General features: G+C 55.5%; 50 protein-coding genes and 1 riboswitch (1 of these 51 running past the window's edge). Of the genes, 26 read left to right on the top strand and 24 right to left on the bottom strand.

Annotated elements, in window-relative coordinates; all coding sequences use genetic code 11:
- Both cpxA and cpxR read right to left on the bottom strand, forming a co-directional pair.
- A protein-coding gene (gene cpxA / locus ACMWKA_RS20610; RefSeq protein WP_013099331.1) for an envelope stress sensor histidine kinase CpxA crosses the window boundary here: on the bottom strand, window positions 1-628 show its beginning. Its footprint begins 746 nt before the window's first position; 628 of the gene's 1,374 nt are visible here — the first part of the coding sequence; its start codon is at window positions 626-628; the stop codon falls past the left edge of the window.
- Window positions 625-1,323 (bottom strand): envelope stress response regulator transcription factor CpxR, encoded by a 699-nt coding sequence (gene cpxR, locus ACMWKA_RS20605; RefSeq protein WP_003862004.1) that lies wholly within the window; start codon window positions 1,321-1,323, stop codon window positions 625-627. The genes cpxA and cpxR overlap by 4 nt, the downstream gene beginning before the upstream one ends.
- Window positions 1,324-1,473: 150 nt before the next feature.
- Between cpxR and cpxP the strand changes: the two genes are divergently transcribed.
- The 6 genes from cpxP to ACMWKA_RS20575 all read left to right on the top strand — a co-directional run bounded on the left by cpxP (window position 1,474) and on the right by ACMWKA_RS20575 (window position 7,621).
- Window positions 1,474-1,980, top strand: a complete 507-nt coding sequence (cpxP, locus tag ACMWKA_RS20600) for a cell-envelope stress modulator CpxP (protein WP_013099329.1) — start codon at window positions 1,474-1,476, stop codon at window positions 1,978-1,980.
- Between the two features lie 153 nt (window positions 1,981-2,133).
- On the top strand, window positions 2,134-3,027 hold the full coding sequence (fieF, locus tag ACMWKA_RS20595; protein WP_414760558.1) for a CDF family cation-efflux transporter FieF: 894 nt from the start codon (window positions 2,134-2,136) through the stop codon (window positions 3,025-3,027).
- 174 nt (window positions 3,028-3,201) lie between these two features.
- The gene (pfkA, locus tag ACMWKA_RS20590; RefSeq protein WP_013099327.1) at window positions 3,202-4,164 is read left to right on the top strand and encodes a 6-phosphofructokinase; all 963 of its coding nucleotides are present in this window, start codon (window positions 3,202-3,204) and stop codon (window positions 4,162-4,164) included.
- A gap of 235 nt (window positions 4,165-4,399) precedes the next feature.
- Window positions 4,400-5,389 (top strand): sulfate ABC transporter substrate-binding protein, encoded by a 990-nt coding sequence (locus ACMWKA_RS20585; RefSeq protein WP_013099326.1) that lies wholly within the window; start codon window positions 4,400-4,402, stop codon window positions 5,387-5,389.
- A 110-nt stretch (window positions 5,390-5,499) separates the two neighbouring features.
- The gene (locus ACMWKA_RS20580) at window positions 5,500-6,243 is read left to right on the top strand and encodes a CDP-diacylglycerol diphosphatase (RefSeq protein WP_148790510.1); all 744 of its coding nucleotides are present in this window, start codon (window positions 5,500-5,502) and stop codon (window positions 6,241-6,243) included.
- A 73-nt stretch (window positions 6,244-6,316) separates the two neighbouring features.
- Window positions 6,317-7,621, top strand: coding sequence for an SLC13 family permease (locus ACMWKA_RS20575; RefSeq protein WP_013099324.1), 1,305 nt, complete (start codon window positions 6,317-6,319; stop codon window positions 7,619-7,621).
- Window positions 7,622-7,668: 47 nt separating this feature from the next.
- Here ACMWKA_RS20575 and tpiA read toward each other — a convergent pair whose 3' ends face one another.
- The gene (gene tpiA / locus ACMWKA_RS20570; RefSeq protein ID WP_003862019.1) at window positions 7,669-8,436 is read right to left on the bottom strand and encodes a triose-phosphate isomerase; all 768 of its coding nucleotides are present in this window, start codon (window positions 8,434-8,436) and stop codon (window positions 7,669-7,671) included.
- A 111-nt stretch (window positions 8,437-8,547) separates the two neighbouring features.
- Entirely contained in the window at window positions 8,548-9,144 is a 597-nt protein-coding gene (locus ACMWKA_RS20565) for a DUF1454 family protein (protein ID WP_248077295.1), read from the bottom strand.
- A 112-nt stretch (window positions 9,145-9,256) separates the two neighbouring features.
- Here ACMWKA_RS20565 and ACMWKA_RS20560 point away from each other — a divergent pair, with 112 nt between their 5' ends.
- Complete coding sequence (locus tag ACMWKA_RS20560; protein WP_020686904.1) at window positions 9,257-9,676, top strand: DUF805 domain-containing protein; 420 nt, start codon at window positions 9,257-9,259, stop codon at window positions 9,674-9,676.
- On the opposite strand, the gene fpr is transcribed toward ACMWKA_RS20560, so the two are convergent.
- From fpr to ACMWKA_RS20540, 4 genes are all read right to left on the bottom strand, one after another.
- On the bottom strand, window positions 9,677-10,423 hold the full coding sequence (fpr, locus tag ACMWKA_RS20555) for a ferredoxin--NADP(+) reductase (RefSeq protein WP_013099320.1): 747 nt from the start codon (window positions 10,421-10,423) through the stop codon (window positions 9,677-9,679).
- A 96-nt stretch (window positions 10,424-10,519) separates the two neighbouring features.
- Window positions 10,520-11,530, bottom strand: coding sequence for a class II fructose-bisphosphatase (glpX, locus tag ACMWKA_RS20550; protein WP_013099319.1), 1,011 nt, complete (start codon window positions 11,528-11,530; stop codon window positions 10,520-10,522).
- Between the two features lie 122 nt (window positions 11,531-11,652).
- The gene (gene glpK, locus ACMWKA_RS20545) at window positions 11,653-13,161 is read right to left on the bottom strand and encodes a glycerol kinase GlpK (protein WP_013099318.1); all 1,509 of its coding nucleotides are present in this window, start codon (window positions 13,159-13,161) and stop codon (window positions 11,653-11,655) included.
- A 21-nt stretch (window positions 13,162-13,182) separates the two neighbouring features.
- Window positions 13,183-14,028, bottom strand: coding sequence for an MIP/aquaporin family protein (locus ACMWKA_RS20540; RefSeq protein WP_013099317.1), 846 nt, complete (start codon window positions 14,026-14,028; stop codon window positions 13,183-13,185).
- A 398-nt stretch (window positions 14,029-14,426) separates the two neighbouring features.
- On the opposite strand from ACMWKA_RS20540, the gene zapB reads away from it, so the two are divergent.
- Complete coding sequence (gene zapB, locus ACMWKA_RS20535) at window positions 14,427-14,666, top strand: septal ring assembly protein ZapB (RefSeq protein WP_013099316.1); 240 nt, start codon at window positions 14,427-14,429, stop codon at window positions 14,664-14,666.
- A gap of 583 nt (window positions 14,667-15,249) precedes the next feature.
- On the opposite strand, the gene rraA is transcribed toward zapB, so the two are convergent.
- From rraA to priA, 7 genes are all read right to left on the bottom strand, one after another.
- Window positions 15,250-15,735, bottom strand: coding sequence for a ribonuclease E activity regulator RraA (gene rraA / locus ACMWKA_RS20530; protein WP_013099315.1), 486 nt, complete (start codon window positions 15,733-15,735; stop codon window positions 15,250-15,252).
- 92 nt (window positions 15,736-15,827) lie between these two features.
- Window positions 15,828-16,748 carry a 1,4-dihydroxy-2-naphthoate polyprenyltransferase gene (menA, locus tag ACMWKA_RS20525; RefSeq protein ID WP_333095552.1) on the bottom strand — a complete coding sequence of 307 codons (921 nt, stop codon included), beginning with the start codon at window positions 16,746-16,748 and terminating at the stop codon, window positions 15,828-15,830.
- Window positions 16,749-16,815: 67 nt separating this feature from the next.
- Window positions 16,816-18,147 carry an HslU--HslV peptidase ATPase subunit gene (gene hslU / locus ACMWKA_RS20520; protein ID WP_013099313.1) on the bottom strand — a complete coding sequence of 444 codons (1,332 nt, stop codon included), beginning with the start codon at window positions 18,145-18,147 and terminating at the stop codon, window positions 16,816-16,818.
- Between the two features lie 9 nt (window positions 18,148-18,156).
- A complete protein-coding gene (gene hslV, locus ACMWKA_RS20515; protein ID WP_008501802.1) occupies window positions 18,157-18,687 on the bottom strand; it encodes an ATP-dependent protease subunit HslV in 531 nt (176 codons plus the stop codon).
- Window positions 18,688-18,781: 94 nt separating this feature from the next.
- Window positions 18,782-19,780 carry a cell division protein FtsN gene (gene ftsN / locus ACMWKA_RS20510; protein WP_045294665.1) on the bottom strand — a complete coding sequence of 333 codons (999 nt, stop codon included), beginning with the start codon at window positions 19,778-19,780 and terminating at the stop codon, window positions 18,782-18,784.
- A 93-nt stretch (window positions 19,781-19,873) separates the two neighbouring features.
- On the bottom strand, window positions 19,874-20,899 hold the full coding sequence (cytR, locus tag ACMWKA_RS20505) for a DNA-binding transcriptional regulator CytR (protein ID WP_013099311.1): 1,026 nt from the start codon (window positions 20,897-20,899) through the stop codon (window positions 19,874-19,876).
- A 119-nt stretch (window positions 20,900-21,018) separates the two neighbouring features.
- On the bottom strand, window positions 21,019-23,214 hold the full coding sequence (gene priA, locus ACMWKA_RS20500; protein WP_020686910.1) for a primosomal protein N': 2,196 nt from the start codon (window positions 23,212-23,214) through the stop codon (window positions 21,019-21,021).
- Window positions 23,215-23,414: 200 nt separating this feature from the next.
- Here priA and rpmE point away from each other — a divergent pair, with 200 nt between their 5' ends.
- Window positions 23,415-23,627, top strand: coding sequence for a 50S ribosomal protein L31 (gene rpmE, locus ACMWKA_RS20495; protein ID WP_003862040.1), 213 nt, complete (start codon window positions 23,415-23,417; stop codon window positions 23,625-23,627).
- A 48-nt stretch (window positions 23,628-23,675) separates the two neighbouring features.
- On the opposite strand, the gene metJ is transcribed toward rpmE, so the two are convergent.
- Window positions 23,676-23,993 carry a met regulon transcriptional regulator MetJ gene (metJ, locus tag ACMWKA_RS20490; RefSeq protein WP_003862042.1) on the bottom strand — a complete coding sequence of 106 codons (318 nt, stop codon included), beginning with the start codon at window positions 23,991-23,993 and terminating at the stop codon, window positions 23,676-23,678.
- Window positions 23,994-24,269: 276 nt separating this feature from the next.
- Here metJ and metB point away from each other — a divergent pair, with 276 nt between their 5' ends.
- The 4 genes from metB (at window position 24,270) to katG (ending at window position 31,306) form a co-directional block, all read left to right on the top strand.
- Window positions 24,270-25,430 (top strand): cystathionine gamma-synthase, encoded by a 1,161-nt coding sequence (metB, locus tag ACMWKA_RS20485; protein ID WP_013099309.1) that lies wholly within the window; start codon window positions 24,270-24,272, stop codon window positions 25,428-25,430.
- 2 nt (window positions 25,431-25,432) lie between these two features.
- On the top strand, window positions 25,433-27,865 hold the full coding sequence (locus ACMWKA_RS20480) for a bifunctional aspartate kinase/homoserine dehydrogenase II (RefSeq protein ID WP_038420815.1): 2,433 nt from the start codon (window positions 25,433-25,435) through the stop codon (window positions 27,863-27,865).
- Window positions 27,866-28,090: 225 nt separating this feature from the next.
- Window positions 28,091-28,978, top strand: a complete 888-nt coding sequence (gene metF / locus ACMWKA_RS20475; RefSeq protein ID WP_013099307.1) for a methylenetetrahydrofolate reductase — start codon at window positions 28,091-28,093, stop codon at window positions 28,976-28,978.
- A 147-nt stretch (window positions 28,979-29,125) separates the two neighbouring features.
- A complete protein-coding gene (gene katG, locus ACMWKA_RS20470) occupies window positions 29,126-31,306 on the top strand; it encodes a catalase/peroxidase HPI (RefSeq protein ID WP_414760557.1) in 2,181 nt (726 codons plus the stop codon).
- Between the two features lie 39 nt (window positions 31,307-31,345).
- Here katG and gldA read toward each other — a convergent pair whose 3' ends face one another.
- From gldA to ptsP, 3 genes are read right to left on the bottom strand one after another with little or no spacing between them, the layout of a single operon-like run.
- Window positions 31,346-32,449 carry a bifunctional L-1,2-propanediol dehydrogenase/glycerol dehydrogenase gene (gldA, locus tag ACMWKA_RS20465; protein ID WP_414760556.1) on the bottom strand — a complete coding sequence of 368 codons (1,104 nt, stop codon included), beginning with the start codon at window positions 32,447-32,449 and terminating at the stop codon, window positions 31,346-31,348.
- 12 nt (window positions 32,450-32,461) lie between these two features.
- On the bottom strand, window positions 32,462-33,124 hold the full coding sequence (gene fsa / locus ACMWKA_RS20460) for a fructose-6-phosphate aldolase (protein WP_040020293.1): 663 nt from the start codon (window positions 33,122-33,124) through the stop codon (window positions 32,462-32,464).
- A 14-nt stretch (window positions 33,125-33,138) separates the two neighbouring features.
- Window positions 33,139-35,640 carry a phosphoenolpyruvate--protein phosphotransferase gene (ptsP, locus tag ACMWKA_RS20455; RefSeq protein WP_414760555.1) on the bottom strand — a complete coding sequence of 834 codons (2,502 nt, stop codon included), beginning with the start codon at window positions 35,638-35,640 and terminating at the stop codon, window positions 33,139-33,141.
- 302 nt (window positions 35,641-35,942) lie between these two features.
- Between ptsP and ACMWKA_RS20450 the strand changes: the two genes are divergently transcribed.
- From ACMWKA_RS20450 to ACMWKA_RS20430, 5 genes are read left to right on the top strand one after another with little or no spacing between them, the layout of a single operon-like run.
- Window positions 35,943-37,022, top strand: coding sequence for a PTS fructose transporter subunit EIIC (locus ACMWKA_RS20450; protein WP_414760554.1), 1,080 nt, complete (start codon window positions 35,943-35,945; stop codon window positions 37,020-37,022).
- Window positions 37,023-37,036: 14 nt separating this feature from the next.
- Entirely contained in the window at window positions 37,037-37,357 is a 321-nt protein-coding gene (locus tag ACMWKA_RS20445) for a PTS fructose-like transporter subunit IIB (RefSeq protein WP_414760553.1), read from the top strand.
- Window positions 37,358-37,410: 53 nt separating this feature from the next.
- Window positions 37,411-39,705, top strand: coding sequence for a formate C-acetyltransferase (locus tag ACMWKA_RS20440; RefSeq protein ID WP_058651867.1), 2,295 nt, complete (start codon window positions 37,411-37,413; stop codon window positions 39,703-39,705).
- On the top strand, window positions 39,671-40,546 hold the full coding sequence (locus ACMWKA_RS20435) for a [formate-C-acetyltransferase]-activating enzyme (protein ID WP_414760552.1): 876 nt from the start codon (window positions 39,671-39,673) through the stop codon (window positions 40,544-40,546). The genes ACMWKA_RS20440 and ACMWKA_RS20435 overlap by 35 nt, the downstream gene beginning before the upstream one ends.
- Before the next feature lie 2 nt (window positions 40,547-40,548).
- On the top strand, window positions 40,549-40,905 hold the full coding sequence (locus ACMWKA_RS20430; RefSeq protein ID WP_414760551.1) for a PTS fructose-like transporter subunit IIB: 357 nt from the start codon (window positions 40,549-40,551) through the stop codon (window positions 40,903-40,905).
- Here the strand turns inward: ACMWKA_RS20430 and ACMWKA_RS20425 are convergent.
- The 3 genes from ACMWKA_RS20425 to argE form a co-directional block, all read right to left on the bottom strand.
- A complete protein-coding gene (locus ACMWKA_RS20425) occupies window positions 40,892-41,740 on the bottom strand; it encodes an AraC family transcriptional regulator (RefSeq protein WP_020686920.1) in 849 nt (282 codons plus the stop codon). The genes ACMWKA_RS20430 and ACMWKA_RS20425 overlap by 14 nt on opposite strands.
- A 94-nt stretch (window positions 41,741-41,834) precedes the next feature.
- Window positions 41,835-44,486: a phosphoenolpyruvate carboxylase gene (gene ppc / locus ACMWKA_RS20420; RefSeq protein WP_013099302.1), complete on the bottom strand. Its 2,652-nt coding sequence runs from the start codon at window positions 44,484-44,486 to the stop codon at window positions 41,835-41,837.
- A 271-nt stretch (window positions 44,487-44,757) separates the two neighbouring features.
- A complete protein-coding gene (gene argE / locus ACMWKA_RS20415; protein ID WP_013099301.1) occupies window positions 44,758-45,909 on the bottom strand; it encodes an acetylornithine deacetylase in 1,152 nt (383 codons plus the stop codon).
- 88 nt (window positions 45,910-45,997) lie between these two features.
- Between argE and argC the strand changes: the two genes are divergently transcribed.
- From argC to oxyR, 4 genes are all read left to right on the top strand, one after another.
- A complete protein-coding gene (gene argC / locus ACMWKA_RS20410) occupies window positions 45,998-47,002 on the top strand; it encodes an N-acetyl-gamma-glutamyl-phosphate reductase (RefSeq protein ID WP_040020280.1) in 1,005 nt (334 codons plus the stop codon).
- A gap of 6 nt (window positions 47,003-47,008) precedes the next feature.
- Window positions 47,009-47,785, top strand: coding sequence for an acetylglutamate kinase (gene argB / locus ACMWKA_RS20405; RefSeq protein WP_020686923.1), 777 nt, complete (start codon window positions 47,009-47,011; stop codon window positions 47,783-47,785).
- 74 nt (window positions 47,786-47,859) lie between these two features.
- Entirely contained in the window at window positions 47,860-49,233 is a 1,374-nt protein-coding gene (gene argH, locus ACMWKA_RS20400; RefSeq protein ID WP_161670259.1) for an argininosuccinate lyase, read from the top strand.
- 349 nt (window positions 49,234-49,582) lie between these two features.
- Window positions 49,583-50,500, top strand: coding sequence for a DNA-binding transcriptional regulator OxyR (gene oxyR, locus ACMWKA_RS20395; protein ID WP_014833742.1), 918 nt, complete (start codon window positions 49,583-49,585; stop codon window positions 50,498-50,500).
- Here the strand turns inward: oxyR and sthA are convergent.
- Window positions 50,483-51,883 carry a Si-specific NAD(P)(+) transhydrogenase gene (gene sthA / locus ACMWKA_RS20390; RefSeq protein ID WP_014833741.1) on the bottom strand — a complete coding sequence of 467 codons (1,401 nt, stop codon included), beginning with the start codon at window positions 51,881-51,883 and terminating at the stop codon, window positions 50,483-50,485. The genes oxyR and sthA overlap by 18 nt on opposite strands.
- A 196-nt stretch (window positions 51,884-52,079) precedes the next feature.
- Here sthA and fabR point away from each other — a divergent pair, with 196 nt between their 5' ends.
- Window positions 52,080-52,718 (top strand): HTH-type transcriptional repressor FabR, encoded by a 639-nt coding sequence (gene fabR / locus ACMWKA_RS20385; protein WP_008501784.1) that lies wholly within the window; start codon window positions 52,080-52,082, stop codon window positions 52,716-52,718.
- Between the two features lie 9 nt (window positions 52,719-52,727).
- The gene (locus ACMWKA_RS20380) at window positions 52,728-53,087 is read left to right on the top strand and encodes a YijD family membrane protein (protein WP_008501783.1); all 360 of its coding nucleotides are present in this window, start codon (window positions 52,728-52,730) and stop codon (window positions 53,085-53,087) included.
- Between the two features lie 79 nt (window positions 53,088-53,166).
- On the opposite strand, the gene trmA is transcribed toward ACMWKA_RS20380, so the two are convergent.
- Window positions 53,167-54,267 (bottom strand): tRNA (uridine(54)-C5)-methyltransferase TrmA, encoded by a 1,101-nt coding sequence (gene trmA, locus ACMWKA_RS20375; protein WP_013099295.1) that lies wholly within the window; start codon window positions 54,265-54,267, stop codon window positions 53,167-53,169.
- A gap of 104 nt (window positions 54,268-54,371) precedes the next feature.
- Window positions 54,372-54,548: riboswitch (cobalamin riboswitch) on the top strand.
- 65 nt (window positions 54,549-54,613) lie between these two features.
- On the opposite strand from trmA, the gene btuB reads away from it, so the two are divergent.
- Window positions 54,614-56,467, top strand: coding sequence for a TonB-dependent vitamin B12 receptor BtuB (gene btuB, locus ACMWKA_RS20370; RefSeq protein WP_020686926.1), 1,854 nt, complete (start codon window positions 54,614-54,616; stop codon window positions 56,465-56,467).
- Window positions 56,412-57,293 (top strand): glutamate racemase, encoded by an 882-nt coding sequence (gene murI, locus ACMWKA_RS20365; RefSeq protein WP_414760550.1) that lies wholly within the window; start codon window positions 56,412-56,414, stop codon window positions 57,291-57,293. Before btuB ends, murI begins: the two co-directional genes overlap by 56 nt.
- The last annotated feature ends 378 nt before the right edge of the window (window positions 57,294-57,671 follow it).

The raw sequence follows: 57,671 nt of genomic DNA, 5'->3' as shown, positions 1-57,671 counted from the left end.
CAGGGTGCTGTCGCAGGTTACCCTGCGCCACTTCGTCGGCGGCGTTTTTCAGCTTACGCGCCGGTTTTGCCAGGCTCCACGCCAGCCAAAGCAACAGCGGTGAACTGACCAGCATCGTCACAATCAGCAGCAGAAGCGGACGGTCAAACAGTAGGTTGATAAAATCGGACTGGGAATTGCTCGCCGGGCGAATCAAATAAAGCTGGTAGTTATCTTCCCCATCCCTGACTGAGAAAGGGCCCACCATCTCAACCCGACCATATTTTTTCTTCTGCGGATGATCGGCGTTATCCGCCTGGCCAATAAAGTTGCGGATGATCTGCATTTCATTGCGATCCGCGCCAATCACGCGGCCTTCGCTGGTCACCAGCAGCAGGCGTTGTCCGGGAGGTGCCCATTTGTCGATAGCGCGAAACAGTCTGCGCCACCACATCAAATCGTTTGGCGGATCGTTTGCCAGCTCGGCTTCTACGTGCTGCTCGATCATCACGCCCTGACGTTGCTCGCTGTCGAGAAGCTCCGTCATCTGGCGTGAGTCGAGTTTTGGCAACATCAAAACCAGCATTAAAACCAGTGCCAGCGTCAGCCAGAAGATGGCGAAGATGCGGGCGGTTAAGCTTCCTATCATGAAGCGGAAACCATCAGATAGCCGCGACCACGCAGGGTTTTAAACCACGGATGACCGTCTTTACGCTCCGGCAGTTTGCGGCGCAGGTTCGAGATATGCATATCGATGGCGCGGTCAAACGGCGTGAGGCGTTTACCCAGCACTTCCTGGCTTAAGTGTTCACGCGATACCACCTGGCCGAGGTGCTGCGCCAGCAGATACAGCAGCGTGAACTCGGTACCGGTCAGCTCCAGCGTTTCACCGTCAAAGCTCGCTTCCTGACGACCCGGATTGAGGCTCAGGGAGTCCACTTCCAGCGTCGGTGAACTGTTGTCAGTATTCTGCTGCTGTTCGCTCCAGTGGGAACGACGCAGGATAGCGCGAATACGGGCGACCAGTTCGCGGTCGTTGAACGGCTTCGGTAGATAGTCATCCGCACCCAGCTCAAGGCCGAGTACACGGTCTAGTTCGCTGCCGCGTGCGGTCAGCATGATAACGGGGGTCTGGTGTGTCTGGCGAAGCTCTTTCAGCGTATCAATGCCGTTTTTCTTCGGCATCATGACGTCGAGCAAAAGTAGATCGATGCTGTCGTCAAGGAGACTCAGCGCCTGCTCGCCATCATGGGCGACCAGAACGTTGAAACCTTCCATGTCGAGCAACTCCTTTAAAAGAGATGTGAGCTCTCGGTCATCATCAACTAACAGGATTTTATTCATTGTTTAAATACCTCCGAGGCAGAAATTACGACATCAAGGCTATCTAATCCATGACTTTACGTTGTTTTACACCCCCTGACGCATGTTTGCAGCCTGAATCGTAGACTGTCTCTCGTTGAATCGCGACATGAAAGATTTTGGGAGCAAGTGATGCGCAAAGTTACCGCTGCCGTCATGGCCTCAACGCTGGCGTTCAGTGCGTTTAGCCAGGCCGCTGTAGCTATCATCGGCGATAACGCGTCCTCACAAGAGGGCATCGCGCAGCACAGCAGCCAAAGCCATATGTTTGACGGCATAAGTTTAACCGAACATCAGCGTCAACAGATGCGAGATCTGATGCAGAGGGCACGACACGATCAGCCCCCTGTTAATGTTAGCGAAATGGAGACAATGCATCGCCTTGTCACCGCAGAAAATTTTGACGAAAACGCTGTACGTGCTCAGGCAGAAAAAATGGCACAGGAGCAGGTTGCCCGCCAGGTAGAGATGGCGAAGGTTCGCAACCAGATGTTCCACCTGTTGTCGCCCGAGCAGCAAGCGGTTTTGAACCAGAAACATCAGCAACGTATGGACCAATTGCGTAAGGTTGCACGGATGCAGCGAAGCTCAGAAACGACGCTTTTCAGTAGCAATAGCAGTACCCGTAGTAACCAGTAAACCCTGTTTTCCTTGCCATAGACACCATCCCTGTCTTCCCCCACATGATGTGGGGGTTTTTTTTGCCCTTCATTCTGATGTGTTAACCGTTTATTCATCCTTTGACTCCGTAACCTTCCGTTATACTAGCGGCATGGCATGACAGGAGTATTTATGAATCAATCCTATGGAAGACTGGTCAGCCGGGCCGCCATTGCCGCGACGGTGGTGGCCTCAAGCTTACTGGTCATCAAAATATTCGCGTGGTGGTACACGGGCTCGGTCAGTATTCTGGCGGCGCTGGTGGACTCGTTGATGGATATTGCCGCCTCGCTGACCAACCTGCTGGTGGTGCGTTACTCGCTGCAACCGGCGGATGAAGAGCACACCTTCGGGCACGGCAAAGCCGAATCGCTGGCGGCGCTGGCGCAAAGTATGTTTATTTCCGGCTCTGCGCTGTTTCTGTTTTTAACCGGCATTCAGCATCTTGTTTCGCCATCACCCATGAACGATCCCGGCGTGGGCGTGGTGGTGACTGTGGCTGCACTTATATGCACCCTTGTTCTTGTAACGTTCCAGCGCTGGGTGGTTCGAAAAACGCAAAGTCAGGCTGTACGGGCGGATATGCTTCATTATCAGTCTGATGTTATGATGAATGGCGCTATTCTTATTGCGCTCGGTCTGGCCTGGTATGGCTGGCATCGGGCCGATGCGTTATTTGCGTTAGGGATTGGCATCTATATTTTATACAGCGCTTTGCGGATGGGGTATGACGCGGTGCAATCGCTTCTTGACCGTGCGCTCCCCGACGCAGAACGCGATGAAATTTATACTATCGTGACCTCCAGGCCGGGTGTCAGTGGTGCTCACGATCTTCGTACGCGGCAGTCAGGGCCGACCCGCTTTATTCAGATTCACATAGAAATGGAAGACAACCTGCCATTGGTTCAGGCTCACGTTATTGCTGAGCAGGTGGAGCAGGCAATTTTGCAGCGTTTTCCTGGGTCAGACGTCATTATTCACCAGGATCCCTGCTCGGTTGTACCCGGTTATGTTGGGCTTTCGTAATTCGTTGTAAAAAAGTGAGCCAGGCCAGCATTTTGTGTATAAATTACCGCCATTTGGTCTGACCTGAATCAATTCAGCTGGAAGTGGTTGATATACTATTTGCAGTATTCGTTGGTCGACAAGTTTCTTCCGGCAACAGATTTCAATTTTGCATTCCTAAGTTCAGAGGTAGTCATGATTAAGAAAATCGGTGTGTTGACAAGCGGCGGTGATGCGCCGGGCATGAACGCGGCAATTCGTGGGGTTGTTCGTGCAGCGCTGACGGAAGGTCTGGAAGTTTTTGGTATCTATGATGGTTATCTGGGTCTGTATGAAGACCGTATGGTTCAGCTCGACCGTTACAGCGTATCTGACATGATCAACCGCGGTGGTACTTTCCTCGGTTCTGCGCGCTTCCCGGAATTCCGCGACGAACACGTGCGTGAAGTGGCTATCGAGAACATGAAAAAACGCGGCCTCGACGCACTGGTTGTTATCGGTGGTGATGGTTCGTACATGGGTGCAAAACGTCTGACTGAAATGGGCTTCCCGTGCATCGGTCTGCCCGGCACCATCGACAACGACATCAAAGGTACTGACTACACCATCGGTTACTTCACCGCCCTGGGTACCGTTGTGGAAGCGATTGACCGTCTGCGTGACACCTCTTCTTCTCACCAGCGTATCTCCATCGTTGAAGTGATGGGCCGTTACTGTGGTGACCTGACCCTGGCTGCGGCTATCGCGGGCGGTTGTGAGTTCGTCGTGGTTCCGGAAGTGGAATTCAGCCGTGAAGATCTGGTTGCAGAAATCAAAGCCGGTATCGCCAAAGGTAAGAAACACGCCATCGTTGCGATCACAGAGCATATCTGTGACGTTGATGAGCTGGCGAAGTACATCGAAGCAGAAACCAAACGCGAAACCCGCGCGACCGTTCTGGGTCACATCCAGCGTGGTGGTTCCCCGGGTCCATACGACCGTATCCTGGCTTCCCGCATGGGTGCGTACGCCATTGAACTGCTGCTGCAGGGTCACGGCGGTCGTTGCGTCGGTATTCAGAACGAAAAACTGGTTCACCATGACATCATCGACGCCATCGAAAACATGAAGCGTCCGTTCAAAGGTGACTGGCTGGACTGCGCGAAAAAACTGTACTGATCGGTGTTTGTATTGTGCCGGGTGGCGGCAAGGTAAATGCAAAACGGTAACCCCAGGGTTACCGTTTTTTATGGTTGCGCCCTCTCCCGTGGGAGAGGGTTGGGGTGAGGGCATCAGGCCACTCATCCACTTTTTTATTCCTCAAAGTTATAGCCAATCTTTTTTTATTCTTTAATCATCAATTCCGTTTCTGGCACGCTGCATTCATCAAAACACTACACATGAGAGCTGGGCGATGAATAAATGGGGCGTGGGTTTAACATTATTGCTGGCATCGACCAGCGTTCTGGCTAAGGACATCCAGTTACTGAACGTGTCATACGACCCGACGCGTGAGCTGTACGAGCAGTACAACAAAGCCTTTGCGGCACACTGGAAACAGGAAACGGGCGACAACGTGGTGGTTCGCCAGTCTCATGGCGGCTCTGGTAAGCAGGCGACCTCCGTCATCAACGGCATTGAAGCGGATGTGGTGACTCTGGCGCTGGCCTACGATGTGGACGCAATTGCCGAACGTGGCCGCATCGACAAAAACTGGATCAAACGCCTGCCGGATAACTCCGCGCCATATACTTCGACCATCGTTTTCCTGGTGCGTAAAGGCAACCCGAAACAGATCCATGACTGGAACGACCTGGTTAAACCTGGCGTATCGGTCATCACGCCGAACCCGAAAAGCTCCGGCGGCGCACGCTGGAATTACCTGGCAGCCTGGGGCTATGCCCTGCATCACAACAATGGCGATCAGGCCAAGGCTCAGGAGTTCGTCAAAGCGCTGTATAAAAACGTTGAAGTGCTCGACTCCGGCGCGCGTGGCGCCACCAACACCTTCGTAGAGCGCGGCATTGGCGATGTGCTGATTGCCTGGGAAAACGAAGCCCTGCTGGCGACCAACGAGCTGGGTAAAGACAAATTCGAGATCGTAACCCCGAGCGAATCTATCCTCGCGGAGCCGACCGTTTCTGTGGTGGATAAAGTGGTCGATAAGAAAGGGACCAAAGCGGTGGCGGAAGCCTACCTGAAGTATCTCTATTCGCCAGAAGGCCAGGAAATTGCGGCGAAGAACTTCTATCGACCACGCGATCCGGCGGTTGCGAAGAAATACGACAGCGTATTCCCGAAACTGAAGCTCTTCACCATTGATGATGAGTTTGGCGGCTGGACAAAAGCCCAGAAAGACCACTTCTCTAACGGCGGTACATTCGATCAGATCAGCAAACGCTAGGCTTTTGTAACGAACGACACGGTGACCCGGTGTGAGAAATCCGCCGGGTTTTTTATTTGGTCATCATTTTGCGTTACTCTTTGGCCTCTACTGAAAACAGGGAACGCATTGTGAAAAAAATTATCTTACTGATTCTGATTGTTATCGCCTTTGCCGCGGGTGGCGTGTACTGGATGAAAGCAGGTAATCCGAATGCGTTGCGTCACATCGTGCTGGACCAGTGTGTGCCGAATCAGATCCAGTACCGCAATCCGGCGCCGTGTGCACAGGTGAAACCTGACGCGGGCTATGTGGTGTTCAAGGATCGCAACGGTCCGCTGCAGTACTTATTGATGCCCACCTACCGCATCAACGGTACCGAAAGCCCGCTTCTGACAAAGCCTCAAACACCGAACTTTTTCTGGCTGGCATGGCAGGCCCGTAGCTTTATGAGCATGAAGCACGGATCTGAGGTGCCGGACAGCGCCATTTCATTGACCATCAACTCACCCACGGGCCGCACGCAAAATCATTTCCATATCCACATCTCCTGCCTGCGCCCGGACGTGCGCGAGAAGCTCAATGCCGCGCAGGGTCAAATCAGCACCCAATGGCTGCCCCTTCCCGGTGGACTGGAAGGACATGAATATCTCGCCCGCCGGGTGACGGAGAACGAGCTGGTGCAGCGGAGTCCGTTTATGATGCTGGCGGAAGAGCTGCCGGAAGCGCGTGACCATATGGGGCGCTTCGCGCTGGCGATGGCCCAGCAGTCGGATGGCTCGTTTGTGTTGCTGGCAACCGAACGTAATCTGCTGATGCTTAACCGCGCGTCGGCTGAGGAATTGCAGGATCATCAATGCGATATCCTGAAGTGACCCCACCATAAATAGCGTTTACTCGTCCTGCCTGTCGCCGTAGACTTGCTGAAAAAAACGACAGGAGACAGGCATGTCGCTCTGGTTAACCCACCCTCTGTTTGTGCCCTCAGCGATCGTCGGCGTCACCATTGTGTTATGGGCGACGTCGCTATTGCCGGAATTCATTACCGCGCTGCTGTTCTTCACGGCAGCGATGACCGCCAGAATTGCCCCGCCGGAGGTCATTTTTGGCGGCTTTGCCTCGTCTGCCTTCTGGCTGGTGTTCAGCGGCTTTGTGCTTGGTGTGGCAATCCGGAAAACCGGTCTGGCTGACAGGGCTGCACGGGCGCTCTCCGCCCGGCTTACCGACTCCTGGGTGCTAATGGTGGCCAGTGTGGTTCTGCTGAGCTATGCCCTGGCGTTTGTGATGCCGTCGAACATGGGGCGTATCGCGCTGCTGATGCCCATCGTGGCCGCGATGGCAAAACGTGCCGGTATTGCCGACGGGTCGCGCGCCTGGTTTGGCCTGGCGCTGGCCGTTGGTTTCGGCACCTTCCAGCTTTCGGCCACCATCCTGCCTGCCAACGTTCCCAATCTGGTGATGAGCGGCGCGGCAGAGGGATCATACGGTATTCATCTGAACTACGTGCCTTATCTGCTGCTGCACACGCCCGTGCTCGGTATTCTCAAAGGGTTGATTCTGATTGGTTTAATCTGCTGGTTATTCCCCGGTAGCCCGAAGCCGCCCAGGGATCTGGCGCCCGCTGAACCGATGGGGCGAGATGAAAAACGCCTTGCCTGGCTGCTGGCGGTGGTATTGGGAATGTGGGTGACGGAGAGCTGGCACGGTGTGGGGCCGGCATGGACCGGACTTGCGGCATCGGTCATTGTGATGCTGCCACGCGTAGGTTTTATCACCGGAGAAGAGTTCTCGGCGGGGGTGAATATGCGCACCTGTATTTATGTGGCAGGCATCCTCGGTTTGGCCATTGTGGTGACGCAAACCGGTATCGGTCCGGCGGTGGGGGAGGCGTTGCTGAAGATAATGCCGCTGGACGCCGACAGACCGTTCACCAGTTTCCTGGCGCTGACTGGGATCACCACGGCACTGAACTTTATTATGACGGCTAACGGTGTTCCGGCGCTCTACACCACGCTGGCGCAGAATTTTTCAGAGGCGACGGGCTTTCCGCTATTGTCTGTCATCATGATTCAGGTGCTGGGCTATTCCACGCCGCTGCTGCCGTATCAGGCGTCGCCGATAGTGGTGGCGATGGGCTTAGGAAAGGTGCCTGCAAGGGCGGGGATGGTGCTCTGTCTGGCGCTGGCAATTGCCACGTATCTGGTGCTGCTGCCGCTGGATTATCTGTGGTTTAGCGTTTTAGGTCGTTTGTAGCGATTTTGTAGGGCGGGTAAGCGCAAGCGCCACCCGCCACAACAGCATTACGCCTGTTTAGCCGCTTCTGCCGCTTTAACGATCACCGCGAAAGCGTCAGCTTTCAGGGATGCACCGCCAACCAGCGCGCCATCGATGTCTGGCTGGGTGAACAGTTCTGCCGCGTTAGAGGCATTTACGGAACCGCCGTACTGGATGATGACCTGCTCTGCCACTTTCGCGTCGGCTTTCGCAATGTGGTCACGGATGAATTTGTGAACCGCCTGAGCCTGCGCTGGGGTTGCAGATTTGCCGGTACCGATCGCCCAGACTGGCTCGTAAGCGATAACCGCGCCTTCGAATGCTGCCGCGCCCTGCGTCTTCAGCACAGCGTCGATCTGACGTGCGCACACTTCTTCCGTTTTGCCTGCTTCGTTTTCTGCTTCGGTTTCACCGATGCACAGAACCGGGATCAGACCCTGCTCTTTCAGCACCGCAAATTTCTTCGCGATGAACTCGTCGGATTCTTTGTGGTAGGTGCGACGCTCAGAGTGGCCGATGATGATGTATTTGGCGCCGATATCTTTCAGCATTTCAGCGGAGGTTTCACCGGTGAATGCGCCAGACAGGTTAACGTCAACGTTCTGTGCGCCCAGAATGATGTGGCTGCCGTCAGCGGCACGTTTAGCCAGATCCAGGTACATATCCGGCGGAGCGATAGCAACCGCGCAGCCAGTCACGCCAGCCAGCTCTTTACGCAGGTTCGCAACCAGTTCGTTTACCATGTGGCGGCTGCCGTTCAGTTTCCAGTTACCCATCACTAAAGGATGTCGCATTTCAATTCTCCACGCTAAATAAGCGAATTAAGGAATATGGCCACCCTGACGGGCAGCATGGTCTGTGAATCAGTATAGAGATTTTCCCTCGAAAGGCTTTGCTTTTTGTCATTAATTCGCCCCTCCGAGTGTGTCAGATAGTGCCAGCTTAATCGGTTCAACAGCGAAGGTCAGGCCTTTTTCGCCGTTATCCGCCACCACATAGCGCACCGCGCCTTCGGTTTCGGTGTAATAGCGCTTGTTTTTAGCGGCAACCAGCAGTTTTTGCAGCTTTTGTTGGCTCTGTTTTTTCGTCAGTGCGGGCGTAAAAGCCTGCAGCACCGCGCTCATGTACTCCAGCGCCTTCGCCTTCGCGGCTTTCTGCTCTGGCCCCTGAATCGGCAGCCAGGTGATCTGCATACTTTTGATTTTTAGCGTACCGCGCTCCAGCGCAGTGGAAGCGTACAAGTTTTCGTTAATCTTGCTGGCGGCACGGGTCAGGTTTGGAGTATCGCGTGCGCCATCAATGGCGCGAAATTCATCCAGCGGCAGCGTTGGATTGGTTTTGTTAAACGTTTCACGAAACTGACTGATGGACTGATCGAACGATGGCGCACCCGCCAGAAGGTAGGGCGCGGTTGTCGGAGCAGGGGGTTCGGCGGCGTGCAGGGGGAGACCGGCGCTCAGCATCGCGAAACACAGGAAAAGAAGGTGTGCCGAATTTTTCATCAACATTGTCCCTGGCCGTAAGTGCTCATGATTAAATCGATATCTGGTCGGCTTGTCAAAAGGTCACAACTCCAGGGTAAAATGCGCACGATATGATAATAAGGAACCTTACATGACCATACAGCAGTGGTTGTTTTCATTCAAAGGGCGTATTGGACGCCGTGATTTCTGGATCTGGATGGCGACGTGGATTATCGCCATGCTGCTTCTGTTTTTTGTGGCCTATAACGCATGGCTGAGCACGCAAACCGCGGCGTTTGCGCTGGTTTGTTTATTGTGGCCAACCGCGGCCGTGGTGGTGAAACGCCTGCACGATCGCGGTCGTTCCGGTGCATGGGCTTTTCTGATTATTCTGGCGTGGATGCTGGTCGCCGGGAACTGGTCAATACTTCCGTCCATCCTCCCCTGGGTGGTGGGCAGACTGCTACCGACCATTATCTTTGTGATGATGGTTATCGATCTGGGTGCGTTCATCGGCACCCAGAGCGAAAACAAATACGGTAAAGACACCCTTGAGGTGAAATACCGCTGATCACCAGTAGTGTTCGGCGGTCATATGACCCGGTCGGCGGCGAAGGTGTTTCGTCATCTGCCGGGTATCTTTCAGAAGCTGCTGAGTGTCCCGTACCATCTGCGGGTTACCACACAGCATCACGTGGCTGGTTTCGGCACGCATCGGCAAGCCAACGGCCTCTTCCAGGGCTCCACTCTCAATTAATGCCGGCACGCGGCCGGTCAGCGAACCTGCTGCCGTTTCGCGGCTTACCACGGTCTGGATTTTCAGCTTTCCGGCATACTGCCGCTCCAGCTCCTGCATCTGCGGCAGATAGCTTAAGTCTGCGGCGTAACGCGCGGCATGCACCAGCACGATGTTTTTAAACCGCTCCAGGTCTTTGCCGTACTGCAGAATGGAGAGATAGGGGCCGATGGCCGTGCCGGTTGCCAGCATCCACAGGGTTTCGCAGTCCGGAATTTCGTCCAGCACGAAGAAACCTGCTGCGTCACTCACAATCTGGACATCATCACCGGGTTTAAGCGCCGCCAGGCGCGGGCTGAGTTTGCCGTCCGGGACGGTAACCAGATAGAACTCGAGATCCGGATTATCGGGCGCGTTGACGTACGAGTAAGCGCGCTGCACGCGTTCGCCGTCGATATCCAGCCCCAGTTTGGCAAACTGTCCGGCCGTAAACGGATGGATGGGGGCGTGCACGGTGAGACTAAATAGCGCATCGGTCCAGAATTTTATCTTAGTGACTTTACCTGTTACCCAGTCCGCCATGATCTTCTCCTGTGCTGTTTCTCGGATCTATCTTCCGTATTTGTGATGAAGATATCCAGCCCATTCGGGCCGGAAAGCTCTATCGATCAAACGGTTTTACAGAATGTGCGTCTGTACGTCCGGGTCTTTACGGTCGAGATAGTGAATTGACTGAATGCGACGAATGGTGCGCGATTTGCCGCGGATCAGCAGCGTTTCCGTGGTCGCCATGTTGCCTTTGCGGGTGATGCCATCCAGCAGATCGCCTTTGGTGATGCCGGTCGCGGAGAAAACAACGTTGTCGCTGCGGGCCATTTCGTGAAGTGCGAGGACTTTATTGGCTTCGATACCCATTGCCTCACAGCGCGCCAGCTCATCTTCGCCAATGCGGCGATTCTCTTCGTTGTCGCCTTTGACCTCATGACGAGGCAGCAGGCGGGCCTGCATGTCGCCATCCAGCGCGCGAATCACCGCAGCAGAGACCACGCCTTCCGGCGCGCCGCCAATACCGTACAGGACATCCACTTCACTGTCTGGCATGCAGGTCAGAATGGAGGCCGCCACGTCGCCATCCGGGATGGCAAACACGCGTACGCCCAGCTTTTGCATCTGTGCGATGGTAGCGTCGTGACGCGGTTTCGCCAGAATGGTGACGGTGAGTTCGCTTAGCGGTTTGTTCAGCGCGCTGGCGACATTACGCAGGTTCTCTTCCAGCGGCAGGCTGAGGTCGATGGCGCCTTTCGCGCCAGGACCGACAATCAGCTTTTCCATGTACATATCCGGTGCGTTGAGGAAGCAGCCTTTATCACCCACGGCCAGCACGGCCAGCGCGTTGGCCTGACCCATCGCCGTCATGCGTGTGCCTTCGATCGGGTCGACGGCGATATCCACGGCATCGCCTTTGCCGGTACCCACTTTTTCACCGATGTAGAGCATTGGCGCTTCGTCGATCTCGCCTTCGCCGATCACAATAGTGCCGTCAATATTGACCTGATTGAGGACAATGCGCATGGCATGGACAGCCGCACCGTCGGCGGTATTTTTGTCGCCACGGCCAAGCCATTTATAGCCTGCCAGGGCAGCGGCTTCGGTAACGCGGGAAAACTCGATAGCAAGTTCACGTTTCATGAGGTACTCGTGCAATCAAAAGGAATTGCACGAAGTTTATCACAGAGTGGGGCGAGGCGAGGGGACCGGTGCAGCCGGAGCCCCTCACCCTGACCCTCTCCCGGGGGAGAGGGAATGTATGATTACTCTTCGTGCTCTTCCCACGCCAGGGCGCGTTTCACCGCTTTCTTCCAGCCGCTGTAGCGGTAGTTACGCTCGGTGGTTTCGATGCCAGGGCGGAATTCACGTTCGATAACCGCTTTTTCCTGCAGCTCGTCCAGATTCTGCCAGAAGCCGACCGCCAGACCCGCAAGGTACGCCGCACCCAGCGCGGTCACTTCGCGCACTTCCGGGCGTTCCACGCGGGTGCCCAGAATGTCGGACTGGAACTGCATCAGGAAGTTGTTCGCGACCGCACCGCCGTCCACGCGCAGAGCGTGCAGACGGATGCCGGAGTCAGCCTGCATCGCTTCCAGTACGTCGCGCGTCTGGTAAGCGATAGATTCCAGGGTGGCGCGAATAATGTGGTTGGAATTCACACCACGCGTCAGGCCGAAAATCGCGCCGCGTGCATACGGATCCCAGTACGGTGCGCCCAGACCGGTAAACGCAGGTACCACGTACACACCGTTGGTATCCTTCACTTTGGTGGCGAAGTACTCGGAGTCGAATGCATCGCTGATAAGCTTCATTTCGTCGCGCAGCCACTGGATGGATGCACCCGCCATGAACACCGCACCTTCCAGCGCATAGTTCACTTCACCGCGTGGGCCGCAGGCGATGGTGGTCAGCAGACCGTTTTCTGATTTCACCGCTTTCTCGCCGGTGTTCATCAGCATAAAGCAGCCGGTACCGTAGGTGTTTTTCGCCATCCCTTCTTTAACGCACAGCTGGCCGAACAGCGCCGCCTGCTGGTCACCGGCGATACCGGCGATAGGAATACGCGTGCCGCCTTTACCACCGATGTTGGTCTGACCGTACACTTCAGAAGATTTACGTACTTCTGGCAGCATAGCGCGTGGAATATCCAGCGCGTCCAGCATCTTGTCATCCCACTCCAGCGTGTTGATGTTGAACAGCATGGTACGCGAGGCGTTGGTGTAGTCCGTGACGTGAACGCGACCCTGGGTCATCTTCCAGATAAGCCAGGTATCGACGGTACCGAACAGCAGTTCGCCGCGTTTTGCACGCTCACGTGAACCTTCCACGTGGTCAAGGATCCACTTCACTTTGGTACCCGAGAAATACGGGTCAACCACCAGGCCCGTGGCGCTGCGGACGTACTCTTCCATACCGTCGCGCTTCAGCTGTTCGCAAATCTCTGACGTACGACGACACTGCCAGACGATGGCGTTATAAATTGGCTTCCCGGTTTCACGTTCCCAGACGATTGTCGTTTCACGCTGGTTGGTAATACCAATCGCGGCTATTTCGTCAGAACTGATATCGGCTTTCGCCAGCACTTCGACCAGCGTGGAGCTTTGCGATGCCCAGATCTCCATCGGGTCGTGCTCTACCCAGCCTGGACGAGGATAGATTTGCTCAAATTCACGCTGTGACACGCTGACAATGTTCGCGTCATGATCCATTACGACAGCGCGGGAGCTGGTGGTGCCCTGGTCGAGCGCAACGATATATTTTTTTTCGGTCATGGTGTAAGTCCCGTAGTCAGATTACAGCGAAGCTTTTTGTTGTGCGGTAGAAGTCGTCTCTTTCTCCTCGTCCACACAGGTGTCGCACGGTAAGTGGCGACCAATTAATTTGCGATAGCTAAACGCACCCAGCGCAGCCCCGACAACCGGCGCAAACAGCGGAACCAGGAAGTAAGGAATGTCTTTGCCACCGGTGAAGGCCACGTCGCCCCAGCCTGCGATAAAGGCGAACGCTTTTGGTCCGATATCACGCGCCGGGTTCATCGCGAAGCCGGTCAGCGGGCCCATGGATGCGCCGATCACCGCAATCAGCAGGCCAATCAGCAGAGGTGCCAGCGGGCCGCGCGGAATGCCGTTTCCGTCGTCGGTCAGCGCCAGGATAACGCCCATCAGAATAGCGGTAATCACCATTTCAACTGCGAACGCCTGCACAAAATTGATATGCGGGTTTGGATATGTAGAGAAGATACCTGCCAGATCCAGACTTTCGACGCTGCCGCGCACCATATGATGCGTCTGTTCGAAGTCGATGAAAAGATTGTAATAAAGCCCGTAAACTAACGCCGCTGCGCAAAACGCGCCGGCAAATTGAGAAATAATGAAAGGAACAACTTTGCGTCCGTCGAAGCACGCGAACAGCCACAGTGCGATGGTCACCGCCGGGTTAAGATGTGCGCCAGAAACCCCTGCAGTCAGGTAGATGGCCATCGCCACACCCAGACCCCAGATAATACTGATTTCCCACTGACCAAAACTGGCACCCGCCACTTTCAGTGCAGCAACACAGCCCACTCCGAAGAATATCAACAACCCGGTACCAAGGAACTCGGCAATGCACTGGCCTTTTAAGGTTGATGTCTGACTCATAATCGGAATCCTGAAGAGATTGATGTTTATTGTTAGCATGGCCGCCCGTGACAGCCATGATGTCCTGTAGACATAGTGTTAATTTATCGTTAACGAGCAAAAACGAGAAATATCGAAATCAAAATGTGTGGTCTGTGTCAATAAAATGAGCGTTTACGCGCCATAAAGCGCATTTTTGCATCAGCGCGAGAGTGTGAGCTGAATCATTTCATTAACTAATGAGTTAACAACTTAGGGGTAATTGCCGCGAACGCACCAGGACGAGGCCGAAAAGTGTTGCAAACCGCGATCTGCGCGGTGTGTCGCTGGACAGGGGCGACGGGGCTTCATACAATCGGCATAGATGTTGTGCGCGTTTACGTTAAAGCGTCGCCTTGCAATTCAGGAGAGGTAGGATCATGTCTTTAGAAGTGTTTGAGAAACTGGAATCGAAAGTACAGCAGGCGATTGACACCATCACGCTGCTGCAGATGGAAATTGAAGAGCTGAAAGAAAAGAACAACAGCCTGGCGCAAGAAGTGCAGACAGCTCAGCACGGCCGTGAAGAACTGGAGCGCGAAAACAACCAGCTGCGTGAACAGCAGAACGGCTGGCAGGAACGTCTGCAGGCACTGCTGGGACGTATGGAAGAGGTTTAATTCCCCTGGGATTGAACTGAGTAGGCCGGGTAAGGCGAAGCCACCACCCGGCTTTTTTATGGTTATCGCGAATGGGTAATAACCATTAAAAAGGCCGCCCAAGGCGGCCTTAACGCTATTTGTCCTGCGCTGTCGTAGCAAAAGCAAAGAACACATTGGGTTCATCACTCTTCACAACGAGTACGCTGGCGACAATGAACGCGATACATAAATAGCGTTTCATTATGCGGTCCCTGCAGCTAACCGCTCCACCGTTCACCACCGGTGATAAGTCGGTGGACACAAGCCCTGGTATTAGCCTGTTTTACGGTTGTGAATACACCTTTCCCTGGACCGATGCCCATTTGCGAGATGGCGGAAAGGGACGCTGCATCATAATAAGCAGCAACCGTGGTGTTAAGGTATTCATAAAGAATTAGGATTTTATAAAGCTTCTGAGGGGTTGCCCAAGGTTTGGACGAGAGTATGATGAAGATCCTTGGTATTAGCCTGCAAGCCTTCCCAACGGACCGCGAATCCCGAGGGACAAAAAAACCGCCACATTGCTGTTGGCGGTTTTTTTATGGCGCTCGCTTACTGTTTACTACTCAATATCCAGCGGATCTTCGGAGAGGATAATGCCGGTGTTATCGGCATAGAGATGGTCGCCGGAGAAGAAGGTCACGCCGCCGAAATTGACGCGGATATCGCTTTCGCCAATGCCTTCACCTGCGGCGCCTACCGGAATGGCGGCAATCGCCTGAATGCCGATATCGAGGTCTTCGAGATCGTCCACCTGGCGGACTGAACCGTAGACCACAATGCCTTCCCATTCGTTTTGCACGGCAATTCCGGCCAGTTCCGCGTCAATCAATGCACGACGTACGGAGCCGCCGCCATCAACCAGCAGCACGCGACCACGACCGTTCTGTTCGAGCAGATCGTACAGCAACCCGTTATCCTCGAAACATTTCACCGTGATGATTTGTCCGCCAAACGAAGACCGTCCACCAAAGTTGGAGAACAGCGGTTCAACGACGTTGACATCTTCCTGGTAGATGTCACAAAGCTCGGAGGTATCGTATTTCATAGGTTTAACGCTCTGTTGCTGCGAATGTGTTCAGTATATCGTGCGAAATGCGTTGTTGGCAAAATCATCAATTGTTAATTGATATTTGTCAGTTAACTCAGCGTCTGGCTCAGGATAATCCCTATCACGAACAACAGGTTAGTGAGCAATGCGCCTTTTACCGTGCGCTCAAGCATCGGTGGCATGGCTGCCGGGCTGAGCTCACGCATCACAAAGCGGGCCTGTTTAATCAGCAGCGGCGCGGCGAGCACAAACAGCCAGCCCCAGAGACTATGCAGTGAGATCAGGTTGAACAGCGCGAGGCAGAGCAGGGCACCCATCAGCAGGCAGGCATGATAGCGACGCGCGTTAACCGGCCCCAGACGCACGGCCAGCGTGTTTTTGCCGTTCTCACGGTCGCTGTCGATATCGCGCAGGTTGTTGATATTAAGTACCGCCGTTGCCAGCAGACCGCAGGCGGTGGCGGGCAGGAATAGGGCAGGAATAAGCGTATGCGCCTGTAAGTACCAGCTGCCCATCACGCTCAGCCAGCCAAAAAATACCAGCACGGAAATATCACCCAGGCCGATATAACCGTAAGGGCGCGTGCCGACGGTATAGGTAATGGCGGCGATAATAGCGAGCAGGCCCAGCACCAGAAAACCAATGAAATCACTGGTGGTTTTCGAGGCGACCGTCACCAGCGCCAGGCCGGATAAACAAATCAGTACCACGGTGATAATCAACGCGCGCTTCATCTGTGCCTGCGTAATCACCCCTTTCTGCATCCCGCGCAGAGGGCCGATACGGTCAGGCTTATCGCTACCTTTAACCGCATCGCCGTAGTCGTTGGCGAGATTAGAGAGGATCTGCAACAAACCGGCGGTGACCAGCGCCAGCACGGCAACCAGCGGATTGAAATACCCCTGCCACCAGGCAAGGACGGTACCGACGATAATCGCGGCAAAGGCCAGAGGAAGGGTTTTAGGGCGCAGACTTTCGAGCCACGCCTGAGTACGGCTGATATCAGTCATAGTTATTAAGCCAAAAAAATGGGGGCATTAGCCCCCATTAAATGTGATGAGAATGCAGTAACCGCGATTATAGGATAAAACGGCTCAGATCTTCATCTGCCACTAACGCATCCAGGTGTTTACCCACATATTCTGCGTCAATGGTAATGGTTTGACCGTTCAGGTCGCTCGCATCATAAGAGATATCTTCCATCAGGCGTTCCAGCACCGTGTGCAGACGACGCGCACCGATGTTCTCGGTAGTTTCGTTGACCTGCCAGGCCGCCTGGGCGATGCGTTTGATACCGTCTTCGGTGAACTCAATGTTCACGCCTTCGGTCGCCATCAGCGCTTTGTACTGTACGGTCACAGACGCGTTTGGCTCGGTCAGGATACGTTCGAAATCTTCAGTGGTCAGCGCCTGCAGCTCAACGCGGATAGGCAGACGGCCCTGCAGTTCCGGGATCAGGTCAGACGGGCTGGCAATCTGGAACGCACCGGACGCGATAAACAGGATGTGGTCCGTTTTGACCATCCCGTGCTTGGTGGAGACGGTGCAGCCTTCAACCAGCGGCAGCAGGTCGCGCTGCACGCCTTCACGGGAGACGTCCGGGCCGGACGCGTTACCGCGCTTACAGATCTTATCGATTTCGTCGATAAACACGATACCGTGCTGCTCAACCGCGTCGATCGCATCCTGCTTTAGCTCTTCCGGGTTCACCAGCTTTGCTGCTTCTTCTTCAATCAGCAGCTTCATCGCATCTTTGATTTTCAGCTTACGCGCTTTCTGTTTCTGACCGCCCAGGTTCTGGAACATGGACTGCAGCTGGCTGGTCATCTCCTCCATGCCAGGAGGTGCCATGATTTCCACACCCATTGGCGCGGCGGCGAGATCGATCTCAATCTCTTTGTCATCCAGCTGGCCTTCGCGCAGCTTTTTGCGGAATGCCTGACGTGCCGCAGACGGTTCAGCCTGCTGTTCAGCCTGGCCCCAGTTGTTTTTCGCCGGCGGGATCAGCACGTCAAGAATGCGCTCTTCAGCCATCTCTTCCGCGCGATAGCGGTTTTTCTCGATCGCCTGAACGCGAACCATCTTGATTGCCGAGTCGGTCAGATCGCGGATGATAGAGTCAACTTCTTTACCTACATAGCCCACTTCGGTGAATTTAGTGGCTTCAACTTTGATGAACGGCGCGTTAGCCAGTTTCGCCAGACGGCGAGCGATTTCGGTTTTACCGACACCGGTTGGGCCGATCATCAGAATGTTTTTTGGCGTCACTTCATGGCGCAGCTCTTCGTCGAGCTGCATGCGGCGCCAGCGGTTACGCAGAGCAATAGCCACGGAACGCTTGGCGTTATCCTGGCCGATAATATGTTTGTCCAGTTCGCTGACAATTTCGCGTGGGGTCATTTCAGACATGGGAGATCCTTACGCTTTAGAGGTCAATTCTTCGATGGTGTGGTTGTGGTTGGTATAGATGCAGATATCACCCGCAATATCCAACGCCTTCACAGCGATATCACGCGCATTCATGTCGGTATTCTCCAACAGTGCGCGAGCCGCAGCCTGGGCATAAGGGCCGCCAGAGCCGATGGCAATCAGGTCGTTTTCCGGCTGAATGACGTCACCGTTACCGGTGATGATCAGCGATGCGGTTTCATCGGCCACGGCCAGCAGCGCTTCGAGTTTGCGCAGCATGCGGTCGGTTCGCCAGTCTTTCGCCAGCTCAACGGCGGCTTTCACCAGATGACCCTGGTGCATTTCCAGTTTACGTTCAAACAGTTCAAACAGCGTGAAAGCATCAGCCGTGCCGCCTGCAAAACCGGCGATCACTTTGTCGTTGTATAAACGACGGACTTTTTTCACGTTGCCTTTCATTACGGTATTACCCAGCGTGGCCTGGCCATCACCGGCGATTACCACGTGGCCGTTACGGCGTACACTTACTATTGTTGTCACGAGCAGACCCCCTGGTTACAGAATCGGGAAACAGAAGCCCTGAGCCTGTGCTCAGGGCTGAATAGAAAGATAGATGGGGGGGAATTTGGGGGTTTCAACCCCCGGAAGCAAGTCGGATGCAGTTTGTGTGACCGGCGACTTTCAAACGAGAAATGGTGCCATCGGCATTTTCTTTGCCTTTGACCGGGCCAATCACCACGCGATTCCAGCCATTATTGGTGGTAATGCGCGAGTCAAATCCTTCAAATGCCAGCTGAGCGCGGACCGTTTCGGCCTGCTCGGCACCTTTGAACGAACCGCACTGCACCATCCAGCGGCGTTCGTCTTTCTTCTCAGCCGTCTGCTTCGGTGCCTCGGTCTCTTTGGTGACCGGTGCGGCCTGCTGTGTTTTCGGCTGCTGCGCGGTGGTATGCGCAGGCGTCTGCAGCAGATCCTGATACGGTTGAGCCGTTTGCTTCTGCGTCTGGGCCTTTGGCTGCTGAGCAGGCTGAGACTGCGCCGTTCGCGTTTGCGGCTGCTGGTACGGCTGTTCCGTCACGCGCGGCTGCGCTTTAGGCTGCTGTACCGGCTGGTTTTGCGTCCACTGCTGCTGTTGTTGCTGCTGAATCTGTGCCTGACGCTGGCGCTGCAGTTGCAGTGTTTGCTGACGCTGCGCCGGCGTTTGTTCATTCCATGGCACTTCATTCAGCTGCGTAGGCTGCTGGCGCATATCAGCCTGCATCTGTGCCAGCAACTGACGCTGTTCGTCCGTTAGCTGATCGGCATTTTTCACCTCGCCACCGGCGGATGGCTCGGTCGGCGCACGCACCCCAGGCTGACGGCTTTCCAGCTCTTTAATATAGCGCCAGCGCTCTTCAGGCTTCGGTGGCAGACCATTTCCAACCACTTTGTTGCCCTGAAGGGCCTCAGCCTCTTCTTTTTTATGGTGCGTGATAAAGTACAGGCCGCCGATGAAGGCCACCAGTACCGCCGCAGCAATAGCGACCATTGCTGGCGAGACAGCAGGCAGGTTACGTTGCTTTTTCTTTGCGCTACTCTTTTTGCGTCGCGAAGGTGCCGGCTGGCCGCGACGTACATAATCTCGTTGTGCCACTATCGTTTCGCTGTATTTATTCGTTCGTCAGTCCGCCATGTTACTTAAGCGGCGGGGCTTTGACCAGATAAGGGTGTCCTAAAGACATTTACTTTAAGTCAATGCCTGGGTAGAACCACGAATAATCAGTTCGCAGTCCAGCAACCTCGATCCGCTGCTAACTGTTTGACCCTGCAACTGATCGAGCAAAAGAAGCATCGCTTCACGGCCAATGTCGTAGCGTGGCTGCGAAACGGTTGAGAGCGGGGGATCGCAAAATTCTGAAAGCGAAATATTATCGAAACCGATAATCGACAAATCTTTCGGTATGCGCAGGCCGCGGCGTTTCGCATACGATAATGCCCCCAGCGCCATCACGTCGCTGTGGCAGAACACTGCGGTAGGCGGCTCAGGCAACGCCAGTAGTTTTTCCAGCGCCTGACCACCGGCTTCGAAGGAAAAATTACCGCGCGCAATGTAGTGCGGATCAACCGTCACGCCGGTTCGGCGAAGCGCCTGAACATAGCCCTGCAGGCGATAGTGACACAGCGGCATCTCTTCTGGCCCGGCAATGCAGCCAATCCGTTTATGCCCCAGCTCCTGCAGGTAGTTAACGGCGTTGAACGCGGCGGTCAGGTTATCAATATGCACCGTTGGCAGTTCCAGCTCCGGCGCAAACTCGTTGGCCATCACCATCGGCGGTAAATTGCGCTGCTCTTCAATGCTGGCATCAAACGGCAGGCGCGAACCAAGCAGCAGCATGCCGTCGATCTGCTTGGTGATAATGAGGTCGATAAAGGTTTTTTCCTGCTGATTCTGGTGCGCGCAGTCGCCAATGAGCACCAGATACCCTTGCTCCGCAGCGGTCACTTCGATGCCGCGAATAATTTCGCTGAAGAAGGGATCGCAGATGTCCGGTACGATCACCAGGATGGTCCGCGACTCATTACGTTTAACGTTACGCCCCATCGCCTGTGGGAAATACCCCACTTCCAGCGCGGCCTGTTCTACCCGGTTGCGGGTCGCCTGAGAGACTTTATCCGGGTTCATTAATGCGCGGGACACGGTTGCCGTAGAGACTTGTGCTTTCTGGGCAACGTCTTTCATGGTCGCCGTGGCAACCTCTTTCCTGGACTTCAACGTCTTCTCCTCGCCTGAACACCGAACTTCTGACGCCACCATTTTTACAGATAGTTAATGGAATCGGTTACAGAATTTTCATAAAAAGTGTGAGGGACGTTAAATTTTTCGATCCGGCTTCAGCCTTCGATGGGATCAACGTCAAGCACCCACTTCACTTTGCGCGCTTCTGGCAGGGTGTTGATCAAGGCCAGCGTGCCGCTGACGATGTGCTGTAAACGGATGCGCGAAGGGTGCTGGAGCAAAATCTGCCAGCGAAAACGTCCGCCGCGCTTGGGGGCCAGCGCCGGAACCGGCCCTAAAATCCACAGTTGATTATCAACCAGCGGGCTGGCCTGCAGAAGGTTTCTCAACTGCTGCAGGAAAAGCGGCGCCTGCTGGTTGTTATGATCTTCCGCGCGGATGATCACGTGGCTGGTCCACGGGGGAAGCTGCATGGTCTGGCGTTCAGCCAGCGCCTGCTCGGCAAAGGCGTCATAGCCTTTGTGCAGCAGGGTTTGCAGCAACGGATGCTCAGGATGGTGCGTTTGCAGTACCACTTCGCCCTGTTTCCCGGCGCGTCCCGCGCGTCCGGCCACCTGGGTATAAAGCTGGGCAAAACGCTCGGCTGAGCGGAAATCGGCAGAGAACAGTGCGCCATCGACATCCAGCAGGGCAACCAGCGTCACGTCCGGGAAGTGATGACCTTTAGCCAGCATCTGGGTGCCAATCAGGATGCGCGCGCCACCGCGATGCACTTCTGCCAGCTGCTGTTCCAGCGCCCCTTTGCGGCTGGTGGTGTCCCTGTCGATTCGGGAAATGGGCACGTCCGGGAAGAACGGCTCCAGGGCCTGTTCCAGCTGTTCAGTGCCCAGACCGACCGGCACGATGTGCGTTGACCCGCACGACGGGCACTGACGCGGCACCGGGCGCTGGCTGTCGCAGTGGTGGCAGCGCAAATGGCGCTGGGCCTGATGGAAGGTGTAGTAGTGGTCGCAGCGCGGGCATTCTGCGATCCAGCCGCAGTCGTGACACAGCAGTGCCGGGGCAAAGCCGCGTCTGTTGAGGAACAAAATAACCTGATTGCCCGCCTGCAAATGCTGACGCATCCGGGTGATAAGGGCAGGTGCTAACCCCGCCTGCACCTGCTGACCTTTCAGATCCAGCACGTGTTGAATGGCCGGACGCGCATTCCCCGCGCGACGCGTCAGGCGCAGCATATGGTATTTACGCTGACGAACATTATGCAGCGTTTCGAGCGCCGGGGTAGCAGAGCCCAGAATAATGGGGATTTGCTCGCTGTGCGCGCGATAGACGGCCAAATCGCGGGCGTGATACCGCCAGCCTTCCTGCTGCTTATAAGAGCTGTCGTGTTCTTCATCAATGACGATGACGCCAAGATTTTTGAACGGTGTAAACAGTGATGAACGGGTGCCAATCACGATCGCCGCTTCGCCGTTTTTCGCTTTCAGCCAGGCGCTGAGGCGTTCGCTGTCATTCAGGCCAGAGTGCAGCACCTCAACCGGCGCATTGAACCGCTCGCGAAAGCGCGCGATGGTTTGCGGCGTCAGGCCAATTTCCGGCACCATCACCAGCGCCTGTTTGCCCTGCGCGAGCACGTTTTCCAGCACACTGAGATAGACTTCTGTCTTGCCGGAACCGGTGACCCCGGCCAGTAGCCAGGCGGAGAAATGGCCGGAAGCGCTGTGGATCGCCCCCACGGCGGTGGCCTGCTCGGTGTTCAGGCGCAGGCGATCGCCCGAGACGGAAAATCGCTCCCGCCAGTCATACAGGGCCGGAGCCTCGCTTGCCAGTTCGCTCAGCCCTTTTTTTCGTAGTGCCTGGAGCGCGGTTTCGCTGACTTCCATCTCATCGACCTGATGGCGCCAGATTTTCCCCTGACGCAGGGCGGCCAGCGCCTGCTGTTGTTTCTGGGAGCGCTTCAGGCTGTTAATGTCCACCGCCTGGCCCTGTTCGGTCGCAAACCAGTACCACATTGGTGCGTGGCTGGCGCTTTTGCCCTGGCGCAGCATAATCGGTAAAGCGTGGAACAGAACATCGCCAATCGGATGATGATAATAATCCGCCGCCCATAGTAGCAGTCGCCAGGTGCTGGTGGAGTAAACGGGCTCGCTGTCGAGCACCTCAACGACCGATTTCAGTTCGTTAAGCGGCAATTCGCTCTTGTCGCTGACGGAGACGACGATCCCTACGCGCTGCTGTTTGCCAAAGGGCACGGTCACGCGACAGCCCGCTTTAACGCTCATGCTGTCGGGCAGCAGATAGTCAAACGTGCGGGGAAGCGGAACGGGCAGGGCAACGTGAGCGACGGGCATCGAATCTTCCTGACTTGAAAAGTGGCGCGTTAGTATACACATTAGTGAAAGCGGCGTGCGGATCAGTTTGCATACGTTGGTCAAATTCTGTATGATTCGCCGCCTTTGGTGTACTTTACGCCAAAGAACTTACATTCAACATCGCGTGGTGTCTGGCGTTAGGGCTGGAAGAGCGACGCGGCCTTAACTGAGGTTCTCCCATGAAAAAAGATATTCACCCGAAATACGAAATGATTACTGCAAACTGCTCTTGCGGTAACTCTATCCAGATCCGCTCTACCGTGGGTCACGATCTGAACCTGGACGTGTGCGGCAAATGCCACCCGTTCTACACTGGTAAGCAGCGTGACGTTGCAACCGGTGGCCGTGTTGACCGCTTCAACAAGCGTTTCAGCATCCCGGGCGCTAAATAAGTTTCCCGAAAAAAAGGCACCGCAAGGTGCCTTTTTTGTATCCGCTTATCAGTATTCCCACGTCTCCGGGTCGATACCCAGTTCACGCATGATCACCTTCGCCTCTTCCGGGATTTCGTCGCTACGCTCTTTGCGCAGGTCGTCATCGTTCGGCAACGGTTGGCCGGTAAACGCATGCAGAAACGCTTCGCACAGCAGTTCGCTGTTGGTTGCGTGGCGCAGGTTGTTCACCTGACGACGCGTACGTTCATCGGTGAGGATCTTCAACACCTTCAGAGGAATGGAAACCGTAATTTTCTTTACTTGCTCACTCTTCTTACCGTGCTCAGCGTATGGGCTGATATATTCGCCGCTCCATTCAGCCATGAGATACCTTTAATCCTCTCAGTCATTAATCTAAAGGTGCAAAACCTGTAACCGTCGGTTTTGAACCGTAAACCTGCGTAGTTTACCGTAGAGACGATACCGTGGCACGGATATTGCCGCTGCAGCGTGCACTAAAGCATATAATTTTAACGGCTATTTGCGCATTGCTCAATCTATACGCAAAGAAGTTTAGATGTCCAGATGTATTGACGTCCATACTTTCAATGTTTACTCTGGTGCCTGACTTTTCACCTAATTAGCCAGGAAGCCTTCACCATGACGCGTAAACAGGCCACCATCGCAGTGCGTAGCGGATTGAATGATGACGAGCAGTACGGCTGTGTTGTCCCGCCGATTCATCTTTCCAGTACCTATAATTTCACCGGATTTAATGAACCCCGTGCGCATGACTACTCGCGTCGTGGCAACCCTACGCGTGATGTTACCCAGCGCGCGCTGGCGGAACTGGAAGGTGGCGCAGGGGCAGTATTAACCAATACCGGCATGTCTGCCATTCATCTGGTGACTACCGTGTTCCTGAAGCCGGGCGATCTGCTGGTTGCGCCGCACGACTGTTACGGCGGCAGCTATCGTCTGTTTGATAGCCTGGCAAAACGCGGCTGTTACCGGGTACTGTTTGTCGATCAAAATGACGAACAGGCGCTGAAACAGGCGCTGGCAGAGAAACCGAAGCTGGTGCTGGTGGAAAGTCCAAGTAATCCATTGTTGCGCGTTGTCGATATTGCGAAAATTTGTCAGCTCACAAGGGATGCGGGAGCGATAAGTGTAGTGGATAATACGTTCCTTAGTCCGGCCCTTCAGAACCCACTGGCGCTGGGTGCAGATCTGGTATTGCATTCATGCACTAAATATCTGAACGGTCATTCTGATGTCGTCGCAGGCGTGGTGATTGCAAAAGATCCCGACGTTGTCACCGAACTGGCATGGTGGGCCAATAACATTGGCGTCACCGCCGGGGCCTTCGACAGTTATCTGTTGTTACGCGGGATTCGTACGCTGTCGCCGCGTATGGAGGTGGCACAGCGCAATGCCCAGGCGATTGTCGATTTCCTGAAAACGCAGCCGCTGGTGAAGAAGCTTTATCACCCGTCGCTGCCTGAAAACCAGGGGCACGAGATTGCCGCGCGTCAGCAGAAAGGGTTTGGCGCGATGTTAAGTTTTGAACTGGACGGTGACGAGCAAACGCTGCGTCGCTTCCTGAGCGGGCTGTCATTGTTTACGCTGGCGGAATCGTTAGGTGGGGTTGAAAGTTTGATCTCCCACGCCGCAACCATGACGCACGCAGGTATGGCACCAGAGGCACGTGCCGCCGCCGGGATTTCTGAGACGCTGCTGCGGATCTCAACCGGTATTGAAGATTCTGAAGATTTAATTGCCGATCTGGAAAATGGCTTCCGGGTCGCAGCCAAGGGGTAATCATGAGTGTGATAGCGCAGGCAGGGGCGAAGGGTCGTCAACTGCACAAGTTTGGTGGTAGTAGTCTTGCTGATGTGAAGTGTTACCTGCGCGTTGCAGGGATCATGACAGAGTATTCACAGCCGGGTGACATGATGGTTGTCTCCGCGGCGGGCAGCACCACCAACCAGCTGATTAGCTGGCTGAAATTGAGCCAGACCGATCGCCTCTCTGCGCATCAGGTGCAACAGTCCTTACGCCGTTACCAGAGCGAGCTGATTGCCGGTTTGCTGCCTGCAGACGTGGCGGATGGGCTGATTAGCGCTTTTACGCATGACCTTGAGCGTCTGGCCGCCCTGCTGGACAGCGGTATTACCGATGCGGTGTACGCCGAAGTGGTGGGTCACGGTGAAGTGTGGTCTGCGCGCCTGATGGCCGCCGTGCTGCAACATCTGGGCGTTGAGGCTGCCTGGCTCGACGCGCGTGATTTCCTGCGTGCCGAACGCGCCGCACAGCCACAGGTGGACGAAGGTCTATCCTACCCGCTGCTGCAACAGTTGCTGGTACAGCATCCGGGTAAACGCATTGTGGTGACCGGCTTTATCAGCCGCAGCAATGCCGGGGAAACCGTGCTGTTGGGGCGTAACGGCTCTGACTACTCGGCGACGCAGATCGGTGCCCTGGCGGGCGTGTCCCGCGTCACCATCTGGAGTGACGTCGCCGGTGTTTACAGCGCTGATCCACGCAAGGTGAAAGACGCCTGCCTGCTGCCGCTGCTGCGCCTGGATGAAGCCAGCGAGCTGGCACGTCTGGCCGCGCCGGTTCTGCATGCGCGTACGCTGCAGCCGGTTTCCGGTAGCGATATCGATCTGCAGTTGCGCTGCAGTTACACCCCGGATCAGGGCTCCACGCGCATCGAACGCGTGCTGGCATCCGGTACGGGGGCGCGTATTGTCACCAGCCACGACGACATCTGCCTGATTGAGTTCCAGGTCCCGGCGGGCCAGGACTTCAAACTGGCGCATAAAGATATCGACACGATCCTCAAACGTGCTCAGGTGCGTCCGCTGGCGGTTGGCGTACATAACGACCGTCAACTGCTGCAGTTCTGCTACACCGCCGAAGTGGCAGACAGCGCACTAAAAATTCTGGATGAAGCGGGCCTGCCGGGCGAGCTTCGTCTGCGTCAGGGGCTGGCGCTGGTGGCGATGGTAGGTGCGGGCGTCACCCGTAACCCGCTGCACTGCCACCGCTTCTGGCAACAGCTGAAAGGGCAACCGGTTGAATTTACCTGGCAGTCGGAAGAGGGCATCAGCCTCGTTGCCGTCCTGCGTAAAGGGCCAACTGAGAGCCTGATTCAGGGTCTGCATACCTCTCTGTTCCGTGCGGAAAAACGCATCGGCCTGGTGTTGTTCGGTAAAGGCAACATCGGTTCTCGCTGGCTGGAGCTGTTCGCGCGCGAGCAGGTCACGCTCTCAGCACGTACCGGCTTTGAATTTATCCTCGCCGGAGTGGTGGACAGCCGCCGCAGTCTGTTGAACTACGAGGGGCTGGATGCCAGCCGCGCGCTTGCCTTCTTTAATGATGAAGCGGTTGAACAAGACGAAGAGTCGCTGTTCCTGTGGATGCGCGCGCACCCGTATGACGATCTGGTGGTGCTGGACGTTACTGCCAGCGAACAGCTTGCCGATCAGTATCTTGATTTCGCCAGCCACGGTTTCCACGTCATCAGTGCGAACAAACTGGCGGGGGCAAGCAGCACCGATAAGTACCGTCAGATCCACGACGCGTTCGAAAAAACCGGTCGTCACTGGCTCTATAACGCCACCGTAGGCGCGGGTCTGCCGGTTAACCATACCGTGCGCGATCTGATTGAAAGCGGCGACAGCATTCTGGCGCTGAGCGGTATTTTCTCCGGTACGCTCTCCTGGCTGTTCCTGCAGTTTGATGGCACCGTACCGTTCACTGACCTGGTGGATCAGGCGTGGCAGCAGGGGCTAACCGAACCCGATCCCCGCGTCGATCTTTCCGGTAAAGATGTGATGCGTAAGCTGGTGATCCTGGCGCGTGAAGCCGGTTATGACATTGAACCCGGCGCAGTTCGCGTCGAGTCGCTGGTGCCGGCAGGCTGCGAGGAAGGATCCATTGATCACTTCTTTGAAAACGGTGATGAACTGAACGAGCAGATGCTGCAACGTCTGGAAGCCGCAAACGAGATGGGGCTGGTGCTGCGCTATGTGGCGCGTTTCGAGGCCAACGGTAAAGCGCGTGTGGGGGTTGAGGCGGTGCGTCCTGAACATCCGCTGGCGGCGCTGCTGCCTTGCGATAACGTCTTTGCAATCGAAAGCCGCTGGTACCGCGATAACCCACTGGTGATCCGTGGCCCGGGTGCAGGGCGCGATGTCACCGCCGGGGCGATCCAGTCGGACATCAATCGTCTCGCTAAGTTGCTGTAACCCCTGTATTTCCCTCTCCCGGTGGGAGAGGGCCAGGGTGAGGGCAACCAACCGCACTCACCCCATCTTGAATTTCCTTCATCTTCCCTGAGCATTCCTCACCGTTATTGTTGATTATTTCTGTTGACGTCACTCCGCTTTTCCGTCATTTTTACATCTGGACGTCTAAACGTATAGAAGTTCACGACACAACAAACAACGACACGCGAAAGATAGAGGTAAGGTATGAGCTTTTTTCACGCCAACCAGCGGGAAGCCCTGAATCAGAGCCTGGCCGAAGTAAACGGCCAGATTAACGTCTCTTTTGAATTTTTCCCGCCGCGCACCAGTGAAATGGAGCAAACCCTCTGGAGCTCTATCGATCGCCTGAGCAGCCTGAAACCGAAATTTGTCTCCGTGACCTACGGCGCGAACTCCGGCGAGCGTGACCGTACGCACAGCATTATTAAAGGCATTAAAGACAGAACCGGTCTGGAAGCGGCGCCGCATCTGACCTGTATCGACGCCACCGGTGACGAGCTGCGTGCTATCGCCCAGGATTACTGGAATAACGGGATTCGTCATATCGTCGCCCTGCGCGGCGACCTGCCGCCGGGTAGCGGTAAGCCCGAAATGTATGCGGCGGATCTGGTCGCGCTGCTGAAAGACGTTGCCGATTTTGATATCTCCGTGGCGGCGTACCCGGAAGTGCATCCGGAAGCGAAAAGCGCTCAGGCTGACCTCCTTAACCTGAAGCGTAAAGTGGATGCCGGTGCGAACCGGGCCATTACTCAGTTCTTCTTTGATGTGGAAAGCTACCTGCGCTTCCGCGACCGCTGCGTTTCTGCGGGTATCGACGTGGAAATCATCCCGGGTATTCTGCCGGTCTCTAACTTCAAACAGGCGAAGAAATTTGCCGATATGACCAACGTACGCATTCCGCTGTGGATGTCCAAAATGTACGAAGGGCTGGACGATGATCCGGAAACGCGCAAGCTGGTGGGTGCCAATATCGCAATGGACATGGTGAAAATTTTAAGTCGGGAAGGGGTAAAAGATTTCCACTTCTACACGCTGAACCGCGCGGAAATGAGCTACGCCATTTGTCATACGCTCGGTGTTCGCCCGGCGTAATAAACATCAAGCCCTCCTGAATGGAGGGCTTTTTAGTCTGGCTAAAAGTTAAAAGGTATTAGCTATCGAATCTGTGGATTAATTCAACTATATCTTATTGCTAGTGGTGTATATCGTAACGGTAACACTGTAAAAGGGAGCATAGCGATGAGCACGTCAGACGAGAGCAATAAAGCGGCATCAGTCGGCAAATGCCCGTTCCACCTGGGCGGCGTCGATCACAGCGCGGGGGCAGGTACAGGCAGCCGCGACTGGTGGCCAAAACAACTCCGCATCGATCTTCTTAACCAACATTCCAATCGTTCGAACCCTCTGGGTGAAGACTTCGACTACCGCAAAGAATTTAGCAAGCTGGATTACTCCGCCCTCAAGGGCGATCTCAAAGCACTCTTAACCGACTCTCAACCGTGGTGGCCTGCCGACTGGGGCAGCTATGCGGGCCTGTTTATTCGCATGGCCTGGCACGGTGCGGGAACCTATCGCTCCGTTGACGGACGCGGCGGTGCCGGACGCGGTCAACAGCGCTTTGCGCCGCTGAACTCCTGGCCAGATAACGTCAGTCTGGATAAAGCTCGCCGTCTGCTGTGGCCGATCAAGCAAAAATATGGTCAAAAAATCTCCTGGGCTGACCTGTTTATTCTTGCGGGTAACGTGGCGCTGGAAAACTCCGGCTTCCGCACCTTTGGTTTTGGTGCCGGGCGTGAAGATGTCTGGGAACCGGATCTTGACGTTAACTGGGGGGATGAAAAAGCCTGGCTGACCCATCGTGACCCGGAAGCGCTGGCGAAACGTCCGCTGGCGGCCACTGAAATGGGGCTGATCTACGTTAACCCGGAAGGACCAAACGCCAGCGGTGAACCGCTGTCCGCGGCGGCAGCCATTCGCGCCACCTTCGGTAACATGGGAATGAACGACGAAGAGACCGTGGCGCTGATTGCCGGGGGGCATACGCTCGGTAAAACTCATGGTGCGGGTGAAGCAACGCACGTTGGCACAGACCCGGAAGCGTCACCGATTGAAGCGCAGGGCCTGGGCTGGGCCAGCACGCACGGTACCGGTATTGGCGCTGACGCCATTACTTCCGGTCTGGAAGTCATCTGGTCACAAACCCCGACCCAGTGGAGCAACTACTTCTTCGAGAACCTGTTCAAATACGAATGGGTACAAACCCGCAGCCCGGCCGGTGCGATTCAGTTTGAAGCCGTGGACGCGCCTGAGATCATGCCAGACCCGTTCGACCCGTCGAAAAAACGCAAACCCACTATGCTGGTTACCGACCTGACGCTGCGTTTTGACCCGGAATTCGAAAAAATTTCCCGTCGCTTCCTGAACGATCCGCAGGCTTTCAACGAAGCCTTCGCCCGCGCGTGGTTCAAACTGACCCACCGCGATATGGGGCCAAAATCGCGTTATCTTGGCCCGGAAGTGCCGAAAGAAGATCTGATCTGGCAGGATCCGCTGCCGGAGGCAGTATTCAATCCGACCAAAGAGGACATTGAGAGCCTGAAGGCGGAAATTGCAGCATCCGGGCTCTCCGTGAGCGAACTGATTTCCGTGGCATGGGCGTCAGCCTCAACCTTCCGCGGCGGCGACAAGCGTGGCGGTGCCAACGGTGCGCGTCTGGCGCTTGCGCCTCAGCGCAACTGGGATGTTAACGCCGCAGCCATACGTGCATTGCCTGCTCTGGAAGCTATTCAGCGCACCACCAATAAAGCCTCACTGGCCGATATCATCGTGCTCGCGGGTGTGGTAGGCGTTGAGCAGGCGGCGAAAGCGGCTGGCGTTTACGTCACCGTACCGTTCACGCCGGGCCGTGTGGATGCACGTCAGGATCAGACGGATATCGATATGTTTAACCTGCTTGAACCGATTGCTGACGGTTTCCGTAACTATCGTGCGCAGGTTGATGTCTCCACCACCGAATCGCTGCTGATTGATAAAGCCCAGCAGTTGACGTTAACCGCACCAGAAATGACGGTGCTGATCGGCGGCCTGCGCGTACTGGGTGCAAACTTTGACGGCAGTAAAAATGGTGTGTTCACCAACCGCGAAGGTGTGCTGAGCAATGACTTCTTCGTGAACCTGCTGGATATGAACACCCAGTGGAAGGCGACCGATGAATCGAACGAGCTGTTTGCCGGAAGCGATCGCACCAGCGGTGAAGTGAAATACACTGCCACTCGCGCTGACCTGGTCTTCGGCTCTAACGCTGTCCTTCGCGCGCTGGCAGAGGTGTACGCCAGCAGTGATGCTCACGAGAAGTTCGTTCGCGACTTCGTTGCGGCGTGGGCGAAGGTGATGGATCTGGACCGTTTTGACGTGAAATAAACATTGAGCCGGGTACGCGTAGCGCACCCGGCTTTTTTATTACTCCCACTCCTGCAGGAAACGCTGTCCATACTGGTCGGCAACCAGTAGTGCCGCGTAAACCTGATCCGGCGACACGCCACCCGGCATGTTGTGAATGGTCTCTCCCTCAGCGCAAGACTCTTCGGCAATCAGGCGCATTTTGGCCGGAATGTCTTCTTTGATATTCAGCTGCGCCAGCGTGATCGGCAATCCAACGCCGTGGCAAAGCGCCGCGACGGTTTCGATCTCCCCAACCGGCGCGTTTTCCAGCACCAGTTGCGTCAGCGTACCAAACGCCACTTTTTCACCGTGATAGAAGTGATGCGCATCCGGCACTGCCGTCATCCCGTTGTGAATGGCATGCGCTGCCGCCAGCCCGCCGCTTTCAAACCCTACGCCGCTCAGATAGGTATTGGCTTCGATAATGCGTTCCAGCGCCGGGGTTACTACGTGCTGCTCGGCGGCCAGCATCGCTTTCTCGCCCTCTTCAATCAGCGTGTTGTAGCACAGCTCGGCCAGCGCTAACGCGGCCTGCGTGCACTTGCCGCCCGCCATGGTCGTGGCGCCGCTGCGCGAGCAGGCGCGTGCTTCAAACCAGGTGGCAAGGGCATCGCCAATTCCGGCGGCCAGCAGACGCGGCGGCGCTCCAGCCACCACTTTGGTGTCGACAATCACCATATTGGGGTTATGCGGTAGCATCAGATAGCGTTCGAATTCGCCGCTGTCGGTATAAATCACAGAAAGGGCGCTGCACGGGGCATCGGTGGAGGCGATAGTCGGGGCGATAGCGACCGGCACGTCCATAAAATGTGCCAGTGCTTTGGCGGTATCCAGCGTTTTACCGCCGCCAATACCCAGCACCGCCATGCAGTCCGCACTGTCGGCCAGTTTTTTCAGACGATCGATCTCGTTCTGCGAACATTCGCCGCCAAACGGCGCGATTTCGGCATGTAGCTCTGCATTTTTAAAACTCTGGCGCAGGGTCTCTTCGGCAAAACCCAGCACAAATTTATCGCCAACAACCAGCCAGCGTGTAGCCAGAGGTTTCAGATAGTCGCCGAGACGGGTGAGAACATCAGCGCCCTGGATATATTTTCCCGGCGATTGAATGATACGGTCCATAACATATCTCCCTTAGAGGTTGAGGTTACCAAACGCGTTTTTCCAGTCCTGCTCGAACTTCTCTATTGCTGACTCTACCGCCGGCGTGCCGAGCATTTGTTGCGCTACATCTAAGGGAAGCGTGATTGCTTCACATCCGGCGAGCAGGCAGTCCAGCGCCTGGCGTGGCGTTTTGAAGCTGGCTGCCAGCACCTTGCTCTCCGGTGCATGCTGTTCCAGCAGGGATTGCAGCTCCTGAACCATGCGAATGCCGTCCCCGCCCTGGGCATCCACGCGGTTTACGTATGGCGCGACATATTTTGCCCCGGCCAGCGCGGCCAGCAGGCCTTGCGCGGCGCTGTACACGGCGGTACCCAGCGTAGTAATGCCCGCTGTTTTTAGCGCCTTAATGGCGATAAGCCCCTGGGCGGTGACCGGGATTTTCACCACGATATCCGGGATAGCATTGCTCAGGCGTTTGGCTTCGGCCACCATGCCTTCTGCGTCGCGGCTCATTGTCTGGGCGAACAGCCTGCCTTTCGGACCAATGGCGCTTTGCAGGCGCGGCAGCACCTCCCAGATTGACTCACGGCTGGCGGCAATGATGCTCGGATTGGTGGTGACGCCTGCAAGGGGGAAAACGCGCGCAAGGCGTTCTACTTCTGCTACGTTGGCGGTATCGAGATACAGTTCCATTATTTTTCCTCGTTTTAGAGTTCTAATTCGTGTTGCAGCAGGGAAGCGATAGCCTCCTGGGAACTGGCATTAACCAGAGCACTGCGAAAATCGTTATGCATGATGCGACGGGCCAGGCGGGAGAAAATACGCATATGCTGGTCGCCAGCAGCGTGTTTATTCAGCGTCAGCATGATGATAAATTGCGCCTCCTCGTCACCCCACATAACGGGCGCTTTCAGGCGTGCGACGCTGATAGTGGATTGCTCAATGTGTTCTGATTTGCTGTGTGGAATGGCGAATCCAAAACCCAACCCGGTGGAAAATACGGCTTCGCGTGCCCATAAATCGGCTTCCAGCTTGCGTGGATAGCGGCATCGCCCGGCGAGCAAAAGGTTATCGGTCATGCCTTTCATGACCTCTTCTTTACTGTTCCAGTCGTTATCCAGAGAAATACAGCGTGGCGTCACCAGTGGCGTATCCTGCTGATTCATACGGAACTGGGCGAGCAGATGTTCTACTTCAAGCGAGGTGCGACACGCCATGGCCTGGTTCAACAGCTGGCGACAGGCGCGGCTATCAAGCTGCGCCAGGCGTGCTTTGGTGGCAGGAATGGCAGGGGAGCCCATGCTCAGTTCGTCCAGCCCCAGGCCCACCAGCAGCGGCAGTACCGATCCTTTCGCGCCTAACTCACCGCAGAGGCCAATCCACTTACCCTGACGGTGAACGGCCTGCACCGCGTAGTCCAGCGCCCGCAGAAAGGCGGGGTTCAGGCTGTTGTAATGGCGTGTGACTTTGGCGTTGTCGCGGTCGACGGCAAGCAGATACTGTGTCAGGTCATTGCTGCCGATGCTAAAGAAATCAATCTCTTCGCAGCACTGATCGATGATGAACATCACCGAGGGGACTTCCAGCATAATGCCGAGTGGGATTTTCTCATCAAACGGAATATGTTCAGCCCGGAGCTGTTGCTTCGCGTCGGCGAGCTTCTCTTTTACCCACATGATCTCCTCCATAGAGGAGATCATCGGGATCATGATCTTAAGGTTTCCGTGGGCAGAGGCGCGAAGGATCGCCCGAAGCTGGGTCGTGAACAGCGAAGAATACTCTTCATATATGCGTACGGCACGGTAGCCGAGGAAGGGATTGTTCTCAGCTGGAATATTCAGGTACTCCACCGGCTTGTCGCCGCCGATATCCATAGTGCGCACAATAATGCTACGGCTATTTGCACTTTCCAGTGCCTGACAGAAAATGTTGTATAACTCGTTTTCGCCGGGTGCGCTGGCACGATCCATATAGAGCATTTCGGTGCGGAACAGGCCCACGCCTTCGGCACCATTTCCAAATGCTGCCTGGGCCTCCACCGCGTGGGCAATATTGGCGGCAATTTCTACCCGCAGGCCGTCGGCGGTTCTGGCTTCACGGTCAAGCCAGACGCGCTGTTGCTCGCGTATCGCCTGCTGGACGCGCGCTTCCTGCTGATAGTAACGCGCTACGGCGTCGCTGCCATTAACGACCACCGCACCGGCATTGCCGTCCACAAATACAGGCTGATTGCGCCATTGCAGCAGGCTTTCACTGTTGACGCCAACCAGCGTCGGAATATTGAACGAACGCGCGAGGATCACGGTATGCGAGGTGGTGCCGCCACTTTTCAGCAGCAGTCCTTTAAGCTGCGTTTTATCGAGTTCAAGAAACTGACCGGGAGTCAGATCGTCAGCAAGGCAGATGCTCGGCTGCGTCAGCTGGCCGTGAGCCGGGAAACGCGCTTCACCATAGATATGTTGTAAAAGCTGGTAGCAGATGTCGCGCACGTCGAGCACCCGCTCCTGCAAATAGGTGCTGCTGGAACGGGAGAACGTGTCGCAGAAATGGTTCGCCGTGGCGATGATGGCCTGGGCGCAGCTTAGACCCTGGCTGACCCCTGACAGGAGGTGCTGACGCAGCGAGGTATCTGTAGCCAGCGAGCGGTGGGCTTCAAGAATAGCACTGGCAGTGCTGTCGCTGTCCAGGGCGCGCAGCTCAATGTGTTTGATCAGCTGCGTCAGGCCGTTATCCAGCGCCGACTGCTCAGTTTCCACGCTTTGCGCGTCGGGCAAATCGGTCAGGGCGTTGAGATCGAGCGAGGACAATAACGTCAGGACGCCATGTGCACTCCCGCTGCATACCGGAGTAGCGCGAAACAGCGTCGGGTTCAGGCGTGTCAGGGATTCAGGCAAGGGATCCAGCTCCGTGCTGATTACCCCTTCAAGCGGCGCGTCGCAATGCGGAAACTCCTCTCTGAGCCACAGCTCCAGCCGCTGCCGGGCATGCTGCTCGTCTTCACCGTTTATCACCAGGCGGCAGGCATCGCCTGCCAGCGTATCGGTACCAATCAGCGCCAGCGCGCTTTTGGCGTCGCCTTTACGATCCGTACGCAGGTTATGCCACTCAATTTGCGAGATAAACGTGTTGCACAGCGTTTCTACATGACTTGCAGGACGCGCGTGAACGCCGTTGGGCAATTCACAGGTAAATTCCACTACCAGAGCCATACACACTCCTGAAACTAATCGTCAATTATGCGGAACAGCATACGAGCGTGATGATGAGGCGCGCCATGTGACAAAACTGCCAAAAACTGGACAAATGTAATGTCACCTTAAAATTGAGATTTCACTCACAAGTTGTGACCGTTTGCGTAATGCGAAGTCGATGAGAAATGTCGAGGCGGATCGCATTTTCATTCCGATATTACAAAAATCCAGTAAATGGCCTTTTTGTCTCCTGTCCGCCGTCTTCCTGATTGCCTATTGTTTGCCACAACATCTTTGTGGATAAAGGCCTGGAGCGGCATATGAAAGCGTTGGTGCATATTCTCAAGAACACGCGACAGCATCTGATGACAGGGGTGTCGCACATGATCCCGTTTGTGGTCTCGGGCGGCATTCTGCTGGCGGTTTCGGTCATGCTATACGGCAAAGGTGCGGTGCCCGATGCCGCAACCGATCCCAATCTGAAAAAGCTCTTTGACATCGGTGTGGCGGGTTTAACACTGATGGTGCCATTCCTCGCCGCCTATATTGGTTATTCCATTGCAGAACGCGCCGCGCTTGCTCCCTGTGCTATTGCCGCCTGGGTGGGCAACAGCTTCGGTGCAGGGTTCTTTGGCGCAATTATCGCCGGGATTTTCGGTGGCATTGTCGTCTGGTATCTGAAAAAGCTGCCCGTGCCGAAAGTGCTGCGTTCCGTTATGCCTATCTTCATCATCCCGATTATCGGCACGTTTATTACCGCAGGCATCATGATGTGGGGACTGGGCGAGCCTGTAGGCGAGCTTACTACCGGTCTCACCCAGTGGCTGCAAGGCATGCAGCAGGGCAGCATTGTGGTACTCGCCATTATTATCGGTCTCATGCTGGCGTTCGACATGGGCGGCCCGGTCAACAAAGTGGCTTATGCCTTCATGCTGATTTGCGTTGCGCAAGGCGTCTATACCGTCGTTGCAATTGCCGCCGTGGCTATTTGCATACCGCCGCTGGGGTTAGGCCTGGCAACGCTTATCGGCCGTAAGAATTTTACCGGTGAAGAACGTGAAGCAGGTAAAGCGGCGCTGGTGATGGGCTGCGTGGGTGTCACCGAGGGAGCGATTCCGTTTGCCGCAGCGGACCCGCTACGCGTGATTCCTTCCATTATGTTGGGCTCCGCCTGCGGCGCGGTCACGGCTGCGGTTATGGGCGCGCAATGCTATGCCGGATGGGGCGGGTTAATTGTGCTTCCCGTGGTGGACGGCAAGCTCGGCTATATCGCGGCGGTTGCCGTGGGGGCAGTGGTGACGGCGGTCAGCGTCAACGTGCTAAAGCGTATTGCCCGAAAGAACATAAAGCAGGTCGAGGAAAAAGAGGATGACCTGGATCTGGATTTCGAAATTAACTGAGTGAGGAAGAGAACATGGCCCGAATTATCGCAGTAACCGCATGTCCGTCTGGCGTTGCCCATACCTATATGGCTGCCGAAGCGCTGGAAAGCTCCGCAAAAGCGAAAGGCTGGGAAGTGAAGGTAGAAACGCAGGGGTCGATTGGTCTTGAGAACGAACTGACGGCAGAGGATATCGCCGCGGCAGATATGGTGATCCTGACTAAAGATATCGGCATTAAATTCGAAGAGCGTTTTGCCGGGAAAACCATCGTGCGCGTCAATATCAGCGACGCGGTAAAACGTGCCGACGCCATCATGAACAAAATCGATGCCCACCTGGCGCAAACCGCCTGATGCTCTCCCGCCCTTCGGGGCGGGCTGGTTTTTTCCGTTACAGGAGTTCCCTCATGACGAATCGTATACCGCGTTTGAAAAATGCGCTCTTTGCCAACCCTCGCGAGATCTCGCTTGAACGTGCGCTGCTCTATACAGCCAGCCATCAACAGACGGAAGGCGAACCGGTTATTCTCCGTCGCGCGAAAGCAACGGCGCACATTCTCGACCATGTGGAAATCGCGATTCGTGATGAAGAACTGATTGCCGGAAACCGCACCGTTAAGCCGCGTGCAGGCATTATGTCTCCGGAGATGGATCCCTACTGGTTGCTTAAGGAGCTGGACCAGTTCGCCATCCGTCCGCAGGATCGCTTTGAAATCAGCGATGAGGATAAGCAGACCTACCGTGAGGTGCTGTATCCCTATTGGGAAAACCGGTCGATGAAGGATTTCATCAACAGCCAGATGACGGAGGAGGTGAAGGCCGCCGTAGGGACGCAGATTTTTAGCGTCAACCAAACGGATAAAGGGCAGGGGCATATCATTATTGATTATCCTCGCCTGCTTAATAACGGGCTGGGCGCGCTGGTGGCGGAAATGCGTGAACGCTGCGCTCGTGATACGCAAAACACGTTCTATGCAGCGGCGCTCATTCTGCTCGAAGCGTCCCAGCGCCATATTCTGCGTTATGCGGCGCTCGCTGAAGAACTGGCTCAGAGCAGCGATGCTACTCGCCGCGAAGAATTGCTGGCAATGGCCGACATCTCGCGACACAACGCACAGCATAAGCCGCAAACCTTCTGGCAGGCGTGTCAGCTGTTCTGGTACATGAACGTCATTTTGCAGTACGAATCTAACGCCAGTTCGCTCTCCATCGGGCGTTTTGACCAGTATATGCTGCCGTTTTATCAGGCCTCGTTAACGCAGGGAGACGATCCAGCGTTTCTGAAAGAGTTGCTGGAGTCGCTATGGGTGAAGTGTAACGATGTGGTGCTCTTGCGCTCGACCAGCAGCGCCCGTTATTTTGCAGGGTTCCCGACCGGGTATACCGCGCTGCTGGGTGGCCTGACGGAAAACGGGCGTAGCGCGGTGAACGTGCTTTCGTTCCTGTGTCTGGATGCCTACCAGAGCGTTCAGCTTCCCCAGCCTAACCTCGGCGTACGGGTAAACGAACTGATCGACCGGCCTTTCCTGCTGAAAACAGCGGAGACTATTCGGCTGGGCACCGGCATTCCACAGATTTTTAACGATGAAGTGATAGTACCTGCCTTTTTGAATCGCGGCGTGTCGCTGGAAGATGCGCGTGACTATGCGGTTGTCGGCTGCGTTGAACTGTCGATTCCAGGGAAAACTTACGGCCTGCATGATATCGCCATGTTTAACCTGCTGAAGGTAATGGAAATCGCCATGCAGGAGAACGAAGGTAATAGCGGGCTGACGTACGAGGGGTTAATTGAACATATACGCGCCAGGATTAATCACTACATTGCACTGATGGTGGAAGGAAGCAACATTTGCGATATCGGCCATCGCGACTGGGCACCCGTGCCGTTGCTCTCCTCCTTTATCAGCGATTGCCTGGAAACGGGGAAAGACATTACTGACGGTGGCGCGCGCTATAACTTCTCCGGCGTGCAGGGGATTGGTATTGCTAATTTGAGCGACTCGCTTCACGCCCTGAAAGGGCTGGTGTTTGAACAGCAGCGCTTAAGTTTTGACGAGCTGCTGGCGGTGTTAAAAGCGAATTTTGCCACCCCGGAGGGCGAAAAGGTACGCGCGCGGCTGATCAATCGCTTTGAGAAATACGGTAATGATATCGACGATGTCGATAATATCAGTGCGGAACTGCTGCGCCATTACTGTAAAGAGGTCGAAAAATACCGCAACCCGCGTGGTGGAATCTTCACGCCTGGCTCGTATACCGTCTCTGCCCATGTGCCGCTTGGCGCGGTCGTGGGGGCGACGCCGGATGGTCGCCTGGCGGGCGAACAGTTGGCGGATGGAGGGCTTTCTCCGATGCTCGGCCAGGATATGCAGGGGCCGACAGCTGTGCTGAAGTCGGTAAGTAAGCTGGATAACTATCTGTTATCTAACGGTACACTGCTAAACGTTAAATTCACCCCCGCCACGCTGGAAGGCGATGCCGGGTTGCAGAAGCTGGCGGACTTCCTCCGTGCGTTTACGCAGCTTAAGTTACAGCATATCCAGTTCAACGTGGTCAACGCGGAAACCCTGCGTGAGGCGCAACGGCGTCCTCAGGATTTTGCCGGGCTGGTGGTACGCGTTGCCGGCTACAGCGCCTTCTTTGTTGAGCTGTCGAAGGAGATCCAGGATGACATTATCCGTCGGACCGCGCATCAGCTGTGACGTCGTTGAAGCACGCGCCGACGTAGCGCGTATTTTCAATATTCAGCGTTATTCGTTGAACGACGGAGCAGGTATTCGCACGGTAGTCTTTTTCAAAGGCTGTCCTCACCGTTGCCCGTGGTGCGCCAATCCTGAGTCGATCTCGCCGAAAATAGAGACGGTTCGCCGGGAGAGCAAATGTTTGCACTGCGCTCCCTGCCTGCGTGATGCGGACGAGTGCCCGTCCGGCGCGTTTGAACGCATTGGACGCGACGTGACACTGGACGAGCTGGAACGCGAAGTGATGAAGGATGATGTCTTCTTTCGCTCATCGGGGGGCGGGGTGACGCTGTCAGGCGGGGAAGTATTAATGCAGGCTCCCTTTGCGACGCAACTGCTTAAGTGTTTGCGCCGCTACGGTATTCATACCGCTATTGAGACGGCGGGAGATGCGCCCCTGTCCCGATTGCTGCCGCTGGCACGCCAGTGTGATGAAGTACTGTTTGACCTGAAGATTATGGATCCTGAGCAGGCACGTTCGGTGACGGCAGTAAATCTTCCCAGAGTGCTGGAAAACCTAACGCAGCTGGTGGCCGAAGGCATAAACGTCATCCCCCGTGTGCCGCTTATTCCGGGCTATACGCTAACTGACGCAAACATGGCGAGCGTGCTGGCATTTTTATTACCTTCAGGGATACGGCAGCTGCATTTATTACCGTTTCACTCTTATGGTGAACCAAAATACCGTCTGCTTGGGCAACAATGGTCGATGCGGGAGGTGAGTCCTCCGACAGCTGACGAGGTCGCGGCAATGCACCGTATGGCCGAAGATAAAGGGTTTAATGTCACCATTGGAGGTTAAAAATGACAGTAATAGCAGGGCGTCATCTGGTGGCGGTAACCGCGTGCGTGAGCGGCGTGGCGCATACGTACATGGCCGCAGAACGGCTGGAGCGGATTTGCCAGCAGGAGAAATGGTCAGTGCGCATTGAGACGCAGGGGGCGTTAGGCATTGAAAGTGAGCTGACGGAGGATGATATCCGCCGCGCCGATGTCGTATTACTTATCACGGATATTGAGCTGGCGGGCAACGAACGCTTCGAATCCGCCCGCTATGTGAAATGCGGCATTAATGCTTTCCTGCGGGACCCGCAAAAGATCATGGCAGCGGTACGAAAAATGGTATCCGCACCGCAGCATACGCAGGTCATTCTGGACTAGCCGCTTTTCCGATTAGCTGGCTGTGATACTGACGACGGTATTCCGACGGCGAGCGCTCCGTGTTTTTACGGAATAAACGGCAGAAATAGTTACTGTCGACAAAACCGCAGGCATGCGCCACTTCTTTTACCTTTAAGTCATACCCTTTCAGCAACTGACGCGCGTGCTCCAGCCGCGTGTGGGTCAGGTACTCATTAAAACCTACCGCGCCGGTTTTCTGAAAAAGATGCGATAAATAGTTCGGAGAGATGTAAAACGCCTGCGCTACGGATTCCCGGGTAAGCGGGGTCGCATAATGTTCATCGATATAAACGCGAATAGCTTCAAACAGCGCCTGACTTCGGGAGGCGGTCTGGATCTGGCTACCCAACAAATCGACGCAGTGGCTAAGCAGGCTGGCAACAATCAGTCGCGCTGTTTGCTGCTCGTGCGGCTGCATCTGCATTTCATGAAGCGTCTGTAACAGGAAGGATCCGATGCGTGGCCCCCGACGGGCGACGTGCTGTTTTGCAAGATTACGAGCATCCACGCCGTTCCAGTGTAAAAGACTAAATCCAAGCTGCTGTTTACCAAACAGGATGCTCAGCGTTGTCGCGGGCGTTTGCCATTGCGGATCGTTCCAGCCTCCCGCCGGGACGTATAAAACATCACCCTGCTGTAATACGCAAGCCGCCTGGTCTTTCACCGAGCCTTCGAGCACGATCTCCAGACGGGGGAAATCAACCTGCAGGGCGAGTTCGGGTGCGCAGAGGGCGGGGTTGGCGAAATGAACCTGACGTAGCGGCATCGTACCGCTAATCAGGTCAGTCAGGATGTGGGTAATATCATGCTGCATGGTGTAAATACCGAGGTATTGCCGGGTGGCGCTGACGCTTACCCGGCCTACCTGTCGTAGGCCCGGCAAGCGAAGCGCCGCCGGGCAGTGAGCATTAGCCGGTGTTACGCATACCCGCTGCAACGCCCGCAATTGTCACCATCAGCGCTTGTTCAACGCGTGGATCCGGATCTTTACCTTCCTCTTCCGCCAGACGCGAACGGTGCAGCAGCTCCGCCTGCAGGACGTTCAGTGGGTCGGTATAGATGTTACGCAGCTGGATAGACTCGGCAATCCACGGCAGATCGGCCATCAGATGGGAGTCGTTGGCGATATCCAGCACCACTTTGATGTCGCCTTCCAGCAGTTCGCGCAGCTCTTTACCCAGCGCCCACAGCTCTGGTTTCACCAGGCGCTGATCGTAGTATTCCGCCAGCCACAGGTCAGCTTTCGAGAAGACCATCTCCAGCATACCCAGACGGGTAGAGAAGAATGGCCAGTCGCGGCACATGGTTTCCAGTTCGTTCTGTTTGCCATCTTCAACCACCTTCTGCAGCGCCGCACCGGCACCCAGCCAGGCTGGCAGCATCAGACGGTTCTGCGTCCAGGCGAAGATCCACGGGATTGCACGCAGAGACTCCACGCCGCCGGTCGGACGACGCTTAGCCGGACGTGAACCCAGTGGCAGTTTGCCCAGCTCCTGCTCTGGCGTAGCAGAGCGGAAGTAAGGTACGAAGTCTTTGTTTTCACGCACGTAGCCGCGGTACAGGTCGCACGAGATGTCAGACAGCTCATCCATAATGCGACACCAGGATTCTTTCGGCTCCGGCGGTGGCAGCAGGTTTGCTTCGAGAATCGCACTGGTATAGAGCGACAGGCTGCTGATGGTCACTTCCGGCAGGCCGTATTTGAAGCGGATCATCTCGCCCTGTTCGGTCACGCGCAGCCCGCCTTTCAGGCTTCCCGGCGGCTGAGAGAGCAGCGCCGCGTGCGCAGGCGCACCGCCACGGCCAATGGAGCCACCGCGACCGTGGAACAGCGTCAGCTCAATACCGGCTTTCTCGCAGGTTTTGATCAGCGCGTCCTGCGCCTGATACTGCGCCCAGGATGCCGCCATCACGCCCGCATCTTTTGCGGAGTCGGAATAGCCGATCATCACCATCTGTTTGCCCTGAATAAAGCCGCGATACCAGTCGATGTTCAGCAGCTGGGTCATTACATCATTGGCGTTGTTCAGGTCGTCAAGGGTTTCAAACAGCGGGGCGACCGGCAGGGCATAGTCGATACCGGCTTCTTTCAGCAGCAGGTGAACGGCCAGCACGTCGGACGGGGTTTTCGCCATCGAGATCACATAGGCGGCGACCGATCCTTTTGGCGCATCCACGATCGCTTTACAGGTGTTGAGCACTTCGCGGGTTTCGTTGCTTGGCTCCCAGTTGCGCGGCAGCAGAGGACGCTTGGAGTTCAGCTCGCGGATCAGGAAGGCCTGTTTGTCGGCTTCAGACCAGCTTTCGTAGTCGCCAATGCCAAGATAACGGGTCAGTTCGCCCAGCGCTTCGGTATGGCGGGTGCTCTCCTGACGCACGTCGATACGCACCAGCGGCACGCCAAAACACTTCACGCGGCGCAGGGTGTCGAGCAGTTCGCCATTGGCGATGATGCCCATCCCGCAGGCCTGCAGCGATTTATAGCAAGCGTATAGCGGTTCCCAGAGCTGTTCGTTCTGGCTCAGCAGACCTTCCGGCTTCGGCAGGCGCTGGCCTTTCAGGCGTGCTTCCAGCCAGGCCTGGGTCGCCATCAGCTGGCTACGCAGTTTTTTCATCAGGAAACGATACGGCTCGCTGGCACCTTCTTCACCGGCCAGCGCGCGCAGTTCTGGCGTTGCTTCCACCATCGACAGCTCGGAGATCAGCACCTGAATGTCTTTCAGGAACAGATCGGTGGCTTTCCAGCGGCTCAGCAGCAGCACGTGGCGGGTGATTTCTGCCGTCACGTTCGGGTTACCGTCGCGGTCACCGCCCATCCAGGAGGTAAAGCGTACCGGGACAAAATCTACCGGCAGGCGGTAGCCCAGGTTTGCTTCCAGCTGTTCGTTCAGCTCACGCAGGTAGTTCGGAACCCCTTCCCACAGGCTATTTTCCACCACCGCAAAGCCCCATTTGGCCTCGTCTACCGGGCTTGGGCGATGCTTACGAATTTCATCGGTGTGCCAGGACTGCGCAATCAGCTGGCGCAGACGGCGCATCAGCTGGTTACGTTCGTAGTCGGCAATGTCTTTGTTATCCAACTGTTTCAGACAGTTGTTCACTTCAACCATTTTGTGGATCAGGGTACGACGGGTGATTTCGGTTGGGTGGGCAGTCAGCACCAGCTCCAGCGAAAGGGACTCCACCGCTTTTTTAATGGTGGCTTCGTTGAGGTTTGGCTGGTCTTTGAGTTTACGAAGCGTACGGGCAATGACTTCCGGGTTGCTGGCAGCTTCGCCGTTTGGCGAAATGCTATGGTATTGCTCAGCCGTGTTTGCCAGGTTCAGGAACTGGCTGAATGCGCGTGCAACGGGCAGCAGCTCATCGTTAGAGAGGTTCTGCAAGGTAGTGAGCAGCTCCTGACGACTCGCTTCGTTACCGGCACGGGAAGATTTAGACAGCTTGCGGATGGTTTCAACGCGGTCGAGGATGTTTTCCCCCAACGCATCTTTGATGGTATCTCCAAGCACTTTGCCGAGCATACTGACATTACTACGCAACGCGGAATATTGTTCGTTCATAAAAACCCAGTCACCCCATCATTTTTGTTTATGCCCATGCGAAAATCTTCTGGACATTATTTTGTCATCTCCCTTTATAAAGCCACGTAAAACCCCCGTCGTCAATTGCTGCGAAAACGGTTCAGCAAACGAATAAATGCGGGCAATTTACGAAATTTAATTCGCATTGCGTCAGATAAGAGATGCTTATGGGAATGTGACGGAGATCGCGGGATTTGTTGCCCTCACCCTAACCCTCTCCCACCGGGAGAGGGGACTGATCGGTGCGGTTTTAATGCCAGCAGAAGTGATGCACAACCTGGGTAATCAGTTCGCGGGTGGGCTTGATGAAGCGGGTTTCCAGGTATTCATCCGGCTGGTGCGCCTGGTTGATGGAGCCTGGGCCAAGTACCAGCGTCGGGCACAGCGTCTGAATAAACGGCGCTTCGGTGCAGTAGTTCACCACGTCGGTTTTCTCGCCGAGCAGTTTTTCCACCACCTCAACCAGCTGATGATCCGGTGGACATTCATAACCCGGGATCGGTGGATGCAGTTCAGACACCGTCAGGCGGCCAGGCCAGCGTTCACTCACCGGGGCCAGCGCTTCGGTCAGCAAGCCGTCGAGATCGCTCAGCGTCATGCCCGGCAGCGGACGGATATCCATGTGCAGCTCACAGCAAGCGCAGATACGGTTAGAGGCATCGCCACCGTGCAGGCTACCGAGGTTCAGCGTTGGATACGGCACGGTGAAGGCGTCGTAGTGATACCGCTCTTTCAGTTCGTCGCGCAGAGTCATGATGCGGCCGATGGCGTCGTGCATCAGTTCAATGGCGTTCACGCCACGCGCCGGGTCGCTGGAGTGGCCAGACTGGCCCATCACGCGCACTGCCGTGGAAATATGGCCTTTATGCGCACGGATCGGTTGTAATGACGTTGGCTCACCGATGATGGCGCAATCCGGGCGAATCGATGTGTTTTCTGAGAAGTAACGCGCCCCCGCCATGCTGGTCTCTTCATCGGCGGTCGCCAGAATGTAGAGCGGCTTTTTCAGTTTTGTCACGTCTACGTCACGTAGCGCGTCAAGGATAAAGGCGAAGAAGCCTTTCATGTCGGCGGTGCCAAGGCCGTAAAGCTTGTTGTCATGCTCGGTCAGGGTAAACGGGTCGCGGGTCCAGCGGCCATCGTCAAACGGCACCGTGTCGGTATGACCGGCCAGCAGCAGTCCGCCTGCGCCGTGTCCGGTACTGGCGAGCAGGTTAAATTTATGGCGTGTTCCGGGAACAGGCTGAACCTCAACGTTAAAGCCAAGATCGCTAAACCAACCCGCCAGCAGATTGATTAAAGACTCATTGCTCTGATCCAGCGCTTCTTCGGTCGCGCTGATGGAGGGTGTGGCAATCAGAGCGCGGTAAATCTCGATAAATGGCGGTAAGTTCATTTTCATTGTTGACACACCTTAGGTCGTGATAGTATCAATATTCATGCAATAAATGTGAATAAAAATACATTAACGTTGAGCATAAAGGAACCCGATGTTGAATACGCTGATTGTAGGCGCTAGCGGTTATGCGGGCGCAGAGCTTGTAAGCTACGTGAATCGCCATCCACATATGACCATAACCGCTTTGACCGTGTCAGCGCAAAGCAATGATGCAGGAAAGTTAATTTCTGATTTGCATCCGTGCCTTTTGGGCATTGTCGACTTGCCACTGCAGCCAATGTCTGACATCAGCGAGTTCACTGACGGCGTCGACGTGGTATTTTTGGCCACCGCGCACGAGGTCAGTCACGACCTGGCGCCGCAATTCCTGGCGGCCGGTTGCGTGGTGTTCGACCTCTCCGGCGCGTTCCGTGTTAACGACGGCGCGTTCTACGAAAAATACTATGGCTTTACCCATCAGCACCCGGACCTGCTTGCAAAAGCCGTGTATGGGCTGGCGGAGTGGAGCGCAGACAAGCTGAAAGAAGCGGATCTGATTGCCGTGCCGGGCTGCTACCCGACGGCCGCACAGCTTTCTCTGAAGCCGCTGATCGACGCAGGCCTGCTGGATCTGAACCAGTGGCCGGTGATCAACGCCACCAGTGGTGTCAGCGGTGCCGGACGCAAGGCTGCTATTTCTAACAGCTTCTGTGAAGTCAGCCTGCAGCCGTATGGCGTGTTTAATCACCGCCATCATCCGGAAATCACTACCCATCTGGGGGCCAATGTCATCTTTACACCGCACCTGGGCAGCTTCCCGCGTGGGATCCTCGAAACCATTACCTGCCGCCTGAAACCGGGCGTGACCAAAGACCAGGTGAGCGAGGCCTTTACTCAGGCGTATGCGGATAAACCGTTGGTGCGTCTCTACGACAAAGGCGTGCCCGCGCTGAAAAACGTGGTTGGCCTGCCGTTCTGCGACATCGGCTATGCCGTGCAGGGCGAGCATCTGATCGTGGTGGCAGCAGAAGATAACTTACTCAAAGGCGCTGCCGCTCAGGCAATGCAGTGTGCAAATATTCGTTTCGGTTTCCCGGAAACGCAGGCTCTTATTTAAGGTGTGATGATGAACCCATTAATTATCAAACTCGGTGGTGTACTGCTGGACAGCGAAGAAGCGCTGGAGCGTCTGTTTACCGCGCTGGTTAACTATCGCGAATCACACCAGCGTCCGCTGGTGATTGTGCACGGCGGCGGCTGCGTAGTGGATGAGTTGATGAAAGGGCTCAACCTGCCGGTGAAAAAGAAAAACGGCCTGCGCGTGACGCCTGCCGACCAGATTGACATCATCACCGGTGCGCTGGCAGGTACGGCGAATAAGACTCTGTTGTCCTGGGCGAAGAAACACCACATTGCCTCCGTTGGCCTCTATCTGGGCGACGGTGACAGCGTAAAAGTGACCCAGCTCGATGAAGAACTCGGCCACGTTGGACTGGCGCAGCCAGGTTCGCCTAAGCTGATTAACACGCTGCTGGAAGGCGGTTTCCTGCCGGTGGTGAGCTCTATCGGGGTGACCGAAGAGGGTGAGCTGATGAACGTGAATGCGGACCAGGCGGCGACGGCACTGGCGGCAACGCTGGGCGCGGACCTGATCCTGCTCTCCGATGTGAGCGGTATTCTGGACGGCAAAGGCCAGCGCATTGCGGAAATGACCGCGGCAAAAGCCGAACAGCTGATCGCCCAGGGCATTATTACCGACGGGATGATCGTCAAAGTGAATGCCGCGCTGGATGCCGCCCGTACGCTCGGGCGCCCGGTGGATATCGCCTCCTGGCGTCACGCGGAGCAGCTTCCGGCGCTGTTTAACGGCACGCCGATTGGCACGCGTATTTTAGCGTAAGTTATTAATGAATGACCGTAGGCCGGGTAAGCGCAGCGCCACCCGGCGGAACTAACGAATAAAGGAACGATGTTATGGCACTTTGGGGTGGGCGTTTTACACAGGCAGCGGATCAACGGTTCAAACAGTTCAACGACTCTTTGCGCTTCGACTACCGCCTGGCCGAACAGGATATCGTCGGCTCTGTGGCCTGGTCCAAAGCGCTGGTGACGGTGGGCGTGCTGACCGCAGAGGAGCAGCAGCAGCTGGAAGAGGCGCTCAATAATCTGCTGGAAGAAGTGCGTCTGGATCCGCAGCAAATTCTGCAGAGCGATGCCGAAGATATTCACAGCTGGGTAGAAGGCAAACTGATCGACAAAGTTGGCCAGCTGGGTAAAAAGCTGCACACCGGCCGTAGCCGTAACGACCAGGTCGCGACCGATCTGAAGCTGTGGTGTAAAGATACCGTCGCGGAGCTGCTGGCGGCTAACCGTCAGCTGCAGAGCGCGCTGGTGGACACGGCGCAGAACAACCAGGACGCGGTGATGCCGGGTTATACCCATTTGCAGCGCGCGCAGCCGGTGACCTTTGCGCACTGGTGTCTGGCCTATGTCGAGATGCTGGCGCGTGACGAAAGCCGCCTGCAGGATACCCTGAAGCGCCTGGACGTCAGCCCGCTGGGCAGCGGTGCGCTGGCGGGTACGGCATATGAAATTGACCGCGAGCAGCTGGCAGGCTGGCTGGGCTTTGCGTCTGCCACCCGTAACAGTCTGGACAGCGTCTCTGACCGTGACCACGTGCTGGAACTGCTGTCGAATGCTTCTATCGGAATGGTCCACCTGTCACGCTTTGCCGAAGACCTGATCTTCTTTAACTCTGGCGAAGCCGGATTTGTGGAGTTGTCTGACCGTGTAACGTCCGGCTCTTCCCTGATGCCGCAGAAGAAAAACCCGGATGCGCTGGAGCTGATCCGCGGGAAGTGTGGCCGCGTACAGGGCGCACTGACCGGCATGATGATGACCCTGAAAGGGCTGCCGCTGGCGTACAACAAAGATATGCAGGAAGACAAAGAAGGGCTGTTCGACGCGCTCGACACCTGGCTGGACTGCCTGCATATGGGCGCGCTGGTGCTGGACGGCATTCAGGTGAAACGTCCTCGTTGCCAGGAAGCGGCGCAGCAGGGTTATGCAAACGCGACCGAACTGGCGGATTACCTGGTGGCGAAAGGCGTACCGTTCCGTGAAGCGCACCACATTGTGGGCGAAGCGGTAGTGGAAGCGATTCGTCAGGGGAAACCGCTGGAAGAGCTGGCGCTTGCCGACCTGCAGAAATTCAGTGCGGTTATCGGGGAGGATGTGTACCCGATTCTGTCGTTGCAGTCATGCCTGGATAAGCGTGCGGCGAAAGGCGGTGTGTCGCCGAAGCAGGTGGCGCAGGCGATTGCGGACGCGAAAAACCGGTTGGTTTGATTTGTGCGGGCTGGTGCCCTCACCCCGGCCCCTCTCCCACGAGGAGAGGGGCTCGATCGGTTCCCTCTCCCCGTGGGAGAGGGTTAGGGTGAGGGGAAAGGCGAAGCCTGGCGTAACGCCGGGCTTTTTTACGCAAAAAAAAAGCGGACCACGGGGTCCGCAAAAGTTCACGTTGGCTTTAGTTGTTCGAGTTTTGAGAGAAACTCGCTGACGGTGCGGGGACGTCAAGGGTCAAACACGTGCCGCCTCGTCTATGTGGTGTATTATTCAACAGAATGCTTGATAGGGATAATCGTTCGTTGCTATGCTATCTATCGCCATGAACTATCGTGGCGACGGAGGATGAATAATGAATATTCGTGATCTTGAATACCTGGTAGCGTTAGCCGAGCATCGCCACTTTCGCCGTGCGGCAGATTCCTGCCACGTCAGCCAGCCTACGCTGAGCGGTCAGATCCGCAAGCTGGAAGATGAGCTGGGCGTGATGCTGCTGGAGCGCACCAGTCGTAAAGTGCTGTTCACTCAGGCGGGTTTGCTGCTGGTGGATCAGGCGCGCACCGTGCTGCGCGAGGTCAAAGTGCTCAAGGAAATGGCAAGTCAGCAAGGGGAGACCATGTCCGGCCCGCTGCATATTGGCCTGATCCCAACCGTTGGTCCGTACCTTCTGCCGCACATCATTCCGATGCTGCACCAGACGTTCCCGAAACTCGAAATGTATCTGCATGAAGCGCAAACCCATCAGCTGCTGGCACAGTTAGATAGCGGCAAGCTCGACTGCGCCATTCTGGCGCTGGTAAAAGAGAGCGAAGCCTTTATCGAAGTGCCGCTGTTTGACGAGCCGATGATGCTGGCGATCTACGAAGATCACCCGTGGGCGAACCGCGATCGCGTGCCGATGGCCGATCTGGCCGGTGAAAAGCTGCTGATGCTGGAAGATGGCCACTGCCTGCGCGATCAGGCCATGGGCTTCTGTTTTGAAGCGGGAGCGGATGAAGATACCCATTTCCGCGCAACCAGCCTGGAAACGCTGCGTAATATGGTGGCGGCGGGAAGTGGTATTACGTTGCTGCCTGCGCTGGCCGTGCCGCGCGAGCGTAAACGCGACGGTGTGGTTTACCTGCCGTGCATTAAACCAGAGCCACGTCGTACTATAGGTCTGGTTTATCGTCCGGGGTCACCGCTGCGCAGCCGCTATGAGCAGCTGGCAGAGGCCATCCGTGGTGCGATGGATGGCCATTTTGACAATGCGTTAAAACAGGCGGTTTAAACCGTTCAGCGCGGCGACCCGATAGGCTTCCGCCATGGTCGGGTAGTTAAAGGTGGTGTTAACGAAGTACTCAATGGTGTTACCGCCACCTTTTTGCTCCATTATCGCCTGGCCGATATGAATGATTTCCGCCGCGCGTTCACCAAAGCAGTGAATACCGAGGATCTCTTTCGTCTCACGATGGAACAGGATCTTCAGCGTACCCACGCTCATGCCAACAATTTGTGCCCGTGCCAGATGTTTAAACTGGGCGCGACCCACCTCGTAAGGCACCTTCATGGAGGTCAGCTGCTGCTCGGTTTTCCCTACGGAGCTGATTTCCGGAATGGTGTAAATCCCCGTTGGAATGTCTTCGATCAGATGCGCCGTCGCTTCGCCTTTTACCAGCGCCTGCGCCGCAATGCGCCCCTGGTCATAGGCCGCGGAAGCGAGGCTCGGGTAACCAATCACGTCACCGACCGCGTAAACGTGCGGCAGGGCAGTCTGGTACATGCTGTTAACCTTCAACTGACCACGGCTGTCCGTCTCCAGACCGATGTTTTCCAGCGCCAGTGAATCGGTGTTACCGGTACGGCCGTTGGCATACAGCAGGCAGTCGGCTTTCAGCTTTTTGCCGGACTTCAGATGCATGATCACGCCGTCGTCGCAGCCTTCGATCTTCTCGTACTCTTCGTTGTGGCGAATCACCACACCGCTGTTCCAGAAGTGGTAGGAGAGCGAGTCTGACATCTCCTGATCCAGGAAAGCCAGCAGGCGGTCGCGGGTGTTAATCAGATCAACTTTGACATCCATTCCGCGGAAGATAGACGCATATTCACACCCGATCACCCCCGCGCCATAGATAATCACATGGCGAGGTTCATGGTGCAGGCTGAGGATGGAATCGCTGTCGTAAATGCGCGGGTGGGAGAAATCCACGTCTGCCGGATGATACGGGCGGGAACCACAGGCGATAACAAATTTTTCAGCGGTGAGGGTTTCAACCGAACCGTCGTGACACTCCAGCGCCAGCGTATGTTCATCCACAAAATGCGCGTTACCCTGAAGAATTTCGCAATGGTTACGCTCGTAAAAACCCTGACGCATGCGTGTCTGCTGGTTAATAACGGTATCTGCGTGATTCAGGATATCGGCAAAAGAGGAACGAAGAAGTCGGGAGTGGTCGCTGTAAAGAGGGTTCTGGTTAAATTCAATAATGCGGCTAACGGCGTGGCGGAGGGCTTTGGAAGGGATGGTGCCCCAGTGGGTGCAACCGCCGCCAACATTATGGTAGCGCTCAATGACCGCTACTCTGGCTCCCTGTTTTACCAGACCCATAGCAGCGCCTTCGCCGCCGGGGCCGGAACCAATAACTATTGCGTCGTAATCGTAGGAATGTGGCATGGCAAGGCTTACCTGTTCTTATACATAAAAGCAACAGAATCATAACATCATTGCCAGGGTAACCCAATTATCGTTGTGCTTTTTTCCGGCAGTGGAGCACAAAGCGCGCGTAAACAATCATTCACAAAGCCAGGTAAACAGATTAATTTTATTCTCTGGTATAGTGCCATCAGACCTTTGGAAGGATTCAACTATCGTGATGGGCGTAAGAGCACAACAAAAAGAGAAAACCCGGCGTTCGCTGGTGGAAGCTGCATTCAGTCAACTGAGTGCTGAGCGGAGTTTTGCCAGTTTGAGCCTGCGTGAAGTCGCACGCGAGGCCGGGATTGCGCCAACGTCCTTCTATCGCCATTTCCGTGATGTGGATGAACTGGGTCTGACCATGGTCGACGAGAGTGGGCTCATGCTGCGCCAGTTGATGCGCCAGGCGCGGCAGCGTATCGCGAAAGGCGGTAGCGTTATCCGTACCTCCGTGTCGACCTTTATGGAATTTATCGGCAATAACCCCAACGCGTTTCGCCTGTTGCTGCGCGAGCGTTCAGGGACGTCAGCGGCATTTCGTGCCGCTGTCGCGCGTGAAATTCAGCATTTCATTGCGGAACTTGCCGACTATCTTGAACTCGAAAACCATATGCCGCGTGCGTTCACCGAAGCACAGGCTGAAGCAATGGTGACGATTGTTTTCAGTGCAGGTGCCGAAGCGCTGGATGTCAGCATTGAACAACGTAAGCAACTCGAAGAGCGACTGGTATTGCAGCTCAGGATGATCTCCAAAGGTGCGTACTACTGGTATCGCCGTGAACAAGAGAAACTGGCACATCAAACCGAAGAGTGAAGGTGAGTAATGAAACAGTCAGGTCAGGATAAAGGGACGCTGTTGCTGGCATTGATCGCTGGCTTATCCATTAATGGTACGTTTGCCGCAATTTTTAGCTCCATCGTACCCTTCTCGATTTTCCCGCTTATCGCCCTGGTGCTGACGGTTTACTGCCTGCACCAGCGTTATCTGAACCGCACCATGCCGGTGGGGTTACCGGGTCTGGCCGCTGCCTGCTTTATTCTGGGTGTGTTGCTGTACAGCACTGTGGTGCGCGCAGAGTACCCGGATATCGGCTCTAACTTCTTCCCTGCTGTTCTGTCTGTGGCGCTGGTGTTCTGGATTGGCTCTCGCATGCGCAGCCGCAAGAGCCAGTTGCCGGAGTAAGGAATTATTTGTAGGGCAGGTAAGCGAAGCGCCACCTGCCAAAAACGCCGGATGGCGCTACGCTTATCCGGCCTACAGATCACCGTGCGGTAAGTAAAACACCGCACTCCATATGGTGCGTATACGGGAATTGATCGAACAGCGCCAGACGTTCAACCTTGTGCGTCTGGCTTAATGTTTCCAGGTTTTTGCACAGCGTTTCCGGGTTACAGGAAATGTACAAAATACGCGGGTATGCCTGCACCATCTTCTCGGTTTCGCTGTCCAGGCCACTGCGCGGCGGATCGACAAAAATCGTCTCGCACTGATAGCCCTTCAGATCGATCCCCTCAAGACGGTTAAATTCGCGCACGCCGTTCATGGCCTGCGTAAACTCTTCTGCTGCCATACGAATAATCTGCACGTTGTCGATATGGTTGGCGGCAATGTTGTACTGCGCGGCCGCAACGGACGGTTTGGCAATTTCCGTTGCCAGTACGCGCTCGAAATTGCGCGCCAGTGCCAGCGAGAAGTTGCCATTCCCACAGTACAGCTCAAGCAGATCGCCCTTTGACCCTTCGGTCGCTTTCAGCGCCCACTCCAGCATTTGCACGTTCATCGCCGCGTTAGGTTGGGTGAAGCTGTTCTCTACCTGACGGTAAACCATCTCTTTTCCTGCCACCGACAGGCGCTCATCGATGTAATCCTGATCCAGCATGATTTTGGTTTTTGTCGCGCGGCCAATCAGGTGAACGTTGATGTTTTGCGCCCGTAGCGCATCGCGCAGCGCTTCTGCCTGCTCGCGCCACTCGTCGTTAAGCGCCTTGTGGTACAGCAGAGAGACAATGGCCTGATTGCTTTGGGTGGTCAGGTAGTCAATCTGGAACAGCTTATGGCGCAGCACCGGGTTGTTGCGCACACCGTCAATCATCAAAGTCATGAGCTGGTTAATCAGCTCACTCGCCGCCGGGAAGCTGTTAACCCGGATACGGGATTTAGTCTGCTGATCGAAAATGATGTGATACAGGTCGTCGCCATCGTGCCAGATGCGGAACTCGGCGCGCATACGGTAGTGGCTGACGGGGGAACGGAACACCTCAGGAACGGGCGCGTTGAAAGGCGTCATCATACTTTGCAGGCGGACAACTTTCTCTGCCAGCTGTGCGTCGTACTGTTCTGTCGGGAGGTGTTCGGGGGTCATGATGCGTCCTGAGTGATAAAGAATTACGCGGGGATTGTAGGGATTGTGCAGTGGATGTCCAGATTTAATGGCTAATAGCTATCTGGACATCTATACGTGTCTAATTGTAGCATTCTGTTTCCGGTCTCCTGAGAGTGAAAAGGGAATCCAGTGTAAATCTGGAGCTGACGCGCAGCGGTAAAGACTGGCGGGATGAGAGTTGCAGACACTGTGAAAATGGGAAGTCTTCATCCACAAAACGCCACCCAGCCCGAAGACCTGCCGGGATCACGTCGCATTTGGTTTCATCATCGCGTGCTATAGATGAGGCCTGCGGCATCCTTCTTATATTGTGGATGCTTTAACAATGATTAAAAAAGTATCGCTGTTAACGGCGTTGTCCGTTACGGCATTTTCGGGCTGGGCGCAGGATAGCGCTGACTCGTTGGTGGTGACAGCAAATCGTTTTGAACAACCGGCAAAAACAGTTCTGGCACCGACGTCCGTGGTGACGCGTGAAGATATTGAGCGCTGGCAGGCAAAGAGCGTTGTGGAGATTATGTCACGTCTGCCGGGCGTAGATATCGCGCAAAGCGGTGGCCTGGGTGCCACCTCTTCTACCTTTATTCGCGGCACTGAATCCCGTCATGTTCTGGTCCTGATTGACGGCGTACCGTTGAACAGCGCCGGGATTAGCAACGTTCCCGATCTGAGCCAAATCCCAACCTCGCTGATTCAGCGAATCGAATACGTCCGTGGCCCGCGTTCTGCGCTGTATGGCTCCGACGCGATTGGCGGCGTGATTAACATCATCACCGGGCGTGATAAGCCGGGTGCGGAAATCTCAGCGGGCGTCGGCTCTAAGGGCTACCAGACCTATGATGGCGCTTTCCAGCAGGTGCTGAATAAAACCAAAATCACTATGGCGGGTAACTACACCTATACCCGCGGCTTTGATATTGCTGCCCAGGATGCGCCGCGCCAGCCTGACCGCGATGGTTTCATGAGTAAATCGCTGTACGGCTCCGTGGAACAGCAAATTACCGACAGCGTGAGCGGGTTCTTCCGTGGCTTTGGTTATGACAACCGCACCGCGTATGACGGTTACGATCATTACGACGCCAATTTTATGGTGGATGGACGACCTGATACTCGCCAGCTTTACAGCCAGAACTGGGATACCGGTTTGCGTTACAGCCAGGGGATTTTCCAGTCACAGCTGGTGGCGGGTTACGGCCGCAGTAAAGATCAGAACTATGATCCGAAGAAAGGGCGCTACGCTGATTCCGCAACCATGGATGACGTGAAGCAGTACACCACCCAATGGCTCAACACTATAGAAGTCGGCCATGGCAATATCGGTGCAGGCCTGGACTGGCAAAAGCAGAAGACGCAGGCCGGGACCGGTTACCTGGAAAAAGGTTACGAGCAACGTAATACCGGCGTGTTCGCGTCTGCGATGCAGCAGTTCAACAGCGTGACGCTGGAAGCGGCGGCGCGTAATGACGACAACTCCAACTTTGGCAACCATGGCACGTGGCAAACCAGCGCAGCGTGGGAGTTTGTGGATGGCTATCGCGTGATTGCCTCCTACGGCACCGCTTTTAAAGCACCGACGATGAGCCAGATCCACAGCGCTTCTTACGGCAATCCGGACCTTAAACCGGAGGAGAGTAAACAGTGGGAAGGGGGCTTTGAAGGCCTGACGGGACCGGTCAACTGGCGTATCACCGGTTATCGTAATGATATTGATAACCTGATCAGCAGCGATCCGCATACGTATCGGTACTACAACGTTGACGAAGCGCGTATTAAAGGTGTGGAAGCGACGGCACAGTTCGAAACTGGACCGGTTGGACACCAGATCTCCTATGATTATGTTGACCCGCGTAACGCCAAAACTCATGAAGTGCTGGCCCGCCGTTCTAAGCAGCAGGTTAAGTATCAACTTGACTGGCAGGTATGGGATCTCGACTGGAACCTCGCTTACCGTTACCTCGGCACCCGCTATGATGTCGCAATCGATCCAGACACGTATGCGTCAGAACGCGTGAAAATGGGCGGGGTAAGCCTGTGGGATGTCGCAGTTTCATATCCTGTCACCTCTCACCTTACAGTTCGTGGTAAAATAGCCAACCTGTTCGATAAAGATTACGAGACAGTTTATGGCTACCAAACTGCAGGACGGGAATACACCTTGTCTGGCAGCTACACCTTCTAATCCGCGTCCCACCGTGCTGGTATTTGATTCCGGCGTCGGTGGGCTTTCGGTCTATGATGAGATTCGGCATCTCCTGCCGGATCTCCATTATATCTACGCCTTCGATAACGTCGCTTTCCCTTATGGGGAGAAGAGCGAGGACTTTATTGTTGAGCGTGTCGTTGAAATCGTCACCGCGGTACAGCAGCGTTATCCTCTGGCGCTGGCGGTCATCGCCTGTAATACGGCAAGCACGGTATCGCTGCCTGCATTGCGCGCAAAATTTCAGTTCCCGGTTGTGGGCGTGGTTCCCGCAATAAAGCCTGCTGCGCGCCTGACTGCGAATGGTATTGTGGGTCTGCTGGCTACGCGCGGCACGGTGAAGCGTCCTTATACGCGTGAATTGATCGAGCGTTTTGCCAATGAATGTCAGATCGCGATGCTCGGTTCGGCAGAGCTGGTGGAGATGGCTGAAGCGAAGCTGCATGGCAAGACGGTGCCACTTGAGGAGCTGCGTCGTATTCTTCGCCCGTGGCTGCGTATGCCGGAACCGCCGGATACCGTCGTTCTGGGCTGCACTCATTTCCCGCTCTTACAGGAAGAATTGTTAGAAGTACTGCCGGAGGGGACGCGTCTGGTGGATTCCGGTGCGGCTATTGCCCGTCGTACTGCCTGGCTGCTGGAACATGAAGCGCCGGATGCCAAATCTGCCGATGCGAATATCGCGTTTTGTATGGCACTAACAAACGAGACTGAACAACTTTTACCCGTTTTGCGCCGTTATGGGTTTGAAACGCTCGAAAAACTCGCGCTGCAGCACGGTTTTGAGCAAAAAAGAGACGGTTGAACGTTTTTTTTTAAAGAGGGGTTGTCAACGTCTGAGAACTCCCTATAATGCGCCTCCACTGACACGGAACAACGGCTTGCAAGCCGCCGGGTTAGCGGGGTTCAGAGATGAATGCCGACAGAGAAAAGTGAAAATAATCACTTGACTCTGAATGAGGAAAACGTATTATACGGGACCTCGCAACGGTGAGCGAAAGCCGCGTTGCACTGCTCTTTAACAATTTATCAGACAATCTGTGTGGGCACTCAAAGTGACATGGATTCTTAATGTCTTCGGACAATAAATGAATACCAAGTCTCAACGAGTGAACACGTAATTCATTACGAAGTTTAATTCATTGAGCATCAAACTTTTAAATTGAAGAGTTTGATCATGGCT

It is taken from the genome of Enterobacter sp. 03-F-07-AD-ECC, assembly GCF_047530935.1.
Taxonomy (GTDB): domain Bacteria; phylum Pseudomonadota; class Gammaproteobacteria; order Enterobacterales; family Enterobacteriaceae; genus Enterobacter; species Enterobacter cloacae.
Note: the sequence above shows the minus strand (reverse complement) of the source record. Positions and strands in the feature narration are given on the sequence as shown.

What these genes read in the sequence shown, in the direction of transcription:
- cpxR (WP_003862004.1), bottom strand. Translation starts at nt 1,323, where the DNA reads ATGAATAAAATCCTGTTAGTTGATGATGACCGAGAGCTCACATCTCTT.
- cpxP (WP_013099329.1), top strand. Translation starts at nt 1,474, where the DNA reads ATGCGCAAAGTTACCGCTGCCGTCATGGCCTCAACGCTGGCGTTCAGT.
- fieF (WP_414760558.1), top strand. Translation starts at nt 2,134, where the DNA reads ATGAATCAATCCTATGGAAGACTGGTCAGCCGGGCCGCCATTGCCGCG.
- pfkA (WP_013099327.1), top strand. Translation starts at nt 3,202, where the DNA reads ATGATTAAGAAAATCGGTGTGTTGACAAGCGGCGGTGATGCGCCGGGC.
- ACMWKA_RS20585 (WP_013099326.1), top strand. Translation starts at nt 4,400, where the DNA reads ATGAATAAATGGGGCGTGGGTTTAACATTATTGCTGGCATCGACCAGC.
- ACMWKA_RS20575 (WP_013099324.1), top strand. Translation starts at nt 6,317, where the DNA reads ATGTCGCTCTGGTTAACCCACCCTCTGTTTGTGCCCTCAGCGATCGTC.
- tpiA (WP_003862019.1), bottom strand. Translation starts at nt 8,436, where the DNA reads ATGCGACATCCTTTAGTGATGGGTAACTGGAAACTGAACGGCAGCCGC.
- ACMWKA_RS20565 (WP_248077295.1), bottom strand. Translation starts at nt 9,144, where the DNA reads ATGAAAAATTCGGCACACCTTCTTTTCCTGTGTTTCGCGATGCTGAGC.
- ACMWKA_RS20560 (WP_020686904.1), top strand. Translation starts at nt 9,257, where the DNA reads ATGACCATACAGCAGTGGTTGTTTTCATTCAAAGGGCGTATTGGACGC.
- fpr (WP_013099320.1), bottom strand. Translation starts at nt 10,423, where the DNA reads ATGGCGGACTGGGTAACAGGTAAAGTCACTAAGATAAAATTCTGGACC.
- glpX (WP_013099319.1), bottom strand. Translation starts at nt 11,530, where the DNA reads ATGAAACGTGAACTTGCTATCGAGTTTTCCCGCGTTACCGAAGCCGCT.
- glpK (WP_013099318.1), bottom strand. Translation starts at nt 13,161, where the DNA reads ATGACCGAAAAAAAATATATCGTTGCGCTCGACCAGGGCACCACCAGC.
- ACMWKA_RS20540 (WP_013099317.1), bottom strand. Translation starts at nt 14,028, where the DNA reads ATGAGTCAGACATCAACCTTAAAAGGCCAGTGCATTGCCGAGTTCCTT.
- zapB (WP_013099316.1), top strand. Translation starts at nt 14,427, where the DNA reads ATGTCTTTAGAAGTGTTTGAGAAACTGGAATCGAAAGTACAGCAGGCG.
- rraA (WP_013099315.1), bottom strand. Translation starts at nt 15,735, where the DNA reads ATGAAATACGATACCTCCGAGCTTTGTGACATCTACCAGGAAGATGTC.
- menA (WP_333095552.1), bottom strand. Translation starts at nt 16,748, where the DNA reads ATGACTGATATCAGCCGTACTCAGGCGTGGCTCGAAAGTCTGCGCCCT.
- hslU (WP_013099313.1), bottom strand. Translation starts at nt 18,147, where the DNA reads ATGTCTGAAATGACCCCACGCGAAATTGTCAGCGAACTGGACAAACAT.
- priA (WP_020686910.1), bottom strand. Translation starts at nt 23,214, where the DNA reads ATGCCCGTCGCTCACGTTGCCCTGCCCGTTCCGCTTCCCCGCACGTTT.
- rpmE (WP_003862040.1), top strand. Translation starts at nt 23,415, where the DNA reads ATGAAAAAAGATATTCACCCGAAATACGAAATGATTACTGCAAACTGC.
- metJ (WP_003862042.1), bottom strand. Translation starts at nt 23,993, where the DNA reads ATGGCTGAATGGAGCGGCGAATATATCAGCCCATACGCTGAGCACGGT.
- metB (WP_013099309.1), top strand. Translation starts at nt 24,270, where the DNA reads ATGACGCGTAAACAGGCCACCATCGCAGTGCGTAGCGGATTGAATGAT.
- ACMWKA_RS20480 (WP_038420815.1), top strand. Translation starts at nt 25,433, where the DNA reads ATGAGTGTGATAGCGCAGGCAGGGGCGAAGGGTCGTCAACTGCACAAG.
- metF (WP_013099307.1), top strand. Translation starts at nt 28,091, where the DNA reads ATGAGCTTTTTTCACGCCAACCAGCGGGAAGCCCTGAATCAGAGCCTG.
- katG (WP_414760557.1), top strand. Translation starts at nt 29,126, where the DNA reads ATGAGCACGTCAGACGAGAGCAATAAAGCGGCATCAGTCGGCAAATGC.
- gldA (WP_414760556.1), bottom strand. Translation starts at nt 32,449, where the DNA reads ATGGACCGTATCATTCAATCGCCGGGAAAATATATCCAGGGCGCTGAT.
- fsa (WP_040020293.1), bottom strand. Translation starts at nt 33,124, where the DNA reads ATGGAACTGTATCTCGATACCGCCAACGTAGCAGAAGTAGAACGCCTT.
- ptsP (WP_414760555.1), bottom strand. Translation starts at nt 35,640, where the DNA reads ATGGCTCTGGTAGTGGAATTTACCTGTGAATTGCCCAACGGCGTTCAC.
- ACMWKA_RS20450 (WP_414760554.1), top strand. Translation starts at nt 35,943, where the DNA reads ATGAAAGCGTTGGTGCATATTCTCAAGAACACGCGACAGCATCTGATG.
- ACMWKA_RS20445 (WP_414760553.1), top strand. Translation starts at nt 37,037, where the DNA reads ATGGCCCGAATTATCGCAGTAACCGCATGTCCGTCTGGCGTTGCCCAT.
- ACMWKA_RS20440 (WP_058651867.1), top strand. Translation starts at nt 37,411, where the DNA reads ATGACGAATCGTATACCGCGTTTGAAAAATGCGCTCTTTGCCAACCCT.
- ACMWKA_RS20435 (WP_414760552.1), top strand. Translation starts at nt 39,671, where the DNA reads ATGACATTATCCGTCGGACCGCGCATCAGCTGTGACGTCGTTGAAGCA.
- ACMWKA_RS20430 (WP_414760551.1), top strand. Translation starts at nt 40,549, where the DNA reads ATGACAGTAATAGCAGGGCGTCATCTGGTGGCGGTAACCGCGTGCGTG.
- ACMWKA_RS20425 (WP_020686920.1), bottom strand. Translation starts at nt 41,740, where the DNA reads ATGCAGCATGATATTACCCACATCCTGACTGACCTGATTAGCGGTACG.
- ppc (WP_013099302.1), bottom strand. Translation starts at nt 44,486, where the DNA reads ATGAACGAACAATATTCCGCGTTGCGTAGTAATGTCAGTATGCTCGGC.
- argE (WP_013099301.1), bottom strand. Translation starts at nt 45,909, where the DNA reads ATGAAAATGAACTTACCGCCATTTATCGAGATTTACCGCGCTCTGATT.
- argC (WP_040020280.1), top strand. Translation starts at nt 45,998, where the DNA reads ATGTTGAATACGCTGATTGTAGGCGCTAGCGGTTATGCGGGCGCAGAG.
- argB (WP_020686923.1), top strand. Translation starts at nt 47,009, where the DNA reads ATGATGAACCCATTAATTATCAAACTCGGTGGTGTACTGCTGGACAGC.
- argH (WP_161670259.1), top strand. Translation starts at nt 47,860, where the DNA reads ATGGCACTTTGGGGTGGGCGTTTTACACAGGCAGCGGATCAACGGTTC.
- oxyR (WP_014833742.1), top strand. Translation starts at nt 49,583, where the DNA reads ATGAATATTCGTGATCTTGAATACCTGGTAGCGTTAGCCGAGCATCGC.
- sthA (WP_014833741.1), bottom strand. Translation starts at nt 51,883, where the DNA reads ATGCCACATTCCTACGATTACGACGCAATAGTTATTGGTTCCGGCCCC.
- ACMWKA_RS20380 (WP_008501783.1), top strand. Translation starts at nt 52,728, where the DNA reads ATGAAACAGTCAGGTCAGGATAAAGGGACGCTGTTGCTGGCATTGATC.
- trmA (WP_013099295.1), bottom strand. Translation starts at nt 54,267, where the DNA reads ATGACCCCCGAACACCTCCCGACAGAACAGTACGACGCACAGCTGGCA.
- btuB (WP_020686926.1), top strand. Translation starts at nt 54,614, where the DNA reads ATGATTAAAAAAGTATCGCTGTTAACGGCGTTGTCCGTTACGGCATTT.
- murI (WP_414760550.1), top strand. Translation starts at nt 56,412, where the DNA reads ATGGCTACCAAACTGCAGGACGGGAATACACCTTGTCTGGCAGCTACA.